The sequence below is a fragment of the Streptomyces sp. NPDC051582 genome (genome assembly GCF_040681715.1).
Classification (GTDB): domain Bacteria; phylum Actinomycetota; class Actinomycetes; order Streptomycetales; family Streptomycetaceae; genus Streptomyces.
Window position 1 is genome coordinate 57,672 of the sequence record NZ_JBFAZJ010000003.1, and the last position, 55,867, is coordinate 113,538.

The following is a 55,867-nucleotide window of genomic DNA, read 5'->3' on the forward strand; positions in this document are numbered from 1 at the left end:
AGCACCTTCTTGCCCGCCGCCTGCTTGGCCTTGACGGCCGCCTTGAACTCGGCCGCGGACTCCACGTTCGGGCATTCGGCGACCGGGCAGAGCGAGAAGCGTATGTCCCCCGAGGTCACCGACGTCGGTTCGCCGAAGGCGAGATTGATGACGTCCCAGGAGGCGGGGACGTCGGCCATGCGCACGTAGCCGGAGCCGTTGGCGAAGCTCGCGTGGAGGTAGCCGACCAGGGCGTGGGCCGGCAGGCCGGGGCTCCCCGGGCCGCCTCCGCCGCTCGTGGTGGAGGCGGAGACCGGGGCGCTCTTCGCGGACTCGCCGGCCGCGTTCACCGCGCTGACCCGGAAGGTGTACGAGGTGGACGCGGCGAGCCCGGTGACCGTCGCCGAGGTCCCGGTGACGCTCACGGGCGCGGCGCCGTCCCGGTGGAGCGTGTACGAGGTGGCGCCGGAGGCGGCCGACCACGAGAGGTTCAGGCTGCTCGCGGTGGCGCCGGACGCGGTCAGGCCGGTGGGGGCGGCCGGGGGCCGGGGCTGGCCGGGTCCGGTGCCGCCCGGGTCGGGGCCGACGAGCGTGACGTCGTCCGTGAGGTGGGCGCTCTGGCCGTACCAGCCGTGCGTGTAGACGGTCACGGAGGTGGTGGCCGTGCCCGTACGGAACGTCGTGCTCAGCTGCTTCCAGGCACCCGGGGTCTGCGTCCAGGCGGACACGTCGGTGGTGCCGGTCCCGGCCGCGCCGAGGTAGACGTACGCACCCTGCACCCAGGCGGCCAGCGTGTACGTGGAGTCGGGCTTGACGGTGACGGTCTGGGAGCAGCGGGCGTTGTCCTGGCCGGCCGGGGTGGCCCTGAGGGCGGAGCTCCCTGCGTGGACGGGGGTGGTGACGACGGATCCGCTGCCGGCCGAGCAGCTCCAGCCGTCGAGTCCGGCTTCGAAGCCGCCGTTGCGGGCGAGGTCGGCGTCGGCCGCCGCGGCCGGCGGGCCCGCAGCGAGGAAGGCGGCCACCGCGAGGGCGGCCGCGGTAAGGAAGGACATGCGTCTGCGCACAACTGCCTCCGGAGCATGGGGGGATGGAGCCAGGCCGCCGGGGAGGCGGCAGCGGCGCCCAACATGGTCCAGACCAATGCCCTTGTCAAGGCTTGCGTCCCTCCCGGCCCGCCACCCGGGCCGCCGCCTCGTGCATGGCCAGCTCCAGCAGCACGGGGTCCGTGAGCGTCCCGCTGCCGTCCGGGGCCACCAGCCAGTGCACCCCGCCCGTGGTCCGGCCGGGGTACGGCACCACGATCCAGGTCCCGCGCCCGGCTCCCCTCACGCCGGTGCCGAGCCAGCGGGACGCGGTCCCCGGGGGCACGAAGAAGCCCAGCCGCGTGTCGCCGAAGTCGGCGAGCACCGGGCCGGGCCGGTCGAGGAGCAGGGTCAGTACGTCGAGCGCGCTCTGGCCCAGCTCTCCGGGCAGGATCAGCACGTCCCACTGCCGGCCGGCGGGGAGCAGGGCGACCCCGAGCGGGTTGCGCTCCCACTCCCACCGGCAGGCGTCGGGATCCGGCGCCACCGATACGAGCCATTCCACCGCGGTCTTGATGTCCGAGCCGTGCATCGCCCGGCCTCCGTTCTCTCGGGTGAGGGTTCCTCACCGGAAGAGAGCGGGGCCGGGCCCTGCGATGACGCGGGTTCGTTCACCCCGTGGGGGTGAAGCGGCTCACGGTGTGAAGCGGGGCGCGCGCCGGGGCGTGGCGGGGGCGGGGGCGGGGGCGGGCGGTCAGCTGTCGAAGCCGAGGCCGAACTTGTCCATGACCTTCAGCCACAGGTTGCGGCGGCCGCCGCGGGCGTCCGCCCGGGCCAGGGACCACTTGGTGAGGGTGATCCCGGTCCAGGCGAAGGGCTCGGGCGGGAAGGGCATCGGCCGGGACTTCACCATCTCCAGCCCGGTCCGCTCGGTGCGGGCCCCGTCGAGGAGGTCCAGCATCACGTCGGCGCCGAAGCGGGTGGCGCCCACCCCGAGCCCGGTGTAGCCGGCCGCGTAGGCGACCTTGCCCCCGTGCGCGGTGCCGAAGAAGGCCGAGAAGCGCGAGCAGGTGTCGATGGCCCCGCCCCAGGCGTGGCTGAACTTGATGCCCTCCAGCTGCGGGAACGCGGTGAAGAAGTGCTGCGCGAGCCTCAGGTACGTCTCGGGGCGGTGGTCGTACTCGGAGTCCAGCTTGCCGCGGTAGGGGTAGATGGCGTCGTAGCCGCCCCACAGGATGCGGTTCTCCGGGGTGATGCGGAAGTAGTGGAACTGGTTGGCGCTGTCGCCCAGGCCCTGGCGGTTGTTCCAGCCGATGGCCTTCAGCTGGTCGGCGGTCAGCGGCTCGGTCATCAGCGCGTAGTCGTAGACGGGCACCGTGAACGGCCGGATCCGCTTGACCAGCGAGGGGAAGATGTTGGTGCCGAGCGCCACGCGCCGGGCGAAGATCCGCCCGTACGGGGTGCGTACGGCCATCCCGGCGCCCGAGGCGGCCAGGTCCAGCCCGCGGGTGTTCTCGTAGATCCGCACGCCCAGCGACAGGCAGGCCGCCTTCAGACCCCAGGCCAGCTTGGCCGGGTTCAGCATGGCGACGCCGTCGGTGTCCCACAGGCCCGCGAGGAACGTCGGCGAGTCGACCTCGGCGCGCAGTTCCTCGCGGTCCAGCCAGCGCGAGCCGCCCGCGAGGCCCAGCTTCTCGGCCTCCTCGTACAGCTCGCGCAGCTCCTCGACCTGGTGGGGCTCGGTGGCCACGTCGATCTCGCCGGTGCGCTCGAAATCGCAGTCGATGCCGTAGCGGGCGACGGCCGCCTCGATCTCGTCGAGGTTGCGGGCGCCCAGCTCCTCCAGCTTGGCGAGCTCGCCCGGCCAGCGCGCCATGCCGTTGGCCAGGCCGTGCGTGAGGGAGGCGGCGCAGAACCCGCCGTTGCGGCCGGAGGCGGCCCAGCCCGCCTCCTTCGACTCGATCAGGACGACGTCCCGGGCGGGGTCGCGCTCCTTGGCAATGAGCGCGGTCCACAGTCCGCTGTAGCCGCCGCCGATGACGAGCAGGTCGCAGGCCTCGTCGGAGGTCAGCGCCGGCTGCGCGGCGGGCTTGCCGGGGTCGTCCAGCCAGTACGAGACCGGCAGTGCTCCGGAAAGGGATTGAGCAGCACTTCGCATGGCGACTGGGGCCATGTCTTCCAACTCCCTACAGAGTTACTTGGGCTGTGCGTTCTTGCGGCGATTGCCGACCATCTGGCCGACGAGCACCACCAGCACCGCGATGACGAACATCGCCGTACCGATGACGTTGATCTGTACAGGCGTACCGCGCTGGGCCGATCCCCACACGAACATGGGGAAGGTGACGGTGTTGCCCGAGTTGAAGTTGGTGATGATGAAGTCGTCGAACGAGAGCGCGAACGAGAGCAGCGCGCCCGCCGCGATACCGGGTGCCGCGATCGGCAGCGTCACCCGCATGAAGGTCTGCACCGGGCCCGCGTAGAGGTCGCGGGCGGCCTCCTCCAGCCGCGGGTCCATCGACAGGACGCGCGCCTTGACGGCGGCGACGACGAAGCTGAGGCAGAACATGACGTGGGCGATCAGGATCGTCCAGAAGCCCAGCTGGATGCCCATGTTCAGGAACAGGGCGAGCAGCGAGGCGGCCATCACGATCTCGGGCATGGCCATGGGCAGGAAGATCAGCGAGTTCACCGCGCCGCGCGCCCGGAAGCGGTAGCGCACCAGCGCGAAGGCGATGGCCGTGCCGAGGACGGTCGCGCCGAGGGTGGCCCACACGGCGATCTGGAGCGAGAGGGACAGCGAGCCGCACAGGTCGGCGACCCCGCAGGGGTCCTTCCAGGCGTCGAGCGAGAACTCCTGCCAGGCGTAGTTGAACCGCCCGGCGGGGTTGTTGAAGGAGAAGACGGTCACGACGACGTTCGGCAGGATCATGTACGCGAGCGTGCCGAGGCCGAAGATGACGACGAGATTGCGCCGGAGCCAACGCATCAGACCAGGTCCTCCGTCCCCGCTCGGCGGATGTAGATGGTGACCATGATCAGCACGATGGCCATGAGGATGAAGGACAGCGCGGCGGCCGTCGGGTAATCGAGGATGCGCAGGTACTGCGACTGGATGACGTTGCCGATCATCCGGGTGTCCGTGGAGCCGAGCAGTTCGGCGTTCACGTAGTCGCCGCTCGCCGGGATGAAGGTGAGCAGGGTCCCGGAGACCACGCCCGGCATGGAGAGCGGGAAGGTCACCTTCCGGAAGGTGGTCGACGGGCGGGCGTACAGGTCCCCGGCCGCCTCGTGGAGGCGGGTGTCGATGCGCTCCAGCGAGGTGTAGAGCGGCAGGATCATGAAGGGGAGGAAGTTGTACGTCAGACCGCAGACCACCGCGAGCGGCGTGGCCAGCACCCGGTCGCCCTGGGTCATCCCGAGCCAGCTGGTGACGTCCAGGACGTGCAGGGTGTTGAGGACCCCCACCACCGGGCCGCCGTCGGCCAGGATCGTCTTCCAGGCCAGGGTGCGGATCAGGAAGCTGGTGAAGAAGGGGGCGATCACCAGCACCAGCAGGAGGTTCCGCCAGCGCCCCGCCTTGAAGGCGATCAGATAGGCCAGCGGGTACCCGAGCAGCAGGCACAGCACGGTCGCGGTGCCGGCGTAGAGCAGGGAGCGCAGGAACTGCGGGTAGTACTCGGTGAGGGCGTCCCAGTACGTCTGGAAGTGCCAGGTGACCTTGAAGCCCTCTTCGAGGGAGCCGGTCTGCACCGAGGTGGAGGCCTGGTAGACCATCGGCAGGACGAAGAACACCAGCAGCCACAGGATGCCGGGGAGCAGCAGCCAGTACGGGACCAGCCGCTTGCGCAGCGACGGCTTGTGGACCGGGGGTTCGGCGGGGGCCTCGGCCCGTGGCGGCGCGGCGGTGGCGGTCATGCGCCCTCCTCGACCGACTCGGTGCCGGCGTCTATGTCCTGAGCGGCGTCGAGGCCGAACGTGTGCTCCGGGTTCCAGTGCAGGACCACCTCGGCGCCGGGGGCGAGGCGGGCGTCGCGTTCGACGTTCTGGACGTACACCTCCAGCTCCGGGCAGACGGGGCTGTCGATGACGTACTGGGTGGAGACGCCGATGAAGGAGGAGGCGGCTATCGTGCCGCGGACCTTGTTGCGGCCGGCCGCGACGGTGTCCTCGTCCTGCGCGTGCACCAGGGAGATCTTCTCGGGCCGCACCCCGACCAGCAGCTTTCCGCCGGCCTTGGGCGTGGTCGAGCACCGGGCCGCCGGCAGCCGCAGCGTGGCGTCCGCCGAGCTCACCACGACGTCGGATCCGCCGGCCTCCACCACCTCGGCCTCGATGAGGTTGGAGGTGCCGAGGAAGTTGGCGACGAAGGTGGTCTTCGGGTTCTCGTACAGCTCGGCGGGGGCGCCCAGCTGCTCGACGCGGCCGCCGTTCATCACGGCGACCGTGTCGGCCATGGTCATGGCCTCCTCCTGGTCGTGCGTGACGTGCACGAAGGTGATGCCGACCTCGGTCTGGATGCGCTTGAGCTCCAGCTGCATCTGGCGGCGCAGCTTGAGGTCGAGGGCGCCCAGGGGCTCGTCGAGCAGCAGTACCTGGGGGTGGTTGATGAGCGCTCGGGCGACGGCCACGCGCTGCTGCTGGCCGCCGGAGAGCTGGTGCGGCTTGCGCTGGGCGAACTGGCCCAGCTCGACCAGCTCCAGCATGTCCTCGACCTGCTTCTTGACGGACTTGATGCCGCGGCGGCGCAGTCCGAAGGCCACGTTCTCGTAGATGTCCAGGTGCGGGAAGAGCGCGTAGCTCTGGAACACGGTGTTGACCGGGCGCTTGTACGGCGGCAGGTGGGTGACCTCGCGGTCGCCGAGGCTGACCGTGCCGGTGGAGGGCTCCTCCAGACCGGCGATCATGCGCAGGGTCGTGGTCTTCCCGCAGCCCGAGGCGCCGAGCAGGGCGAAGAAGGAGCCCTGGGGGATGGTGAGATCCAGCGGCTGCACGGCGGTGAACGAGCCGTAGTGCTTGCTGATCCCGGCGAGGCGGACGTCGCCGCCCGCGGTCTTGTCAGTCATGGGTCGCGGCCTTCGGTGGTGGTGTCGTCGCAAGGGTGCGGGGCGCGGGTGCCGGCACGAAGGGGTCGGTCAGGCTCCGATGAGCTTGGCGAACTTCTCTTCGTACGCGGTCTCTTCCTCACTGCTGAGGGAGCGGAAGGCGCGGGCCTTGGCCGCCATCGCCTTGTCCGGAATGATCAGGGGGTTGTCCGCGAGCGCGGGGTCGATCTTCGCCAGGTCTTCCTTGACGCCTTCGACGGGACACACGTAGCTGATGAACGCGGCCAGTTGGGCGGCGATCGGCGGCTCGTAGTAGAAGTCGATCAGCTTCTCGGCGTTGGCCTTGTGCCGGGCATGGGCGGGGACCAGCAGGTTGTCGCTGGAGGTGATGTAACCGGGCGCCGGGATCGCGTACTTGATGTCCGGGTTGCCGGCCTGGAGCTGGATGACGTCGCCGGCCCAGGCCAGGCAGGCGGCGATGTCGCCCTTGTCGAGGTCCGCCGTGTAGTCGTTTCCGGTGAAGCGGCGGATCTGCTTGGTGTCCACCCCCTTCTGGAGCCGGCCGATGGCGGCGTCGAAGTCGGCGGTGGTGAAGTTCGCCGGGTCCTTGCCCTGGTCGAGCAGGGTCATGCCGACGCTGTCGCGCATCTCGGTGAGGAAGCCGACGCGGCCCTTGAGGGAGGGGTCGTCGAGCAGCTGCGTGACGGAGTCGACCTTCTTGCCGTCGGTGGCCTTCGCGTTGTACGCGATGACGGTGTCGATGCCGGTCCAGGGGTAGCTGTACGCGCGGCCCGGGTCCCAGTCGGGGTTGCGGAACTGCGGGATCAGGTTGGCGTAGGCGTGCGGGAGGTGGGAGGGGTCCAGCTTCTGCGCCCAGCCGAGCCGGATGATGCGGGCGGCGAGCCAGTCGGTGACGACGATCAGGTCGCGGCCGGTGTCCTGGCCGGCCGCGAGCTGCGGGCGTACCTTGCCGAAGAACTCGACGTTGTCGTTGATGTCCTCGGTGTACTTGACCTTGATCCCGGTCCGCTTGGCGAACTCGTCGAGCGTGGGGTGGGTCTTCTCGTCCTCGCTGGTGTCCATGTACTCGGTCCAGTTGGAGAAGTTGATCTCCTTCTCCTGGTCCGAGCGGTCGTCGGAGGCGGCGGCCGTGTCGCCCGCGCGCTTGGCCGGCGGGATGCCGCAGGCGGACAGGGAGGCCAGGCCGCCGAGGGTGAGCGCTCCGACTCCGGAGGCGCGCAGCAGCGAACGGCGGGTGAGGGCGCCGCGCCCGCCGGTGATGCTGCGCCGCATCGCGGCGAGTTGCGCCGCCGAGAGGCGGTCGGGCTCGAACTGCTCCATGAGCTGCCTTTCGGGAGGTGTGGCGCCGCTGGTCAGGCGGCCGGCTGCCACTCGGCGGAAGCCGTGGACGGTTAGGTGCGGTCCCCGAAGATGGTGCGGTGCCAGTCCTTGGCGGCCACCGCGGTGTTGTCGTACATCACGTGCTTGACCTGCGTGTACTCCTCGAAGGAGTAGGCGCTCATGTCCTTTCCGAAGCCACTGGCCTTGTAGCCGCCGTGGGGCATCTCGCTGATGATCGGAATGTGGTCGTTGACCCAGACGCAGCCCGCCTTGATCTCGCGGGTGGCGCGCCCGGCCCGGTACACGTCGCGGCTCCAGGCGGAGGCGGCCAGCCCGTACGGGGTGTCGTTGGCCAGCCCGATGCCCTCGTCGTCGGTGTCGAAGGGCAGGACCACGAGGACCGGCCCGAAGATCTCGGACTGGACGACCTCGCTGTCCTGGGCGGCCCCTGAGACGAGGGTCGGCCGGTAGTACGCGCCGTCGGCGAGCTCGCCGCCCGGGACCTCTCCGCCGGTGACGACGGTGGCGTAGTCGCGGGCGCGCTCGACGAAGCCCGCGACCCGGTCGCGCTGGGCGTGCGAGACCAGCGGGCCGAGGTCGGTGGCCGGATCGAAGGGGTCTCCGAGGCGGACCGTCTCCATCAGCTCGGCCACCCGGGTGACGAAGGCGTCGTGCAGGGGGCGCTGGACGTACGCGCGGGTGGCGGCGGTGCAGTCCTGGCCGGTGTTGATCAGGGAGGCGGCGACGGCGCCGTGCGCGGCGGCCTCCAGGTCGGCGTCGTCGAAGACCAGGAAGGGCGCCTTGCCGCCGAGCTCCAGGTGGAGCCGCTTGACGGTGGCGGTGGCGATCTCGGCGACCCGCTTGCCCACCGCGGTGGAGCCGGTGAAGGAGGTCATGACCACGTCCGGGTGGCCCACCAGGTGCTCGCCCGCGTCCCGGCCGGCGCCGGTGACGATGTTGACCACGCCGTCGGGCAGGCCCGCGTCCTTGGCCGCCTGGGCGAACATCAGGGAGGTCAGCGGGGTCAGCTCGGCGGGCTTGAGGACGATGGTGTTGCCCGCGGCGATCGCCGGGAGGATCTTCCAGGCGGCCATCTGGAGCGGATAGTTCCAGGGAGCGATGGACCCGACGACCCCGATGGCCTCGCGCCGTACGTAGGAGGTGTGGTCTCCTGAGTATTCAGCCGCCGCCTGTCCCTGGAGGTGCCGGGCGGCGCCCGCGAAGAAGGCGGTGTTGTCGATGGTCCCCGGTACGTCGAACTCGGTGGACAGCTTGATCGGCTTGCCGCACTGGAGGGATTCCGCGTACGCGAAGTCCTCCGCCTGCTCGGCCAGCACGGCGGCCAGCCGGTGCAGGGCGTCCGAGCGCTCGCCGGGGGTGGCCGCGGACCAGGCCGGGAAGGCCCGCTTGGCGGCGGCGACGGCTTCGTCGACGTCGGCGGTGGAGGCCAGCTCGTACGTGAGCACCTCCTCGCCCGTCGCGGGATTGACGACGGTGTGCGACTGCCCGGACGTACCGGACCTCAGCTGTCCGTCGATGTACTGCGCGCCGTCTGCGAAGCGGTCCTTGACCTGGAAGCGATTACCCATGACGCTCTCACGCTCTCCGTAGCTTCAGCTCGAATTGAGTGCCGATCCTGGCAGAGGTGTTCCCCACCGCCAAGTGATTCCGTTGTTGCCTTTTGATTACGCGACGGAATCGGTCGACCATGTGTCGAGGCAGGTCCCAAATCCCGTACGAAGTGTCAGTGGCGACTGCCAGACTCGCGTGCATGGAGAAGATCGACAAGTTGATCGAGCAGGTCAGCCGTGGTCAGCGGGTGAAGTACCTGCCCTTTTGGGGGCACCGGCCGCGCCCCGACGGGACCCTCGGTCCCAGCTGCCTGAGCCAGTGGTGGCCGTCGCCGTTCACCGTGGGTGATGTCCGCTACGACACCGCCGAGCACTGGATGATGGCAGGCAAGGCCCGGCTGTTCGGGGACGCGGAGGCGGAGCGCGTCGCACTGGGGGCGAAGACCCCGGCGGAGGCCAAGAAGGCCGGTCGGCTCGTGCGCGGTTTCGACGACGCGACGTGGGCGCGGGAGCGGTTCGCGCTCGTGGTGGAGGGCAGCGTGCACAAGTTCGCGTCCGCCCCCGAGCTGCGCGCGTACCTGCTGGGCACCGGGGACCGGGTGCTGGTGGAGGCGAGCCCGATGGACCGCGTCTGGGGCATCGGACTGGCGGCGGACGACGAGCGCGCCCTGGACCCGGCCCGCTGGCGCGGGCTGAACCTGCTGGGCTTCGCGCTGATGGAGGCGCGCGAGCGGCTGCGTACGGGCGAGGTCTGACCCCGGGCGGGCGCGGTCTTAAATGCGTGGCGGGCGGACGAGCGGCCCGCCTACCGTAGGACTCGTCCAGGTGCGCAGGCGAGACCTACTTCCACTCTTAATGGGCAGGTCGCGGGTTCGAGTCCCGCCACCGGCTTCCGGGCCGGTGTAGCTCAGTTGGCAGAGCAGCACGTTGGTTTCGCCGACCTCGATCTCTGGACACCCACGTCACGCACCTCCCGGTGCGCGGGCTGCGGCTCCTTCTTCTGCAAAGAAACCCAAGCCGCCGCCACCTTGATCTCGGGAGGCACGCGTGCGGGATGCCCGGTGCGCAGGCGACGGCTACTTCCGGATCGACGGGTCGCGGGTTCGAATCCCGCCCGGCTGCGGCCGGTAGCTCAGGCCGGATGGAGCAGTCGACAACAGCCCGTCGCCGACCCTGATCTCGGGCATCCCGCACGTCACGCCTCCCCCACGCTCCACTGAATTCGGGGGGATTCACCATGGCTCGCTTCAACCTGCGCGCACCCAAGAAGGCTTCCGCGACGGCCGGGCCCGTCTCTCCCGTGCGCTCCACCGGCGGCCGCGCCGACAACCACCAGGGCGGCCGCGGCTTCGTCCGAGACGCGCGCTCCGAGCTGTTCCTGCTCGCCGTCGCCAACTTCGTGACGCAGCGGACCTTCCACGAGAGCGGCGAGGCCCGCGACGACCGGTTCCGCGCACTCGTGCGCCGCCTCGCCGTCGAGGACCCCGCGTGGACCGCGGGCCTGCTCGGCTGGCTGCGCACCGAGGGGAACATGCGCACGGCCTCGCTGGTCGGAGCGGCCGAGTACGTGAAGGCGCGGCTCGACGCCGGAGCCACCGGCGGGCCGTCCAACCGCGCGGTCGTGGACTGCGTGCTGCGGCGCGCGGACGAGCCCGGCGAGCTGCTGGCCTACTGGACGGCGACGTACGGGCGCAACGTCCCCAAGCCCGTCAAGCGCGGTATCGCCGATGCCGTGCGCAGGCTCTACTCCGCCACCTCGCTGCTGAAGTACGACACCGCCTCCAAGGGCTTCCGCTTCGGCGACGTGCTGAACCTGGTGCACGCCTCCCCCGATCCCTCGAATCCCTGGCAGGGCGAGCTGTTCCGCTACGCCCTCGACCGGCGGCACCACCCGGAAACGGCCGAGCTGCCGGCCGGCAACCGCACCCTGCTCGCGCACCGGGAACTCGTGGAACTGCCCGTGGAGGAGCGCCGGGCCGTGGTGACCGCGCCCGACGGGGCCGAGCGGCTCGCCGCGGCGGGCATGACCTGGGAGGCGCTGGCCGGCTGGCTCCAGGGGCCGATGGACGCGGCCGCCTGGGAGGCGGTCATCCCGTCCATGGGCGCGATGGCGCTGCTGCGGAACCTGCGCAACTTCGACCAGGCCGGCGTCTCGGACGCGGTGGCCGCGCGGGTCGCGGCGAAGATCGGCGACCCGGAGGTCGTCGCCCGGTCCCGGCAGTTCCCCTTCCGCTACCTCGCCGCCCACCAGCACGCGCCCTCGCTGCGCTGGGCGTACCCGCTGGAGCAGGCGCTGCGCCACTCGCTGGCCAACGTACCGGCCCTGCCGGGGCGGACGCTGGTCCTCGTGGACCGCTCGGGGTCGATGTGGGCGCGGCTGTCGGACCGCTCGGAGCTCAACCGGGCGGACGCGGCCGCCGTCTTCGGCACCGCGCTCGCGCTGCGCGCCGAGGAGGCGGACCTGGTGCAGTTCGGCACGGACAGCAAGCAGGTCCCCTACGACCGGAGCGAGTCCGTGCTGAAGGTGCTGGAGCGGTTCGAGGACCTCGGCGGCACCAACACCTCCGAGGCCGTGCGGCGGTACTACAAGGGACACGACCGGGTCCTGATCGTCACCGACGAGCAGGCGACGTACCACTACGGCGGCGACCCGACGTCCCTCGTCCCGGACGAGGTCCCGGTGTACACCTGGAACCTGGCCGGGTACCGGACGGGCCACGCGCCCTCCGGCTCCGAGAACCGGCACACCTTCGGCGGGCTGAGCGACGCGGCCTTCCGGATGGTCTCCCTGATCGAGGGCGGCCGGGACGCCGACTGGCCGTGGGTGGCGTAGCCGCCGTACGGACGACCGGACAGGGCCGGGACCGGGCACGCGCTGCCCCGTCCCGGCCCTGTGCCGTGTCCGGCGCGCCCGTGCCCGCCGATGCCGATCCCGCCCGGTCAGACGCGCTCGCGCACGTGCGTGTGCGAGGACGAGCCGCCGCCGTAGTCGTAGTCGTAGTCGGAACCGGAGCCGCTCCCCCTGCCCCCGAGCAGGACGCCTGCGATGACGAGCCCGATCATCAGGAGGCTGATCACGATGCCGATCGCGCCCAGGATGATGCCGGCCAGTGCCATCGGGCCGTTGTCGGCCTCGCCGCGCTGGGCCTTCTTGCGGCCCAGGATGCCGAAGACGAGCGCCGGGACGGCGAAGAGCACGCCCAGGTAGCAGGTGACCACGCCGATGATGCCGAGGACCAGGGCGGTGATCCCGAAGCCGTTGCTCTTCGCCGGGTAGCCGGGGTAGCCCGGGTACCCGGGGTACCCGGGATAGCCCTGCTGGCCCGGGTGGCCGGGGTAGCCGTAGGCCGGCTGCGCGGGCGGCGGTCCGGGGTACGCGTAGCCCCCCGGGTCCGGCTGCGCCGGGTATCCGTACGCGGGCGGCACCGCCGTGCCCGGCGCGGGAGTGGGAGCCGGAGCGGGGATCGGCGCCGGCCCGGGTATCTGCGCCGGCGGGGTGTCGCCCCCCGGCATCCCCGCGATCGTCGGCTGGTCGTGCACGGACGGCGGCCCGGACACCCCCGGCGTGGCCTGCGGTTTTCCGAGCTCCACCGCCGGCCGCTCCGGCGGCGCCCACGGGTCCTGCGGCTCGGGGCTCTGATCGGTCATGCGGCGCCCCCCTCTCGTACGCCCATGCTAAGTGCTGTCACCGACAGTCCCGGAGCTGCCTACGATGAAGCCCGATCTGTCCGTGCCCGTCCTCCCGGAGGCTCCCTCATGCCCGACCTGAACCCCTTCATCGCGGGGCTGCCCAAGGCGGAACTCCACGTCCACCACGTCGGCTCCGCCTCCCCGCGCATCGTGGCCGAACTCGCCTCCCGCCACCCCGACTCCAAGGTCCCCACGGACCCGGAGGCGCTCGCCGACTACTTCACGTTCACCGACTTCGCGCACTTCATCGAGGTCTACCTGTCCGTCGTGGACCTGGTCCGCACCCCCGACGACGTGCGCACCCTCACGTACGAGGTCGCCCGCGACATGGCCCGGCAGAACATCCGCTACGCCGAGCTGACCATCACCCCGTACTCCTCCACCCGACGCGGCATCGACGAGAAGGCCTTCATGGAGGCCATCGAGGACGCCCGCAAGGCCGCCGAGACCGAGCTCGGCGTCATCCTGCGCTGGTGCTTCGACATTCCCGGCGAGGCCGGCCTGGAGGCCGCCGCCGAGACCGCGCGCCTGGCCGTCGACCTGCGTCCGGAGGGCCTGGTCTCCTTCGGCCTCGGCGGCCCCGAAATCGGCGTGCCGCGCCCGCAGTTCAAGCCGTACTTCGACGCCGCCCGCGCGGCCGGCCTGCACAGCGTGCCGCACGCGGGCGAGACCACGGGTCCCGAGACCATCTGGGACTCCATCCGCGAGCTGGGCGCCGAGCGCATCGGCCACGGCACCAGCGCCACCCGGGACCCGGAACTCCTCGCCTACCTCGCCGAGCACCGGATCGCGCTGGAGGTCTGCCCGACCTCCAACATCGCCACGCGCGCCGTGACCGACCTGGACCGCCACCCCGTCAGGGAAATGGTGCGGGCGGGCGTGCTCGTCACCATCAACAGCGACGACCCGCCGATGTTCGGCTCCGACCTCAACAACGAGTACGCGGTCGCCGCGCGCCTCCTGGACCTCGACGAGCGCGGGCTCGCGCAGCTGGCGAAGAACGCCGTCGAGGCCTCCTTCCTGGACGAGGCCGGCAAGGCGAAGCTCGGCGCGGAGATCGACACGTACACCTCCGCCTGGCTGGCGCGCTGACGCACCGCCGGAACGCCGACAATGGCGGCATGCGCACCCTGACGGCCGTAGGCCACCGCGGCGATCCCTACCGTGTCCGAGAGAACACCCTGCCCTCGATCCGCTCCGCCTTCGCACACGGAGCGGACGCGGTGGAGATCGACGTACGGCTGACCCGCGACGGGCGGCCCGTCCTGCTCCACGACGAGACGCTCCAGCGGCTGTGGGGCCATGACGTGCGGCTCGACGCCGTCACGGCCGCGCAGCTGAAGGAGCTGACGCGGGGCGGGATCCCGACGCTGCGCGAGGCCCTGATGGCGGCCGGCGCGGGCCGGGTGATGATCGACCTGCCCGGAGCCACGGCCGAGGCCGTGCGGACGGTCGTCGGCCAGGTCCGGGAGTGCGGGGCCCGCGACCGTACGTACTACTGCGCGGGCCCGGACACGATGCTGGCCGTGCGCGCCGCCGATCCGGGGGCCGAGATCGCGCTGACGTGGACCACGCTGTCGCCGCCGCGCCGGGTGCTGATCGACGCGGTGGCGCCGTCCTGGCTCAACTACCGCTTCGGGCTGGTGGACCGGGAGCTGACGGACGCCCTCCACCGGGACGGCCTGCTGGTCTCGGCCTGGACCGCGGACACGACGTGGGCGATGCGCAGGCTGATCGTGGCCGGGGTGGACTCCGTCACCACCAACCGGCTGGACGCACTGGCCCGCGTGCGGGCGGAACTCGGCGCACCCGGCCGGTGATACGGGCCTGGGGGGAGCGGATCCGGCGGGCGGATCCGCGGTGGCAGGACCTGGGGCTGACGCTGCTGGTCCAGGTGGCGACGACGATCCCGTTCGTCGTGCCGCGCGATCCGCTGGATTCGCCGGCCACCTGGCCCGCGTACCTGCTGACCACGCTCGGCAATGCGCCGCTGGTGTGGCGGCGGCGGGCTCCCGTGCGGGCGATCTTCGGGATGGTCGCGGCCGGCACGCTCTACGCGCTGGCGCTGGACGGCCCCGGCCAGCCGCTTCCGTACGCCCCGCTGATCGGCGTGTACACGATGGCACTGCTGTGTCCGGCCCGGGTGCGCATCACGATGGGCGTGGTCCTGACCGGTCTGATCCTCGCCTCCGTGGCGCTCAACACGGGGACGGCCAGGGAGCTGCTGTTCGCGCTGTTCGTGTTCGCGGCGGCGTTCGCGCTGGGGCGGCTTCAGTACACCCGTCAGGCGTACACGGAAGCCGTCGAGGCGCGGGCGGCGGAGCTGGAGCGGGCGAACCGGATCGAGGCGGAGCAGGCGGCGGCGCGTGAACGGGCCCGCATCGCACGGGAGATGCACGACATCCTCTCGCACGCGGTCAGCATCATGATCGTGCAGGCGGAGGCCGGTCCGGTGGCGGTGCGCAGGGCTCCGGAGCGGGCGGAGGCGGCCTTCGAGGCAATCGCCGAGACGGGGCGGGACGCGATGGCGCAGCTGCGGACGATGCTGGGCGTGCTGCGGACGGACGGGGCGGCGGCGCAGGAGGCTGCTCCGAGGTCGCCGCAGCCCGGGATCGAGGAGCTGGCGGGGCTGCTGGAGCGGGTCCGGGACAGCGGGCCGCAGGTGTCGTACGAGCGGACGGGGGCGGTGCGCCCGCTGCCGGCGGCGCTGGAGGCGACGGTGCACCGGGTGGTGCAGGAGGCGCTGACGAACGTGGTGAAGCACGCCGGGGCGTCGGTGGTGTCCGTGCGGCTGGAGTACGGGGAGCGGGCAATTGCGGTGAGGGTGACGGACGACGGCCGGGGTCCGGGACCCGCGGCCACCGGCGGCGGGCACGGGCTGATCGGGATCCGGGAGCGGGCCGCGGCCCACGGCGGTACGGCGGAGTACGGTCCGGGGCCCGGCGACGTGGGGTTCGCGCTGTGCGTCGTACTTGTAACCTCGCCGCTGGAGGTGGGGCGTTGACGATTCGTGTGGTGGTGGCTGACGACCAGGAGCTGGTGCGCAGCGGCTTCGCGATGATCCTGGATTCGCAGGAGGACGTCGAGGTCGTCGCGGAGGTCGGGGACGGCGCGGCGGCGGTCGCGGCGGTGCGGGAGCTGCGGCCGGACGTGGCGCTGCTCGACGTCCGGATGCCGGTGCTCGACGGGATCGAGGCCTGCCGGGCGATCTCGGCCGGGACCTCGTGCCGGTCGGTGATGCTGACGACCTTCGATGCGGACGAGTACGTGTACGAGTCGCTGCACGCGGGGGCGAGCGGGTTCCTGCTGAAGGACGTGCGGCGGGACGATCTGGTGCACGCGGTGAGGGTGGTGGCGGCGGGCGATTCGCTGCTGGCGCCTTCGGTGGCGCGGCGGCTGATCGAGGAGTACACGGCGGTGACGGCGCGGCCGGCGGCCGCGGGGGCCTTGTCGGCGGAGCGGCTGGAGGTGCTGACGGCGCGGGAGCGCGAGACGCTGGTGCATCTGGGGCGGGGGCTGTCGAACGCGGAGATCGCCGCCGCGCTCGTGGTGAGCGAGCACACCGTGAAGACGCACGTGGGGAACGTGCTGGGAAAGCTGGGGCTGCGGGACCGGATCCAGGCGGTGATCTGCGCGTACGAGACGGGCCTGATCGGGCTGGGGAGCGGGCCGGGGAGCGGGCCCGGCTCCGGGGTATCTCCCTCTGGGGAGTGAGACGGGGGCGGGTCGGTCCCTCGCACCGGTGACTTGTCGTACCGGTGAAGACCCCTCCCGGGGGTGATCCGCGGGAACCCCTCTGACCTGCAGCATTGAGTCATCGGGGCCGCTGGGGCCCGGATGACTTGCAGGGGGTTGCCGCCATGGACGTACGTAAGCGCACACTGATCGCCACCGCCCTGGTCCTCGGCGTCGCGGCCGGCCCGGCCGTCGCCCACGCGGCTGCGGCTGCGCCGCCCGGCGCGGTGGCCGTGCGGGTGCCGGCGGGAGCCGCGGAGTCGCCCCTCTACAGGACCCCGCCCGACGCGGCGGCCTTGCGGAAGGCGATCACCGGTGTCGGGCCGGACAACAAGGACGCGACGGCCGCGCTGGTCCGCGTCGGCGGTACGAGCGGCCGTTGGGCGGGCAGTTCCGGCGTGGCCGATGTCCGCACGGGGCGCGCGGCGTTCGACGAAGCCCGCTTCCGGGCGGGCTCGGTGACCAAGACCTTCACGGCGGCGATGGTCCTTCAGCTGGCCGCCGAGGCCAAGGTCGATCTGGACCGGCCGGTGCAGCAGTACCTGCCGGGGCTGCTGCCGTCCGGACCGGGGGGCTTCGAGCCCATCAGCGTGCGCCAGTTGCTGAACTACACGAGCGGCATCCCCGCGGCCGAGGGTCCGGGGGACTCGTTCGAGGCGCAGTACGCGCACCGGTTCGACGTGGTCGATCCGCACGCGCAGATCGCCGAAGCGGCGGCGAAGGGGCCCGAGTTCCGACCGGGCGAGCGGCAGCACTACCTCAACATCGACTACACGGTGCTGGGCGTGCTGATCGAGAAGCTGACGGGCACGAGGTACGAGCAGGCCCTGTCCGCCCGGATCCTGGGGCCGCTGGGGCTGCGCCACACTTCGGTTCCGTCGCGTACGGAGAGCCGGTTGGCGGGCCCGCACCACCACGGCTACCAGGCGGTGGCGAAGCCCGGCGGCGGGACCTCCCTGGTGGACGTGACGGAGTGGAACTCCTCGTCCAGCTGGGCCGCCGGGGACCTGATATCGACGACGGCGGACCTGGAGAAGTTCACCGAGGCGCTGTTCGCCGGCCGAGTGGTGCCGAAGGCGCAGCTGGAGGAGATGTTCACGGTGCCCGCGGTGGCGGACTTCGAGACCGGGAAGGCCGCCGAGCAGACCGCGGGGATGGCGCGGTTCGTCCTGCCGGACGGCACGGTGGTCTACGGCAAGACCGGCTCGCGGTTCGGCTACAGCACCGTGATCGGTGGGGCGCGCGATCTCTCGCGCACCCTCGTCTACTCGGTCAACTCCACCGACGCCAAGGGCCGGGACGTGAATTCGGTGGCTTCCGGGATCGTCGCGGCGGCCTTCGCCCGGTAGGCCTCGGCCGGCATCGCCTCCAGGCGCTTGATCATGCGGCGGAGGACCAGCAGGGGTATGACCCCGAAGACGCCGAATGCCATGTCGATCAGGCTCCACCCGAAGGGGATGCCCCGGATGGGGCCGCAGATCAGGGCGAGGGGGATCACGCCGGCGCAGGCGATCATGCCGGCTTCGACGATCCAGACGTTGCGGACGGGGTCGCGGTGGACCCCGTAGAAGAAGACCGCGATCACCAGGTGGGCGAAGGCGAGCCAGTCGGTGCCGTAGAGGAGGAAGGGGTGGTCGGCGTCGGCCTGGTCCAGCCCGTCACCCACCCGCCGGAGCCACTCGTGGGACACCAGGGAGTTGGCCCAGTGGAGTTCGCTGACCAGGGGGAAGGCGGTGAGGCCGCTGAGCACGAGGCAGACGATGAACAGGACCAACCAGGCACGGATCCGCCGCTGAAGGGCGCTTCTCTCGCTCATGGAAGGAAGCGTACGCCGATTTCTGAACGCGTTCAGCCAATTCTCTGAACATGTTCAGTTCCGTGACGGGATCGCGATCGTTCCCGACGGCGCCGTGCGCTCAGAGGCCGACGATGGCGTTCCAGCGCTGGGCGAGGGAGCGGCGCTCGGCCGAGGAGATGTCCCGGGCCACGACGAGCCGCTTGCGCATGTCCCCGTCGGGGAAGATCAGCGGATTCTCGGCGAGTTCGGCGGTCTCCTTGTCCTCGGAGGCGGCCAGGACCTCGCGGGCGGCCGGGACGGGGCAGACGTAGTTGACGGCGGCGGCGAGCTCGGCGGCCACCTCCGGCGCGTAGTAGTAGTCGACCAGGGCCTCGGCGTTGGCCTTGTGCCGGGCCAGGTTGGGGACGAGCAGGCTCTCCGCCCAGAGCTCGGCGCCCTCCTCCGGGACGACGAACTCGATGTCCGGGTTGTCGGCCTGGAGCTGGATGGCGTCGCCGGAGTACGCCTGGCAGGCCAGGACGTCGCCCTTGCTCAGATCGGAGGTGTAGTCGTTGCCGGTGAAGCGGCGGATGTGCTTCTTCTTCACCATGCTCTCCACCTGGTCGCACATCCGGTGGAAGTCGGACTCGGTCCACCGGGTGACGTCCACGCCGTTGCCCTGCATCAGCAGGGCGAAGGACTCGTCGAGGCCGGAGAAGAGGGTGACCTTGCCGGCCAGGTCCGGCTGCCACAGGTCGCCCACGGACTTGATCTCCCGGCCCAGCGCCTTGCGGTTGTAGGCGATGCCGGTGATGCCCGACTGCCACGGGACGGTGTGCAGGCGGCCCTCGTCGAAGGCGGGCGAGCGCAGCTGCGGGTCCAGGTGGGCGGCCACGTTGGGCTGGGCCGAGCGGTCCATCTTCTGGGCCCAGCCCAGGTGGACGAAGCGGGCGGCCATCCAGTCGCTGACGACCACCAGGTCGTGGCCGGTCTCCTGGTGGTTCATGAGCGCCGGGCTGACCTTGCCGAAGAACTCGTCGTTGTCGTTGATCTCCTCGGTGTACCGGACCTCGATGCCGGTCTTCTCCGAGAAGGCGTCCAGCGTGGGCCGGCGCTCCTCGTCCTCGTCGTCGGTGTCGATGTAGAGCGGCCAGTTCGAGAAGGCGACCCGCTTGTCCCCCTCGGAGCGGTCCGGCCCTGCCCGCCGGTCCTCGGGGACGAACGCGGCGGGCACACCGCAGCCGGTCAGGGCCGCGAACAGGCCGGCGGCACCGAGGCCGCGCAGCGCCGCGCGGCGGGAGAAGGCGAGTTCAGGCATGGGCAAAGCCTCGGGGAACGCGGGAGGGCGGGCAATAGACACACTGTCTACTGCCCGCCCCCTCAAGCCCCTTCGGTGATCGATGCGGTCTCCGGGGAGACCGATCAGCCGTCGAGCGAGGTCATCACGTGCTTGATGCGGGTGTAGTCCTCGAAGCCGTAGGCGGAGAGGTCCTTGCCGTAGCCGGACTTCTTGAAGCCGCCGTGGGGCATCTCGGCGACGAGCGGGATGTGGGTGTTGATCCACACGCAGCCGAAGTCGAGGTTCTTGGACATGCGCATCGCGCGGCCGTGGTCCTTGGTCCACACGGAGGAGGCGAGGGCGAACTCGACGCCGTTCGCGTACTCCAGGGCCTGGGCCTCGTCCGTGAAGGACTGGACGGTGATGACGGGACCGAAGACCTCGTTCTGGATGATCTCGTCGTCCTGCTTGAGGCCCGAGACCACGGTGGGGGCGTAGAAGTAGCCCTTGTCGCCGACCTGGTGGCCGCCGGCCTCGACCTTGGCGTGCGCCGGGAGGCGCTCGATGAAGCCCGCGACCTGCTTGAGCTGGTTCGGGTTGTTCAGCGGGCCGTAGAGCACGTCCTCGTCGTCCGGGGCGCCGGTCTTGGTGTCGGCGGCGGCCTTGGCGAGGGCGGTCACGAACTCGTCGTGGATGGACTCGTGCACGAGCACGCGGGTCGCGGCGGTGCAGTCCTGGCCGGCGTTGAAGTAGCCGGCGACCGCGATGTCCTCGACGGCCTTGGCGATGTCGGCGTCCTGGAAGACGACGACCGGGGCCTTGCCGCCCAGCTCCAGGTGGACGCGCTTGACGTCCTTCGAGGCGCTCTCGGCGACCTGCATGCCGGCGCGCACCGAGCCGGTGATGGAGGCCATCGCCGGGGTGGAGTGCTCGACCATGGCCTTGCCCGTCTCGCGGTCGCCGCACACGACGTTGAAGACGCCCTTGGGCAGGATCGAGTCGATGATCTCCGCCATCAGGACGGTGGAGGCCGGGGTGGTGTCCGAAGGCTTGAGCACCACGGTGTTGCCCGCGGCGATGGCCGGGGCGAACTTCCACACGGCCATCATCATCGGGTAGTTCCACGGCGCGACCTGGGCGCACACGCCGACCGGCTCACGGCGGATGATCGAGGTCATCCCGTCCATGTACTCGCCGGCCGAGCGGCCCTCCAGGAGGCGGGCCGCACCCGCGAAGAAGCGGATCTGGTCCACCATCGGCGGCAGCTCCTCGCTGGCCGTGAGGCCCAGCGGCTTGCCGGTGTTCTCCGACTCGGCGGCCACGAGCTCGTCCGCGCGCGCCTCGAAGGCGTCCGCGATCTTGAGCAGGGCCTTCTGGCGCTCCGACGGGGTCGTGTCGCGCCAGCCCGGGAAGGCGGCCGCGGCGGCGGCCATGGCGGCGTCGACATCGGCCTGGCCGGAGAGCGGGGCGGTGGCGTACACCTCGCCGATGGCGGGGTTGACCACCTCGGTGGTCCGCCCGTCGGCGGCGTCCTTGAACTCTCCGCCGATGTAGTTGCGCAGACGACGCAGTTCGGTGGTCACTCCAGCCACACTCCTGATCACATGTCCAACGATTGAGACGAATCCCAATCCTAGCCCCATGGCGGACGCTTTCGGCAGGGCCAGACGCCACCAACTACGAAATCAGTGAGATCCAAGACGTCAAACAACGGATTTCATCGATTCCGTCTTGCGGAACAGACGACTCCTCGTGCACAGTGAGGTCGTGGTCAGTCGAAGCGCAGATTCCAGGAACAGACAACCGTCCCCTTCGGTCGATGCTGTGTCCCTGGCGATCATCGAGCAACTGCAGGAGGACGGTCGCCGTCCCTACGCAGCGATCGGCAAGGCCGTCGGCCTGTCGGAAGCAGCCGTGCGCCAGCGCGTGCAGAAGCTGCTCGACCAGGGCGTCATGCAGATCGTCGCCGTCACCGACCCGCTCACCGTGGGCCTGCGACGCCAGGCCATGGTCGGCATCAACGTCGAGGGAGACCTCGACCCGGTGGCCGACGCACTGACCCAGATGGCCGAGTGCGAGTACGTGGTCATGACCGCGGGCTCGTTCGACCTGATGGTGGAGATCGTCTGCGAGGACGACGACCACCTGCTGGAGACGATCAACAAGAAGATCCGCGCGCTCCCCGGCGTGCGATCAACCGAAAGCTTCGTTTATCTGAAGCTGAAGAAGCAGACCTACATGTGGGGAACTCGATAGCCCGTGAGCCAGGACCTCTCCAAGACCGCGTACGACCACCTGTGGATGCACTTCACCCGCATGTCGTCGTACGAGAACTCCCCCGTCCCCACCATCGTGCGGGGTGAGGGCACCTACATCTTCGACGACAAGGGCAAGCGCTACCTGGACGGTCTCGCCGGACTGTTCGTGGTCAACGCCGGTCACGGCCGCAAGGAACTGGCCGAGGTCGCCTACAAGCAGGCGCAGGAACTCGCGTTCTTCCCCATCTGGTCGTATGCGCACCCCAAGGCCGTGGAGCTCGCCGAGCGCCTCGCCGACTACGCCCCGGGCGACCTCAACAAGGTCTTCTTCACCACCGGTGGCGGCGAGGCCGTCGAGACCGCGTGGAAGCTGGCGAAGCAGTACTTCAAGCTCCAGGGCAAGCACACCAAGTACAAGGTCATCTCGCGTGCGGTCGCCTACCACGGCACCCCGCAGGGCGCCCTGTCCATCACCGGCCTGCCGGCCCTGAAGGCCCCCTTCGAGCCGCTGGTCCCCGGCGCGCACAAGGTGCCGAACACCAACATCTACCGCGCCCCGATCTACGGCGACGACCCGGAGGCCTTCGGCCGCTGGTGCGCCGACCAGATCGAGCAGGAGATCCTGTTCGAGGGCGCCGACACCGTCGCCGCCGTCTTCCTGGAGCCGGTGCAGAACGCCGGCGGCTGCTTCCCGCCGCCGCCCGGGTACTTCCAGCGCGTCCGCGAGATCTGCGACGAGTACGACGTGCTGCTCGTCTCCGACGAGACGATCTGCGCCTTCGGCCGCCTCGGCACGATGTTCGCCTGTGACAAGTTCGGCTACGTGCCCGACATGATCACCTGCGCCAAGGGCATGACCTCGGGCTACTCCCCGATCGGTGCCTGCATCGTCTCGGACCGCATCGCCGAGCCGTTCTACAAGGGCGACAACACCTTCCTGCACGGCTACACCTTCGGCGGACACCCGGTGTCCTCCGCGGTGGCGCTCGCCAACCTCGACATCTTCGACAAGGAAGGCCTCAACCAGCACGTGCTGGACCACGAGGACGCCTTCTTCTCGACGCTGAAGAAGCTGCACGACCTGCCCATCGTCGGCGACGTCCGCGGCAACGGCTTCTTCTACGGCATCGAGCTCGTCAAGGACAAGGTCACCAAGGAGTCCTTCACGGACGAGGAGACGGAGCGCGTGCTCTACGGCTTCCTCTCCAAGGCGCTCTTCGAGAACGGCCTGTACTGCCGGGCCGACGACCGCGGGGACCCGGTCATCCAGCTGGCCCCGCCGCTGATCGCGGACCAGGGCACCTTCGACGAGATCGAGGGCATCCTGCGCTCGGTGCTCACCGAGGCGTGGACCAAGCTGTAAAGAGCGGTGCCGACGAGCAGTAAATAGTCCGAACCACACGGCCCGGATCCCCCGTTCGAGTGAGAACTCGGGGGTCCGGGCCGCGTGCTGTCACCATCCAAGACGTTCATCTCTTTACATCTCAGTGCGGCGCCAGTGACTTAAGCCGGTTCCGCTTCGTTCCCCCGGACGGAGGTGTACGCCATGGTGGCTCCACCGGACAACGCCCCACCGGACAATGACGTCCTCTGGGCACGGTCCGTTCACTACTCCCACAGCGGTTCGCCCGGACTCATCGGCGTCTCGGTGGGCGTCCGCCAGGGCGAGGTCCTGGCCCTGACCGGCCCGCGCGGCAGCGGGAAGACCACCCTGCTGCGCTGCCTGTCCGGACATCTGGTGCCCGAGCAGGGCGAGATCTGGTTCAACAGCGTGCCCGTCCACACCATGGGCGCCGTGGCCCGCGAACGGCTGCGCCGCGACCGGTTCGGCTGGATCGGCCCCGATCCCCTGCTCCTGCCCGAGCTCAAGGTCTGGGAGAACGCGGCCCTGCCGCTGCTGGTCTCCGGCGCCTCCCACCGCACGGCCAAGGCCGTCGCCTGCGAATGGCTGGACCGGCTCGACATCGGCGCCTTCGCCCGCAAGCGCCCCGGCGCGCTGACGCGCGCCGAGTCCCAGCGGGTCGCCCTGGCCCGCGCCCTGGTCAAGGAGCCCTCGGTGGTCTTCGCCGACGAGCCCACCGCCCCGCTGCACCGCGCCGAGCGCGCCCTGCTGCTCCGTACGCTCACCACCGCGGCCCGCTCGCACGGGATCACCGTGCTGCTGGCCACCCACGACGAGGAGAGCGCGGCCGTCGCCGACCGCAGCGTCGCACTGCTCGACGGGCGCCCCGCCGCGACGGCGGCCGCGGCCGCCGTGGGCGGTGCAGGCGACGTGGGCGGTGCCGGCGGTCCTTCCGACGAGACCCCGGAGGGCCAGGCCGCGTGCTCGCTCTCCGCCTAGCCCGCGGGTCCCGCCCGCTCGTCCAGCTGCGCCGGCTGCTGGTCGCCGCCGCCTGCGCCGGCACCGGATTCCTCCTGCTGTACGTGCTCGCGGAAGCCACCGACCGGCCCGCCGGATCGTTCCCTCGCCTGCTGTGGGCCCTGGTCCCGCTCGCCGTCACCGTGCAGTTCGCGGTCGCCGTCGCGCGGACCGACCCCGCGACCCGGCCCCGCGAGGGGATGGACGCCGTCGGGCTGGGCCCCGTACGGCTCACCCTCGTCGCGACGGTCTCCACCGCCATCGCGTGCACCCTGGGCAGCGCCCTGGCCCTGGCCGCCTTCCTGCACCTGCGGGGCGAGCTCACCGGCCTGCCCTTCGACGGAGCCGCGGCCGGACTGCTGCACGCCGACCGGCCGCTGCCCGTGGCGGCCGCCCTCACCCTGCTGGCCCTGATCCCGCTCAGCGCCTCCGCCGCCACCGCCCTCGCCCTGCGTCCGCACCCGCCGCTGGCCCCGCAGACCGCCCTGCCCTGGGGCATCGCCCTCACCGCCTGCGGACTGGCGGCCCTGGCGTACGCGGGCCGCGGCGGCGCCGGGATGCCGGCCGGCTGGGCCCTCACCGCCGTCGGCCTCTCCCTCGCCGGCCCCGGACTCGCCTACGCGTGCGGAGCGCTGGTCCAGGCGGTCCGCCCGGGTGCCATGCGGCTGCTGGCCGGGCGGACCCTCCAGGAGGAGGCGCCCCGGCTGGGCCGCCCCCTCGGAGTCCTGTGCACGATCGGCGCGGGCGCCCTCACCGTCGCGGCCCTGCGCGACCACGGCGGCCTCGGCGCCCCGCTGGGCCCGCTGACCGGACCTGCCTGCGCGCTGGTCGTCCTGTGCGCGGCCGCGACCCTGATCACCCGGGCCGTCGAGGTCCGCCAGGACCGCTCGGCCACCCGGACGGCACTGCGCGACATGGGCACTCCGGGCGGAGTCCTCCGTACCGCCGCGAGCCTGCGCGCGACCGCACTGGTGGCCGTGTGCGGACCGGTCGTGTGGGGTGTGGCACAGCTGACGTCGCTGGCATTGACCCGCTGACGAGGGCAGCCCATAGGGTGGGCCGAATGGTCAACGCAGACAACGCAGACATCGAGATCGAGACGCTCGCGGAATTCGACCGGGTCGTGGCCCGGGGCTCGCTCAGCGGCTACCGGGTCCAGTCGGTCAACCTGCTGGAGCGCACGTTCGCCCTGCTGTCCTGCGACACCTCCGCGGCCGTCTTCCTCGGCTGCCCGATGGAACCCGACGCCTCGGCGAAGGTGCGTGCGGACGGCGCACTCGTCTTCCCGCCCGTCCCGGACCTCCCGTTCAACCCGTACCGCGGCCTCCTGTACAGCGCCGACGAGCTGTTCACGGGGCTGCCCTCGGGCTACGAGACCACTCCGGACGCCCAGGCGTACGCCTGGTTCCAGGAGACCAAGGCGGACGGCGACGTCTTCTCCTCGATGCTCCGGTCGATCCACGACGACGCCATCTCCGATGCCCTCGACGAACACCTCGCCGGCGCCCGGGTGGTGGGCGTCATGGGCGGCCACGCGATGTCCCGCGGCGGCCTCGACTACCAGGGCGCGGCCGAGCTCGGCCGGAAGCTGGCCCGGTCCGGGCTGACGGTGGCCACCGGCGGCGGCCCGGGTGCGATGGAGGCGGCGAACCTCGGCGCCTACCTGGCGAGCGCCCCGGACGAGGCCCTGCCGGAGGCCCTGGAGATCCTGGCCAAGGCCCCGTCCTTCGTGCCCTCGGTCTCCGACTGGGCGCGGGCGGCGTTCGCCGTACGCGAGCGCTGGCCCGGCGGCGGCGACTCGGTGGGCATCCCCACCTGGTTCTACGGGCACGAGCCGCCGAACGCCTTCGCCGGCCACATCGCCAAGTACTTCGCGAACGCCGTCCGCGAGGACGGACTGCTGGCCCGGTCGAACGCGGGCGTGGTCTTCCTGCCGGGTGCCGCGGGCACCCTCCAGGAGATATTCGACAACGCGACGCCGAACTACTACGAGTCGCGGGGCGAGCCGACCCCGATGGTGCTGGTCGACCGTACGCACTGGACCGAGCACCTGCCGGCGTGGCCGCTGCTCCGGGCGCTGGCGCGCGGCCGCGCGATGGAGTCGCGGATCGCGCTGGTCGACTCGGTGGACGAGGTCCCCGCCGCACTCGCGGCGATGACGGCGGCCGACCGGACGAACTGAACTATCGGCCGCTCCGAGGCAACTTCGCGGCCCGATCACACGTCTGCCATAGGTAATCAACTCGCAAAACCTGCCAGACGTGAACGGAGCCCTCGGTGCTCATAGGCCTGCTGACCGCGATCGCGGCGTCCATCTGCTACGGCACGGGGTCCGTCCTGCAAGCCGTGGGCTCCCGCAGGGCGGCCCGGATGTCCCCGGCCGCCGCGGGGGTGACCGCGCACGGCGGCCCGAACCTCTCGTCCACCGCGAAGGCGGCGATGACGTGGGAGTTCATCGTCGGCACCATCCTGGACTTCGTGGGCTTCGGGCTGGGCGCGCTGGCCGCCCGGCTGCTGCCGCTGTTCCTCTCCCAGACGGTGATCAGCGCCAACCTGGTGATCACGGCCGTGCTGAGCGTGAAGGTGCTGGGCATCCGGCTGACCCGTAAGGAATGGACCTCGATCGGCGTCGTCTGCGCGGCGCTGGTGCTGCTGGCGACGGCGGCGGGCCACGAGGGCGGCCACCACGCCCCGATGTCCACGCACTGGTGGCTGTTCGCGGTGACCCTGCTGATCATCGCGGGCGGCACGGTGGCCGTGCGCCTGCTCGGCTCCCGGGCGGCCATCCTGGCGGGTCTGCTGTCGGGCCTCGCCTTCGGAGCACTGGGCGTCGGCGTCCGCATCCTCGACGGCATCGACCCCTTCGACCTGGGCAAGCTGCTCACCGACCCGGCCCTCTACGCGATCGTGCTGGCCGGCGTCGGCGGCATGTACCTGCACACGGTCGCCCTCCAGATCGGCTCGGTGAACGGCGCGACCGCCGCGCTGGTGGTCGGCGAGACCGTCCTGCCGGGTGCGATCGGCGTCCTGTGGCTGGGCGACGCCTCCCGTCCGGGCCTGGCCTGGCTGGCGGTCCTCGGCTTCGTCCTGGCCGTCACGGGCGCGGTGGCCGTCGCCTGGTACGGCAACCACGAGGGCGCGCAGACCCCGGAGCAAGAGCCCGCCCCCGCCGGCGTCTGAGGCGGCGGGGTCCGGGGCGAGCGGTCACGCCGCCGGGAGCACGACCACCTCGGCCGGCGAGAAGGCCACCGCGACCCGCTCCCCCACCCCCGGCGCCCCGGCCAGCCCGCACTCCGCCTCCAGCTCCGGCCCGGCCTCCGGACGCAACCGCAGCGCGACGTGCGTCCCGCGAAACGTCCGCGAAAGCACCTCACACCGCAGCCCCGCTGCCGCCGGCACCACCCCGGCCGGACGGATCAGAAGGTTCTGCTCCCCCTCCGGCGACCCGACCGGCACCTGCACCTTCCCCCACGCCGTCACCGCGGCCCCGTCCGCCACCACGGCCGCGATGACGTTCTCGAAGCCGAGGAAGCGCGCCACGAACTCCGAGGCCGGCCGCTGCCACACCTCCAGCGGGGTCCCGGCCTGCGCGATCCGCCCCTCCCGCATCACCACCACCCGGTCGGCCAGCGCGAAGGCCTCCCCCTGGTCGTGGGTGACGGCCAGCACGGTGGTCCCGAGCCGGGAGAACAGCCCCCGCAGCTCCACCACCAGCCGCTCCCGAAGCCCGCGGTCCAGCTGCCCCAGCGGCTCGTCCAGCATCAGCAGCCTCGGCGACGGCGCCAGCGCCCGCGCCAGCGCGACCCGCTGCTGCTCACCGCCCGACAGCGAAGCCACCGAGCGTCCCCGGGCCCCGGGGAGCCCGACCAGCTCCAGCAACTCGGCGACCCGGGACTCCTGCGCCACACGTGCGGACCCCCGGGCCGAGCCCCGCATGCGCAGCCCGAACGCGACGTTGCCGCCCACGTCCCGGTGCGGGAACAACTGGTGGTCCTGGAACATCAGGCCGACCCCGCGCCGGTGCACCGGCACCCGCGCCTGGTCCGCCCCGCCCAGCAGGACCCGCCCCGCCGAAACCGGCTGGAGCCCGGCCACCACCCGCAGCAGCGTGGACTTGCCGCTTCCGCTGGGCCCGAGCACGCACACGATCTCGTGCTCGGCCACCTCCAGGTCGACCGCGTCGACGACGGCGCGCTCACCGAAGCGCACCGACACCCCGGCCAGTTCGAGCAACGTCATCAGAACTCTCCCGAGGTCTTGTCGGGGCGCAGCCGCTCCAGCACCAGCAGGGACACCGCGCACACCAGCATCAAAATCGTGCTCAGGGCCATCGCCTGCCCGTAGTTCAGCTCACCGGCCCGCCCCAGCAGCCGCGCCACGGCCACCGGCAGCGTCGGCCGGTCGGGCCGGGCGATGAAGACGGTCGCCCCGAACTCCCCCAGCGAGACGGCGAAGGCGAATCCGGCCGCGATCAGCAGCGCCCGCCGCACCAGCGGCAGGTCCACCTCCCGCCAGGCCCGCAGCGGGGAGGCCCCGAGCACCGCGGCGGCCTCGCGCAGCCGCCCGTCCACGGCGCGCAGCACCGGCAGCATGGTCCGTACGACGAAGGGCACGCCCACCAGCGCCTGCGCGAGCGGCACCAGGATCCACGAGGTCCGCAGGTCCAGCGGCGGCTCGTCCAGGGTGATCAGGAACCCGAAGCCGACGGTCACGGCCGACACCCCCAGCGGAAGCATCAGCAGCGCGTCGAACCCGCGCACGAACCGGCCCCCGCGCCGGGTCAGCGCCGCCGCCGCGAGCCCTCCGATCACCAGGGCTATGGCGGTGGCGGCGAGCGCGTACTGGAGGGAGTTCCAGATGGCCTCCAGCGGGGGCACCAGAAACGTTCCGCCACCCGCGCCCACGTCCTGGAGCGCCCGGTAGAAGCCGAACCCGTACCCGCCGGGCGCGTCGAGGGAGCGCTCCACCAGCACCGCCAGCGGAGCCACGATCAGCAGCGCCACCGTCAGCAGCACCCCGCCCAGCAGGGCCCGCTGCCCCGCCCCGTCGACCCGGTGCGCGGTGCGCGCCGGATCGACGAGCCGCAGGGCGGTCTCCCGCCGGCGCACCGTCCGGGCGTGGATTGCGAGGATCAGGCCGACCGCCACGAACTGGACCATCGTGAGGACGGCGGCCGTCGGCAGGTCCAGCAGCTGCGCGGTCTGCCGGTAGACCTCCACCTCCAAGGTGGCGTACGCGGGCCCGCCGAGGATCTGCACGACGCCGAAGGAGGTGAACGTGAACAGGAACACCATCAGCGAGGCCGCGGCCACCGCGGGCCCCAGCGCGGGCAGCGTCACCCGCCGCCACGCGGCGAACCGCCCGGCGCCGAGCACCCGGGCGGCCTCCTCCTGGCGCGGGTCCAGCTGCGCCCAGAGCCCTCCGACCGTCCGTACGACGACGGCGTAGTTGAAGAAGACGTGCGCGAGCAGGATCGCCCACACGGTGGTGTCCAGCCGGACGCCCCACAGCTCGTCCAGCAGCCCGCCCCGCCCGACCAGCGCCAGGAAGGCGGTGCCGACGACCACCGTCGGCAGCACGAACGGGACCGTGACCACCGCCCGCAGCAGCTGTTTGCCGCGGAACTCGAAGCGCGCGAAGACGTACGCGCCGGGGAGTGCGATCAGGAGCGTGAGCGCCGTGGACGCGAGCGCCTGCCAGGTGGTGAACCAGAGCACGTCGGCGATGTCCGGCCGGGCCAGCACCTCGCCGATCCGGCCGAACTGCCAGCCCTCGTCGGTCTTGATCCCGCGCCCGACGATCGCGGCCACGGGATAGGCGAAGAACAGCCCGAAGAAGGCGAGCGGTACGGCCATCAGCCCGAGCCGGACGGCCGTACCGCGCGCGCTCTCGCGTCCTACTTCACGACGAGCGAGGACCATGTCTTGACCCACTGCTCACGGTTCTTGGCGATGGTCTCGGGAGCCACGTTCTCGGGCTTCTCGACGACCACGCCGTGCTTCGTGAACAGCTCCGGCAGCTTCGCGTCCTTGACCACCGGGTTCACGAACATCTGGAGCGGCATGTCCTCCTGGAACTTCTTGCCCACCAGGAAGTCGAGGAGCGCCTTGCCGCCCTCCTCGTTCTTCGCGCCCTTGAGCAGGCCCGCGAACTCGACCTGGCGGAAGCAGGTGCCGGTGGACACGCCCGTGGGCGCCTCGGCCGGCTGCGGCTCGCCGTACAGGACCTCGACCGGCGGGCTGGAGGCGTACGAGACGACCAGCGGCCGGTCGCCCTTGGCCTTCTTGCCGCCCGCGGAGCCGGAGAAGCGCTCGTTGTACGCCTGCTCCCAGCCGTCGACCACCTCGACGCCGTTGGCCTTGAGCTTGCTCCAGTAGTCCTTCCAGCCTTCCTCGCCGTACTTGCCGACGGAGGCGAGGAGGAAGCCGAGGCCCGGCGAGGAGGTCGCCGCGTTCTCGGTGACCAGCAGGTTCTTGTACTCCGGCTTGACCAGGTCGTCCAGCGTCTGCGGCGGGGCGATCTTCTTGTCGGCGAAGTACGCCTTGTCGTAGTTGACGCAGATGTCGCCCGAGTCGATCGGGGTGACCCGGTGCTGCTTGTCGAGCACGTACTCGGGCTTCACGTCGGCCAGGCCCTTGACCTCGTACGGCGTGAAGATGCCGTTGTCGAGGGCGCGGGAGAGCAGCGTGTTGTCCACACCGAAGAACACGTCGCCGCGCGGCGAGCCCTTGGTGAGGATCTCCTGGTTGAGGGCGGCGCCCGCGTCCCCGGACTTCAGGACCTTGACGGTGTAGCCGCTCTGCTGCTCGAACTCCTTGAGGACCGTGTCGGTCACGTTGAAGGAGTCGTGCGAGACGAGCGTGACGGTCTTGGACTTCGGCGCGTCACTCGCGCCGGACGCGGACTCGTCCTTGGCGCCGCCGCACGCGCTGAGCGTGGCGACGCCGAGCGCGGCCGCGAGCGCAGCGCCCGCGAACTTCTTGGTGGTGCTCACTGGTGATTCCTCCTGGGAAGACCAGGAGAAGACGCGGCCCTGCCCGGCGCTCAGTGCGAGCGGTCGCCGGGCAGGGCGCAACAGCTTGAGTGATGACCGAACTTCCTACCCCGAATGACCGGGGCGAGGTTCAGAGGGTCTGCGGATGACGGTTACCGCACTCTCAGCGCTGTGGCGCTCCCCTGTCGGAATATGCAATTGGTTCGGCCACAGGGTACCCCGTGGCCGAATCGGGCCCGCGAAAAGCGCGGGCTAGCGCTCGGAGGCGGCCAGCTGGCCGCACGCGCCGTCGATCTCCTGGCCGCGGGTGTCCCGGACGGTCACCGGCACGCCGTGGCGGGCGATGGCCTCGACGAAGGCCTTCTCGTCCTCCGGACGCGAAGCGGTCCACTTCGAGCCCGGCGTCGGGTTCAGCGGGATCAGGTTGACGTGGACGCGCTTGCCCTTGAGCAGGCGGCCGAGGAGGTCGCCGCGCCAGGCCTGGTCGTTGATGTCGCGGATGAGGGCGTACTCGATGGAGATCCGGCGGCCGGACTTCTCGGCGTACTCCCAGGCCGCGTCCAGGACCTCGCGGACCTTCCAGCGGGTGTTCACGGGGACGAGGGTGTCGCGCAGCTCGTCGTCCGGCGCGTGCAGGGAGACCGCGAGGCGGCACTTGAAGCCCTCGTCGGCGAAGCGCAGCATGGCCGGGACCAGGCCGACGGTGGAGACGGTGATGCCGCGCTGCGACAGGCCGAGGCCGTCGGGCTCGGGGTCGGTGAGGCGGCGGATGGCGCCCACGACCCGCTTGTAGTTGGCCAGCGGCTCGCCCATGCCCATGAAGACGATGTTGGACAGCCGCGCCGGTCCGCCGGGGACCTCGCCGTCGCGCAGCGCCCGCATGCCGTCGACGATCTGGTGGACGATCTCGGCGGTGGACAGGTTGCGGTCCAGACCCGCCTGGCCGGTGGCGCAGAACGGGCAGTTCATGCCGCAGCCGGCCTGCGAGGAGATGCACATGGTGACCCGGTCGGGGTAGCGCATCAGCACGGACTCGACGAGCGTGCCGTCGTGCAGCTTCCACAGCGTCTTGCGCGTGGTGTCCTCGTCGCACGAGATGTGCCGGATGACGTTCATCAGCTCGGGCAGCAGCTCCTGCTGGAGCTTCTCCCGCGAGCCCGCCGGGATGTCGGTCCACTCGGCCGGGTCGTGCGCGTACCGGGCGAAGTAGTGCTGCGAGAGCTGCTTGGCCCGGAAGGGCTTCTCGCCGATCGCGGCGACCGCCTCGCGACGCTCCTCGGGGGTGAGGTCGGCGAGATGCCGGGGCGGCTTCTTGGCCCCGCGAGGGGCGACGAAGGTGAGCTCTCCCGGGACAGGGCGGGCCATGGCTGGTACTCCTCGTAAGACGAAAGGCGCGCCGCAGAAGCAGCGCGCCCTTCAAGAGTAACCGCCCGGACCCACCCAAAGCCTTCAGACGTACGTCGTCCCAGCTCAGCGGGGTTGCCCTGGTGAACCGCCCGCCGGCCGGAAGCCCAGGGGGCCCGGTTTCAGCCGGTGCCGACGAACGCGGCGAGCAGCAGCCACACCACCGGGGCGGTCGGCAGCAGGGAGTCGAGGCGGTCCATGATGCCGCCGTGGCCCGGCAGCAGCGTGCCCATGTCCTTGATGCCCAGGTCCCGCTTGATCATCGACTCGCCGAGGTCGCCCAGCGTGGCGCTGACCGCGACGGCGAGACCGAGCAGCAGGCCCTGCCACCAGACGCCCCCGTCGATCAGGAACTCCATGCAGAGCGCGCCGGCCGCCATCGCGAAGGCGACCGCGCCGAACAGCCCCTCGCGGGTCTTGCCGGGGCTGATGCGCGGCGCCAGCTTCGTCTTGCCGAAGCGCCAGCCCACCGCGTACGCCCCGGTGTCGCTGACCACGGTCAGCAGCAGGAAGGTGACCACGCGCTCGGGACCGTCGTCCGCGGTGAGCAGCATCGCGACGAAGGTGGCCAGGAAGGGCACGTAGAAGGCCGCGAAGACGCCTGCGGTGACGTCTTTGAGGTAGTCCTCGGGCGGTTCGGTCATCCGCCAGACGAGGACCGCCAGCGCCGTCAGGGCCATGGCCACCCAGGCGCCCTCGGCGCCCCGGACGTACCCGGCGATGACCATCGCGGCGCCGCCGACCGCGAGCGGGACGAGCGGGGCCTTGATGCCCTTCTTCTCCTGGAGCCGGGAGGTGAGCTCCCACAGGCCCACGACGACCGCGACGACGATGACGCCGACGAAGACCGCCTTGACGATGAACAGCGAAGCGAAGATCACCGCACCGAGGCCGACACCGACCCCTATGGCGGCACGCAGGTCTCGCCCCGCCCGCTTCTTCGGCGGGGGCGTGGCGTCCTGCGGTGCCTGCGAGGGCGGGGGGCTGGGCATGGGCTCCTGCGGCGGCGTCTCGGCGCGGAACGGGGGGCCGCCCTCGGCGGCCCCCCGATCGCGTGCTTCCCGGTCGTCGAAGTCACGGCCGGCGGCATCGGGCACGATGGGCATGGGCCGAGTGTGCGGGCCCACCAGCGCATCGTATGCGGGACCCGCCGGAACCGGCTCCGTGGCCCAGGGAGAGTCGTTCATCAGACCTCTAGGAGCTCGGATTCCTTGTGCTTCAGCAGCTCGTCCACCTGCGCGACGTACTTCGCGGTGGTGTCGTCGAGCTCCTTCTCGGCGCGGCGCACCTCGTCCTCGCCGGCTTCCTTGTCCTTGACGAGCTTGTCGAGGGCGTCCTTCGCCTTGCGGCGGACGGCGCGGATGGAAACCTTGGAGTCCTCGGCCTTGGTGCGCGCGACCTTGATGTACTCCTTGCGGCGGTCCTGCGTCAGCTCGGGGAAGGTCACCCGGATGATGCGGCCGTCGTTGCTCGGGTTGACACCGAGGTCGGAGTCGCGGATGGCCTGCTCGATGTTGCGCAGGGCGGACGCGTCGAACGGCGTCACGATCGCCATGCGCGGCTCGGGCACCGCGAAGGACGCGAGCTGGTTGATGGGCGTGATGGCGCCGTAGTAGTCGGCGACGATCTTGTTGAACATCGCCGGGTGCGCACGACCGGTGCGGATCGCCGCGAAGTCTTCCTTGGCGACGACGACGGCCTTCTCCATCTTCTCCTCGGCTTCGAGGAGGATTTCTTCGATCACCACGTGCTCCTGCATGTCAGATATGGATGGTTCAGGCGGGCGGGGCGGGCTCGGCCCGGCGGGGCCGGGCCCGGCGGGGCCGGACGCTCAGGCCCGGGTGCCCTGGTCGCTCACGAGCGTGCCGATCTTCTCACCCTTGACGGCGCGGGCGATATTGCCCTCGGCGAGCAGCTCGAAGACCAGGATCGGCAGCTTGTTGTCGCGGCACAGCGTGATGGCGGTGGCGTCGGCGACCTTGAGGTCCCGGGACAGCACCTCGCCGTACTCCAGCGCGTCGAACTTCACCGCGTCGGGGTTCTTCTTCGGGTCGGAGTCGTAGACCCCGTCGACGCCGTTCTTGCCCATGAGCAGGGCCTCGGCATCGATCTCCAGGGCCCGCTGGGCGGCCGTGGTGTCGGTGGAGAAGTACGGCATGCCCATGCCGGCGCCGAAGATCACGACGCGGCCCTTCTCCAGGTGCCGTACGGCGCGCAGCGGGATGTACGGCTCCGCGACCTGACCCATGGTGATGGCCGTCTGCACACGGGAGTCGATGCCTTCCTTCTCCAGGAAGTCCTGGAGGGCGAGGCAGTTCATGACGGTGCCCAGCATGCCCATGTAGTCGGACCGGGCACGGTCCATGCCGCGCTGCTGGAGTTCGGCGCCGCGGAAGAAGTTTCCGCCGCCGATCACGACGGCGATCTCCGCGCCGTCACGGACCACCGCGGCGATTTCGCGCGCGATGGCATGGACGACGTCGGGGTCGACGCCCAGTCCTCCACCACCGGAGAAGGCTTCGCCCGACAGCTTCAGCATGAAGCGGCGGCCCTTCTTGTCGTGGTCGCTCTTGTCGTCGGAAGCGGTGTGGGGGTCCACGCCCTGATTCATGGAGATCTCCTCGTGCACATACGAAGAAGGCCATTGCCGGTGGGTCCTCGCGGTTCCCTCTACGGCAATGGCCTCCTCGTCAGATCTGCGGTCGTTCCGCGCGCACGCGGACGACTGCTTCAGACCCTACCGGGGTCCGGTGTCCGTCGTTGTAAGGACGGACTCAGATGCCGACCTTGATGCGCGAGAAGCGCACCAGGGTGACACCGGCCTCGTCCAGAACCTTCTGGACGGACTTCTTGGCGTCCAGGGCGTACGCCTGGCCGAGCAGCGTGTTGTCGCGGAAGAAGCCGTTGACACGACCCTCGACGATCTTCGGCAGGGCGGCCTCGGGCTTGCCCTCCGCGCGGGTGACCTCTTCGGCGACGCGGCGCTCGGACTCGACGACATCGGCCGGGACGTCCTCGGCGGACAGCCACTTCGGCGAGAACGCGGCGATGTGCTGCGCGACGCCGCGGGCGACCTCGGCGTTCTCCTTGTCGAGCTCGACCAGGACACCGATCTGGAACGGCAGGTCGGGCATGGTGCGGTGCATGTACGACGTGACGTAACCGCCGGTGAACTGCGCGAAGCGGTCCAGGACGATCTTCTCGCCGAGGTTGGCGTTCGCCTCGTCCACGAAGGCCGTGACGGTCTTGCCCGGGGCGATCTCGGACGCGAGCAGCGCCTCGATGTCGGCCGGGGAGGTGGCGGCGACGTGCGCGGCCAGCTCGTTGGCGACGGCGAGGAACTTCTCGCCCTTCGCCACGAAGTCCGTCTCGCACTTCAGCTCGACGATGACACCGGAGGTGTTGTCGTCGGCGATGAGGGACACGACGGCACCGTTCTCGGCAGAACGGCCCTCGCGCTTGGCGACGCCCTTCTGACCCTTGATACGGAGCGCCTCGACGGCCTTGTCGACGTCACCGTCGGAGTCGACCAGCGCGTTCTTGCAGTCCAGCATGCCGGCGCCGGTGAGCTCGCGGAGCTTCTTGACGTCAGCGGCGGTGTAGTTCGCCATGAGTCTGTGATTCTCTCTCGAAGTCGTAGATCTACGGGTGAACGGCGGAGGAGGCGCGCCCAGGCGCGGCTCCCCCGCCGTCATCGTCCGTGCTGCGAGTGCCCGGCGGATGAACGCCGGGCTCTCTCAGAGGGTCAGGCCTGCTCGGCGTCAGCGGCCGGAGCCTCGACGACGGCCTCGGCGGCCGGTGCCTCGGCGGCCGGGGCCTCGGCCGCGGGGGCCTCGGCAGCAGGGGTCTCGACAGCGGCCTCGGCCGGGGCGGCCTCGGCGTCGTCGGCCTTCTTCTCGCCCTCAAGCAGGTCGCGCTCCCACTCGGCGAGCGGCTCGGCGGCGGCCTTCTCGCCCGGCTTCGAGTCACCGGTCGCAGCGCCGGAGCGGGCGATGAGGCCCTCGGCGACGGCGTCGGCGATCACGCGGGTGAGCAGGGTGACGGAGCGGATCGCGTCGTCGTTGCCCGGGATCTTGTAGTCGACCTCGTCGGGGTCGCAGTTGGTGTCGAGGATCGCGACGACCGGGATGTGGAGCTTGCGCGCCTCACCGACGGCGATGTGCTCCTTCTTGGTGTCGACGATCCAGACGGCGCTGGGAACCTTCGACATCTCGCGGATACCACCGAGGGTCTTCTCCAGCTTGATCTTCTCGCGGGAGAGGACCAGGAGCTCCTTCTTGGTGAGACCCGAGGCGGCGACGTCCTCGAAGTCGATCGCCTCAAGCTCCTTCAGACGCTGGAGGCGCTTGTAGACGGTGGAGAAGTTGGTGAGCATGCCACCCAGCCAGCGCTGGTTGACGTACGGCATACCAACGCGCGTCGCCTGCTCGGCGATGGCCTCCTGGGCCTGCTTCTTGGTACCGACGAACATGATGGAGCCGCCGTGGGCGACGGTCTCCTTGACGAACTCGTAGGCGCGGTCGATGTACGACAGCGACTGGAGCAGGTCGATGATGTAGATGCCGTTGCGCTCGGTGAAGATGAAGCGCTTCATCTTCGGGTTCCAGCGACGGGTCTGGTGACCGAAGTGGACGCCGCTTTCCAGCAGCTCCCGCATCGTTACGACGGCCATGGCCATCTCCTTGGTTTCTCGGTTTGGTTCCTGACGCCCCACCGCGTCCTGCCCCCGACGAAGGGGACCGAGAGACGCTTTCACCCGGCCTGAGCGGCTGGTGCTGGGGCGTGCGAAGTCGACCCGGTGACCCGGATCGCCGTAAGAAGTGTACGGGACCGGGCGGTATGCCAGGTGACGCCGTTGTCCACACCCGGCAGGTTGTCCACAGGCCCGCTCACGCAGGGCGAGCCGACGGCAACCTGGACACATGACGACCCTGCTGCTCACACTGCTCCTGACCCTGGCCCAGGCACTCTCCCCGGGGGTCCGGCCACTGCCGCCACCCCTGGTGGTGACGCGCTGGTGGGACCCTCCCCCGACCCCGTACGCGGCGGGGCACCGCGGGGTTGACCTGGCCGCCCCGGTGGGCGCCGAGCTCAGGGCGGTGGGCCCGGGCCGGGTGCACCACGCGGGGCCGGTGGCCGGCCGCGGGGTCCTGTCCCTGACCCTCCCGGGCGGCCTGCGCACCACGTACGAACCGGTGCGGCCGCTGGTCGCGGAGGGCGAGGAGGTCACGACGGGCCAGGTGGTGGCGGTCCTCACGGAGGGCACGCACTGCACGACCCCCTGTCTCCACTGGGGCCTCCTCTCAGGCACGACGTACCTGAACCCCCTGACCGTCCTCCCCCACCAGGCGCCCAGACTCCTGCCGCTCACCCCCGAGGACGGCTGAGCGGGGGCGGGGGCAGGGGCAGGGGGGCGGGGGCAGGGGGGCGGGGGGAGCCCCCGGGGCTCAGCTCTGCACGCCCCGGAGAGCCATGGCCACGGCCGCCTCCGTCACCACGACGGGGTCCTCGGCGGCGCCCAGCTCGATGCGCCGCACCGCCGCGTCGACGACCCCCTGGAGCAGCATCGCCGCGAGGCGGGGCTGCTCGTGCCCGAGGGTGCCCAGCGCTTCCACGATCATCGCCACGAGCCCCCCGTGCGCGGCACGGATCTTCTCCCGCGCCCCCGCGTCCAGCTCACTGGCGGAGATCGCGACCACCGCCCGGTGCCGCCGGTCCCCGACGAGTCCCAGCTGGCTGCGCACGTAGGCCTCGACCTTGGCCTCCGGCGACTCGGCCCGCTCCATCGCCGCCTCGATCTCGGCGGCCCACACGGGGAAGTCCACCGCGCACAGCTCTTCGACCACGGCCGCGCGGGAGCGGAAGTATTCGTACACGGAGGACCGGGCGAGGCCGGTGCGCTCCGCCAGGGCGGGGAAGGTCAGCGCTTCCGTCCCGCCTTCGGACAACAGGGAGCGCGCGGCGTCCAGCAGGGCGCCGCGCTGCATCGACCGGTGCTCGGCCACGGAGGCCGCTCGAATCCTGGGCACACGTCCACTCTACGGAGGGGGCGCAAGCTCATCGGCCGACATCCGCCAGCTTGGCCCGCAGTTGGAGCACCGACTTGGTGTGGATCTGGCTGACGCGGCTCTCGGTGACCCCGAGCACGTTGCCGATCTCGGCCAGCGTGAGGCCCTCGTAGTAGTACAGCGTGACGACGGTCTTCTCCCTCTCCGGCAGGGTGTTGATCGCCCTGGCCAGGAGTCTGCGCAGCTCACGGTCCTCGGCCACCTCGACCGGGTTGTCGGCGGCCGTGTCCTCCAGGGTGTCCATCAGTGAGAGGCGGTCTCCGCCTTCGCCGCCGACGTGCAGCAGCTCCTCCAGGGCGACGACGTTGGCCAGCGACAACTGGCTGAACACGGCGTGGAGTTCCTCCACGGCGATGCCCATCTCCCCGGCGACCTCGTGCTCGGTCGGAGTGCGGCGCAGCTGGGCTTCGAGGGTGGCATAGGCGCGCTCCACGGCCCTCGCCTTCTGCCGGACCGAGCGCGGGATCCAGTCCAGGGCGCGCAGCTCGTCGATCATCGCGCCCCGGATGCGGGTGATCGCGTAGGTCTCGAACTTGATGGACCGGTCGATGTCGAACTTCTCGATGGCGTCGATCAGCCCGAAGACCCCGGAGGAGACGAAGTCGGCCTGTTCCACATTGGGCGGCAGGCCCACGCTGACCCGGCCGGCCACGTACTTCACCAGGGGCGAGTAGTGCAGGATCAGCTGCTCCCGCAGCCGCTCGTCACCGCTCTCCTTGTACGAGCGCCACAGCACCTCAAGGGGCGAGGGCGCGGTGGTCCGCACGCTGCCGCGGGCAGCGGGGGGCACCGCAGCGCGGTCAGACCCTGAGGTGTGCTGGGGCATGCTTCGCCTTTGCCGGAGCGGGATTCCTTGGGAGCGTAGCGTGACGGAAGTGTCGCGGTGCGCGAAGAGTACGGGATCGCGCATGGGCACCGGGGCGTCCTGACTCGCGCGGGCGACCCGGGACCGGCGCCTGGCGCTCGGTCCCGGCGGCTGCCACCGGGGAGACCGCGTCTCTCATCGGCTTCACTCTTTCACCGGAACGCCCCAGGTCAATGACCGCCTCGCCGGGTGCCACCGGTTTGTGTGCCTCCTTCAGGTGATTGTGTGGTCAACTGCCAGCTCTCGCCCTGCCGTTCGACGAACCCCAGAGAGTGAAGTTCGTACAGTCTGCCGATGACTTCATCGGCGTCGCTGCCCGCGGCGAGGGCCACTTCGTCCGCGTGGGCGGGGCGGCCCGCCGGGAGGGCTTCGAGCACGCGGGCGGTGTCCCGGTCCAGCAGGTCCCGGGCGAGCACCGGGCCGCGCCGCTCCGGGGCCAGTTCGCCCATGTCTCCGACGAGCTCGATCACTTCCGCCGCGTCCGTGACGAGCACGGCTTCGCCGCGCAGCAGTTCGTGGACCCCTCCCGAGAGCCCGCTGGTGGCCGGTCCGGGGACACCCATGGTGAACCGCCCGAGCCGCTGGGCGCGGCGGGCGGTGACCAGGGAGCCGCTGCGGTGGGCCGCCTCGACCACGACGGTGCCCCGGGTCAGGGCGGCGATGACCCGGTTGCGCAGGACGAACCGGCTCGGGGTCGGGTGGCTTCCGGGTGGCAGCTCCCCGAGGACGATCCCCTGCCGGGCGATCCGGCCGAGCAGCTCGGCGTGGCCGCGCGGGTAGGCGATGTCCACTCCGCAGGCGAGCACCGCGGCGGTGGCGCCGCCGGAGGCGAGGGCTCCTCGGTGGGCCGCGCCGTCGACCCCGTACGCCGCCCCCGAGACCACCACCCAGCCCCGTTCGGCGAGCCCGGCGGCCAGGGTCTGGGCCATGTGCGCCCCGTACGGGGTGCAGGCCCGGGCCCCGACGACGGCGACGGAGCGCAGTGCCCAGGTCCGCAGGTCCGGCCGGCCCCGCAGCCAGAGCCCGATGGGCCGGGCGTCGCCGAGGTCGTCCAGCTGGGTCGGCCACTGCGCGGAGCCGGGGCGGATGAACCGGCAGCCGCTGCGGGCGGCCATCGCCAGGTCCCGCCGGGGGTCGGCGAGCGCGGCCCGTCTGCGATAGCCCGCGAGCCGTGGTTCCCCCACCCCGGTCAGCGTCGCCGCCTCGCTGTCCGGGCCGGTCAGCAGCCGTATCAGCGCGACGGCGCCGTGCTCGCGCAGCCATCGCCCGCCGGTCTCGTCCCCGGGCTCCAGCACCCGCGTGAGCGCGGCCCGCGCCAGCGACTCCGGATCGGGCTCGGTGCCCGCCCCGGGCCCGGATTCTCTCTGCGGTCCGGATCCGGTGGCGGTCATGAGTGCGCTCCCACGGCCAGGGCCGCGCCGCGGGCGATGCCGGTGCGCAGTTCCAGGGCGACGGCCACGTCGAGGGCGTCGGGGCGGTCGCGGCCGCGCAGGTCGGCCACGGTCCAGGCGACCCGCAGGACCCGGTCCAGCCCGCGGGCGGTGAGCAGTCCGCGCTCCAGGTCCCGCTCGGCCTGGGCGAGGGCCCCGGGTGCGGCTTGCCATCGGGTGCGCAGCTCGTGGCCCGGAACTTCGGCGTTGAGCCGCCACGGGGTGTCGGCGAGCCGGGCCGCGGTGCGCCCCCTGGCCTCGCGTACCCGGTCGGCGACAGTCGCCGTGCTCTCCCCGCGGCCGCCGCGCCCCAGCAGGTCGGAGCGGGTGACGGGCTCGACCTCCACGCGCAGGTCGACCCGGTCCAGCAGCGGCCCCGACAGTCGGGCCTGGTAGCGCCGGATCACCGAGGCCGGGCATTCGCAGCCGGCCCCGAGCAGGGTGTGGCGGCCGCAGGGGCAGGGGTTGGCCGCGAGGACCATCAGGAACCTGGCGGGCAGCCGCACCACTCCGGCGGCCCGGGCGATGACCACGTGCCCCGATTCGAGGGGTTGGCGCAGCGCGTCCAGTGCCTTCGTGCTGAATTCGGCGGCTTCGTCCAAAAAGAGCACGCCCCGGTGGGCCAGGGAGACCGCCCCGGGCCGCGGTACGCCCGGTCCGCCGCCGACGAGGGACTGCATGGTCGCCGAGTGGTGGGGTGCGCAGTACGGGGGCCGGGCGACGAGCGGTTCGCCGGGTGGCAGGACTCCGGCGACGGAGTGGACGGCGGTGACCTCCAGGGAGTCCTGTCGGCAGAGCGGCGGGAGGATCCAGGGGATCCGCTCGGCCAGCATCGTCTTGCCGGCTCCGGGGGGTCCGCTGAGGAAGAGGTGGTGGCCCCCTGAGGCGGCCACTTCGAGGGCCCGGCGGGCGCCGTGCTGTCCGGCGACGTCGGAGAGGTCGGGGAAGTCGGGGCTCTCGCCGTCCCCGGCCCGGCCTCCGCCCCGGGAGATCCCGGTGCCGATGCCCGCGCCCGGGACCATCAGCCCGGCCAGCATCGGATCGGGCCGCCCGGGTCGGTCCGGTGGCTCCTCCTCGGGGACCTCCGCGTCGGTGAGGACCGCGATCAGCTGCCGCAGGCTGCGGACGCCGAGCACGCTGACGTCGGGGACGAGCATGGCCTCGGCGGCGCATTGCTGTGGCACCACCACGTTCCGGTAGCCGGCGTCGGCCGCGGCGAGGACCGCCGGCAGGATGCCGCGCACCGGCCGCACCCGGCCGTCCAGTCCCAGCTCGCCGATGAGCACCAGATCGGCGATGGCGGCGGGGTCGATCACTTCGGCCGCGCCCAGCACGGCCGATGCGACGGCGAGGTCGAAGCCGGCGCCCGATTTCGGTACGGAGGCCGGGCTGAGCCCGACCGTGAGCTTCTTCTGCGGCCAGGTGGCGCCGGAGTTCACGACGGCGGCCCGCACCCGGTCGCGGCTTTCGGTCAGGGTCTTGTCGGGCAGCCCCACCAGGGTGAAGGCGGCGAGCCCGGGCTCCAGGTCGGCCTGGACCTCCACCACCACGCCGTCGACGCCGACCAGGGCCACCGAGCAGGCTCGTGCGAACCCCATCACGCCACCCCCCGGGCGTGTTCCACCACGGGCGCGCCGCGCCGTGGCAGCAGGACTCCCACGAGGTCGATCCGTACTCCGCCCGGGGGTGGTCCGCCGTGGTCGGCGAGCCAGCGCCCGGCGAGCCGGCGCAGGCGCTCGGCCTTGCCGGGCCGGACGGCGGCCATGGGGTGTTCGAAGTCCCCCGTGCGGCGTGTTTTGACCTCGCACACGACGAGGGCGTCCCCGTCCCGCGCGACGATGTCGATCTCTCCGCTGCGGCACCGCCAGTTCCTGGCGATCACCGTCATTCCGGACTCGGTGAGCCGTCGCGCCGCGAGTTCCTCGCCGTACCGCCCCAATGCCTGCTGTGCCACGCCCTTCGCGTTCATCGGGCACCACCTCCGCCCCCGACGATCCCGCGGTCCCGGCCACCCTGTGGATCTTGGTGGACAGCGAGGGCATTGTGGACAACCCGCTCACTCCTGAGAGTGAATCCGGGGAGGTCGGGGCGGTGGGCGCACGGACGGGGCGCGGGCGGCGAAGGGCCTGGCGTCAGCTGCCGGGCAGTTCGAGATCGCTCTTGTTGAGCTCCTCGATGTTCACGTCCTTGAAGGTCAGCACCCGCACCTGCTTCACGAACCGGGCCGGGCGGTACATGTCCCACACCCAGGCGTCGGCCATCGTGACCTCGAAGAACACCTCCCCCTGGACCGAGTGCACCTGCATCTCGTAGTCGTTCGTGAGGTAGAAACGACGTTCGGTCTCGATCACGTACTTGAACAGCCCGACGACGTCGCGGTACTCGCGATAGAGCTTCAGCTCCATCTCGGTCTCGTACTTCTCGAGGTCCTCGGCGCTCATGGCATGTTCCCCTTCAGCCGTGCGTCCCCCTATTGTGCGCCAGGCCCCTGCGCCCCTAAACGATTTCCGGGGCCAGGACCACCGGCGCACCCGGAGGACCGTCGTCGAGCAGCGTACGGAGCAGCTCGGCGAGTCTGGTCGGGTACACCGTCTCATGGGCCGAGAGAAGTTCCTCGGAGGTCCACCACCTGGCACCGCTGACGCTGCGCCGCTCCAGCTCGGTGAGCCCGCCCATGTCGGTCCGCGTCCGCGTGGTCCGGGCCAGGTAGTACCACTCGTCCTGCTCCCAGCGCCGCCCGTCGAAGGGGAAGGAGCAGTACCGCTGCCACAGGACGGGCCCGAGGTCCACCTCCGTGATCCCGGTCTCCTCGGCGAGCTCCCGCAGTGCGGCCTGCTCCCGGCTCTCGCCGCCTTCGAGTCCGCCGCCCGGGGTGAACCACCAGTGGTCGGCGGGATTGTCCGGTTCGAAACCGTGGAGCAGCAGGATCCGGTCCGCGGGGTCCAGCAGGATCACCCGGGACACCCGGCGGGGGCCGCCCGCGGCGGCCGCTTCAGCGGCCACCGGCCGGCTCCCGCCGCCGCCCGCGCCCGAAGATCCGTACGAGGGGCCCGTAGGCGGCCCCGAGCAGCACGAGGGCGGCTCCGGCCACCACCGCGACCAGCTGGAGGCGCAGCGGACCGGGCCGCGAGGTCCCGCCGGGCAGGGAGGCGTACGCGGCGGGCCGCTCCAGCATCCTCGCCGCGGGCCAGGCGAGGGCGTCGACGCGGGCCTGGACGGCCGACCGGGGCACGCTGCCCTGGCCTGCTTCCTGGAGGTGGGACCGGGAGTCGAGGGAGTTGGCGCGCCGGTCGCCCAGCAGGAACAGGCCGTCCTCGGGCACCTTGACTTCGAACGGGGTGTCGGAGGCCGGCTGCGGGATGCCCTGCGCCCCCTCGGGCAGGGCGTGCACCAGGTACGGCTCGTCGAGCTCCTTGCCGTTCACGGTGAGCTTGCCGCCCGCGTCGCAGCACTTGACGGTGTCGCCGCCGATGCCGACGACCCGCTTGAGCATGGGCGAGTCACTCCACAGGTGGTCGGTGAACACGACCACGTCGCCGCGCCGCACTTGGCCGCCGTCGATCCGTTGCGCGATCACCCGGTCGCCCGGGTTCACCGTCGGCGTCATGGAGTCGGTCGGCACGGTGTAAGGCCGGTAGACGAAGGCCCCCCATGCGAAGGCGCCGAGGAAGAGCACGAAGCCGACGGCCACGGCGACTCCCGACAGCACGTGGCCGAGACCGCCGCGGCCGTCCTTGGCACCGCGTATTCCTTCAGTACCGCTTGTCTGCGTTCGCAGCGTTCCGCCCATTGCAGCGCCCCCACACTTCCGGGATCGACGACCTGGGCGGCACCCTACCTGCCGGTAGTCCCGCTGGTCAGCCTCCGCCGGCGCCACAGCACGACCGGAACCGCTCCGGCCAGGCCCAGTGCGGCCGGGCCGAGTCCGACGGGCGCCAGCCCGGCGGCCCCCAGACCCATCGCGGTCGCCTTGGTCTGGTTCCCGATGCCGGGCTGGTCGAAGGTGTCCGGGACGGGCAGGGTCGCCCAGCGGGTGATCGGCCAGGCCACGACCACGGCCCGCCCGACGACCTTGTCGACCGGCACGAAGCCCTGGGTGGAGTCCTGCATGTGGTAGCGGGAGTCCTGCGAGTTCTGCCGGTGGTCGCCCATCACCCAGATCTTGCCCTTGGGGACCGTGATCGGACCGAACGGGGCGTCGTCGCACGGGGTGTTGCCCGGGTAGATGTACGGCTCGTCGAGCTCCTTGCCGTTGACGACGACCGGTCCGCCCTTCTTGCACTCGACCGTGTCACCGCCGATGGCGATGGTCCGCTTGATCAGGTCCTTCTCGTCCGCGGACGGCATCAGGCCGATCTTGCTGAGGATCTGCTGTGCGAAGTTGGGCTCCGGGGTGGGCTCCCCGGCCAGCCAGCTCGCGGGGTCGTGGAAGACCACGACCTCGCCGCGCTCGGGCTCGGAGCCGAACCACGGGGTCAGCTTGTCCACGAGCACCCGGTCACCGCGCTGCAGGGTGTTCTGCATCGAGTCGGACGGGATCGAGAACGCCTGCACCAGGAAGGTCTTGATCAGCAGGGCGAGCAGCAGGGCGATGCCGATGAGGAGCGGGAGCTCCTTCCAGAACGAGCGGTGCGGCTTCGCCTCGGCACCACTGTCCTCGTCCTCGGCTCCGCGCTCGGCATCGTCCGGCCGCTCCTCGCCTTCATCGCGTCCGGATCGCGCGCCTACCGCCACATCCCCCACATCCACTCCTCAACCTCGCAGATCGCCGCCCGCGCCGAAGCAGGCACGGGCCCTCCCCTCCCTTAACGAGCGGGAGTTCCCTAAGGCGCGGGAGACCGAGGACACACTATGCGAACGGCGGGCCCCGTCGGCGCCCGCGGCGGCCGCGTCGCCCGCTCGGGGCCGGATCGGGGACCGAACGGAAGGTGGCCGGCTGTTCGAGCTTGCGCCAGTGGTCGAACGGCCAGGCGATGACCACTGCCTGACCCACGACGCCGTTCTCGTCGATGGTGCCGTCGAAGGCCTCGTCGAGGTGGTAGCGGGAATCGGCCGAATTGGCCCGGTGGTCTCCCATGACGAAGAGCCGGCCCTTGGGGACCCGCACCTCGAAGCGGATTTCGGAGGGGGCGTTGCCGGGGCTCACGTACGGCTCGTCGAGGGCCGTGCCGTTGACGGTGACGCGGCCCGTGGCGTCGCAGCACACGACGGTGTCGCCGCCGACGCCGATGACCCGCTTGATCAGGTCCTGTTCGTCGGCGGAGGGCAGCAGGCCGATGAAGGTCAGCGTTTCCTTGATCTGTTTGACGCCGACCGGGTCCTCGGGCGGGCGCGCGGCCTCGCCCTTGAGCCAGCCGCCGGGGTCCTTGAACACCACGACCTGGCCGCGTTCGATCTTGGAGCCGAACCACGGGGTCAGCTTGTCGACGAGCACGCGGTCGCCGATGCGGATCGTCTGCTCCATGGATCCGGACGGGATGAAGAAGGCCTGGACGAGGAAGGTCTTGAGGACGAGCGCGATGCACAGCGCCACGATGATCAGCAGCGGCACCTCGCCCACCCGGCGGGTGCGTCTGCGCCGCTTGACCCGCCGGGCCAGCCGGCGCCGCGCCGCCCGGCCGCCGGTCTCGGCCGCGACGGGTTGCGCCTCGGCCTCTCGCCGCGCCCCGGGCTCCCGCACCGGCCGCTCGGGGACCGCGGCGGGCTCGGGCTCACGCCGCGGCTCGGGGCCGCCAGGGGTCTCGGGTGCACGCCAGAACTGGGGGGTGGGCGCGGGCGGGGACTGGGGCGTCCGCCTCGGCTCGGGCTCCGGCTCGGGGATCCGGCCGTCTCTCGAACGCCCCCGGCTACCCATGACCGCCGCCGGAGGGCACGGTCGAGGCGGGAGCCGCGGGAATGGACCCCCAGCGCGACACCGGCCAGCCGATCCAGTCGGCCCGCCCGATCACCTTCTCCACCGGCACCATCCCCCCGCCCGGTTCCCCCAGGTGGTCCCTGGAGTCCCGGGACTGGGAACGATGATCGCCCATGACCCACAGGGTCCCAAGGGGCACGACGATCCGGAACGGCACCTTCGAGGGCGTGTCGCCCGGGTACACGTACGGCTCTTCCACCGGGACCCCGTTCACCTTGATCCGCCCGCCGGCGTCGCAGCACACCACGTCGTCCCCGCCGACGCCCACGACCCGTTTGACGAAGTCGGTCTCGGACGGTTCTGCGATCCCGAGCGCGGAGGCCGCGCCGTGCAGGGCCTCGCCGATCGGATTGCCCTCGGCGCTCTCCCGCACGAAGGACCCCGTGCCGTCGAAGACCACCACGTCCCCGCGCAAGGGCCGGTCGCCGAAACGGTACGCCAGCTTGTTCACCAGTACCCGGTCCCCGACCTGGAGCGTCGGCTCCATGGACCGGCTCGGGATCTTGAAGGGCTGTACGACGAAATTGCTGATCAGCAGCAGGAAGGCGGTGCAGACCACGCCGAGCGCCGCGGCCCCCCGCACCGTCAGGAAGTCCCGCCACCCGGGCAGCGCGCGGTGCCCCCACAACGCGAAACGCGACCGCCCCTCCCCCGTTTCGGGGGAGGAGTGGCCGCGCTGTGTGAGCTCTGCTTCGGTGTCCATCGAGGGCGAGCCTATCCGGCCGCCCCCGGGACCCGGAGAGGAGATCAGCGGTCGCGCTTCTCCTTGATCTTCGCGGCCTTGCCGCGGAGCTCACGGAGGAAGTACAGCTTGGCGCGACGCACGTCACCGCGGGTGACGAGCTCGATCTTCTCGAAGATCGGGGAGTTCACCGGGAAGGTGCGCTCGACGCCGACGCTGAAGGAGACCTTGCGAACGGTGAAGGTCTCGGAGACGCCAGAACCCTGGCGACGGATGACTACACCCTTGAACTGCTGGATACGGGAGCGGTTGCCCTCGATGACGCGGACGTGCACGTTGATCGTGTCACCCGGGCGGAAGGCCGGGACGTCGGAGCGGATCGAGGCGGCGTTGACGCCATCGAGCAGGTGAGACATGTTCTTCGTCTGCTTTCTTCGCACGACGCCACAGGCCGCCGGTGCGGGTTTCCGGAGAGAATTCGGGTGCCGCGTCACGCGTCGGACGACTGTCCCCCTGTGGCAGGGGCGTCCGCGAGCACACAGCAGCCGCCTATTCTTCCACGGCCTCGGGCCTACGCCAAAATCGACCGTCGGCGGCCGGACGCCAGCCGAGGATGCTCAGGATCTCGCGGTCCTTCTTGTCGAAGGCGGAGGCCTCGCAGCGCTCGATCAGGTCGGGGCGGTGCCGCGCGGTACGGCGGAAGGCCTCGTCCCGGCGCCAGCGGGCGATCTTCCCGTGGTGGCCGCTGAGCAGCACGTCCGGGATGCCCCGGCCGCGCCACTGCGGGGGCTTCGTGTAGACCGGCCCCTCCAGCAGGTTCGCCATGTCGCCGGGCGCGAAGGAGTCGTCGCGGTGCGATTCGGCGTTGCCGAGCACCCCGGGCAGCAGCCGGGCCACGGCCTCGGTGACCACCAGGACGGCGGCCTCGCCGCCCGCCAGCACGTAGTCGCCGATGGAGACCTCGTAGACCGGCATGCGCGTGGCGTACTCGTCCATGACCCGGCGGTCGATGCCCTCGTACCGGGCCGGCGTGAAGATCAGCCAGGGCCGCTCGGAGAGTTCGACGGCCAGTTCCTGGGTGAAGGGGCGGCCGCTGGGCGTGGGGACGACCATGACCGGCCCGTGCGCGCCGGACTCGTACCCGTCGGCCAGGGCCTCGTCGAGGGCCTCGCCCCACGGCTCGGTCTTCATGACCATGCCGGGACCGCCGCCGTAGGGGGTGTCGTCGACCGTGTTGTGCCGGTCGTACGTCCACTCCCGCAGGTCGTGGACGTGTACGTCGAGCTGCCCGCGGGCCCGCGCCTTGCCGACGAGGGAGACGTTCAGGGGCTCCAGGTACTCGGGGAAGATCGTGACGACGTCGAGACGCATCAGGCTTCGCCCTCGGGCTCGGCGTCGCGCGCGGAGGCGATCTCGGCGCGGTCGTCGATCAGCCCGGGCGGCGGCGTGATGACGCAGCGCTGCTCCTCCAGGTCGATCTCGGCGACGATCTCCTCGACGAAGGGGATCATCACCTCGGTGCCGTCGGGGCGCTCCACGATGAACAGGTCCTGGGAGGGCAGGTGGGAGATCTCGGTGATCCGGCCGATCTCGGTGCCGTCTTCGAGCACGACGTCCAGGTCCATCAGCTGGTGGTCGTAGTACTCGTCCTCCTCCTCCGGGAGCTCCGTCGGGTCGACGTCGGCGATCAGGAGGATGTTGCGCAGCGCCTCGGCGCCGGTGCGGTCCTTGACGCCGGCGAAGCGGAGCATGAGCCTCCCGCTGTGCACGCGGCCCGTCTCGACGGTCAGCGGACCCGCCGACGCCGGGTCGGTCCGCAGGACGGCACCGGGCGAGAGACGCAGCTCCGGCTCGTCGGTCCGCACCTCGACGCTGACCTCACCCTTGATCCCGTGGGCGCGGCCGATCCGCGCGACAACCAGCTCCACTTGTGTTTTCTCCTGTTCAGACGACGACGGGCCGGGGCGGGCACGAATGCCCTCCCCGGCCCGTGCCGGTGATTCACGTTCTCAATGAACCAAGTCTCAGCGGACCTGGTCCACGTCGACGAGGTCGACGCGGATCCCCCGGCCGCCGATGGCGCCCACGACGGTACGCAGGGCACGCGCGGTGCGGCCGTTGCGGCCGATCACCTTCCCGAGGTCGTCCGGGTGAACCCGGACCTCAAGCACCTGCCCACGACGCAGGTTGCGCGAGGCGACCTGCACTTCGTCGGGGTTGTCCACAATGCCCTTCACGAGGTGCTCAAGAGCCTCCTCGAGCATGCTCAGGCCTCGGTCGACTCGGCGGTGGCCTCAGCCTCGTCCGCCTTCTTGTCGGCCTTCTTCGCCTTCTGCGTGATGGCCTCGCCCTTGGTCTCGCCGATGCCCTCAAGGGCCTTGGCGAACTCGTCGAAGGAGCGACGCTTGCTCTCCTTCGTCTCCGGCTGCAGCAGCGGCGCGGGGGCCGGAAGGCCCTTGTGCGCCTGCCAGTCACCGGTCAGCTTGAGGATGGCGAGCACAGCCTCGGTGGGCTGGGCGCCGACCGACAGCCAGTACTGCGCACGCTCGGCGTTGACCTCGATGCGCGACGGGTTGTACGTCGGGTGGTAGATACCGATCTCTTCGATCGCGCGACCGTCCCGACGGGTACGGGCGTCGGCGACGACGATGCGGTAGTGCGGCTGGCGAATCTTGCCGAGGCGCTTGAGCTTGATCTTGACTGCCACTGGAGTGGTGTCTCCTGAACTTGACGTGGTTGGGCACATGAGATGCCACGTGGGGTTGCGGTACTCGGGTGCCCGATGGACGCGTCAGCCGGAGGAGAGAGGGGTCCTATGCGACTGTCGAGTACAGCTAGCCATTGTGCCACATGCCTGCGGCGCTTCTCGCGGGGAGTCGGCCGGGCTCAGGAAGCAGCGGCGGAGAGGGCCGCCTCGGGGATGCGGAACGGCTTCATGCAGCCGCCGCACACGATCGGCGCCTGGGCCAGCACGGAAGGGACCACCCGCACGTTGCGCCCGCAGTCGCAGACCGCCTTGACGCGGACACCGCCACCCGAGGAGCCGTGCCGGGCGGCCGGCCCGCGGAAGCTGCGCTTGGTGTCGGCGGCCGTCGCGGCCGTATGCGCCTTCAGCGCGCGCTGCAGCCGCTCCATGGTGGGGCGGTAGCGCTTCTTCGCCTCGGGATTGAGCGTGACCAGCGAGAAGCCGCTGCTGGCATGCGGCTCGTCGGAGTGGTCCAGCCCCATCTCCTCGGCGATCGCGAGGAATCTGCGGTTGTGGTAGCGGCCTGCCCGCGAGGTGTCGCGTACTCCGCGGGCGGCGGCGATGCCGTGGACTGCCTCGTGCAGCAGTCGCTCGAAGGAGAGCTCGGCGCCGCAGGCGGACGAGGACTCTCCGATCAGGGACTCGGGCGCGGCAAGGTCAGGCAGCTCGGGGTGGTACCGCTGAATGTCGGCCCACGCCTGCGCCAGCTCTGCGGCGAGAACAGGTGGTGTCGTGCTCACGTCGTGACAACGAGCCGGGGTGCCCCGGTGTTCCGATTCCGGGCCATTCCAAATTTTTTGCACGTACCAGTCAGTTCAGTCTCATGCGTCCCGACGAGGACGGGTGCGCCGATCCCAGGAGGAGTCGGTACGTAACGTCGACCAAAAAGCCCGGCCCCGGCGCGCGGCTCGTGCCGTGCGCCGGGCCCGGGCCCTGGTCGGAAGGTGTCGGTCAGTACGAGCGCGCGACGATGGCGAGGGTACCGGGGGCGTCGTCCGCCTCCGGGACCGACCCGTCCTCGGCGATCAGGCAGCGCACGGAGACGGCCTGCTCGCCCAGCTTGGCCTCGCCCTCGGGACCGAGGTCGGCCCACGGGATCCGCGCCCAGCCGCCCGCGACGGCGGCCTCGGCGGCCTCCTCGATGGTGGAGACGTCGCTGGTGCGGGCGATGCGCCGCTCACGGGACTCGCGCAGCAGCTGCGCCTGGTCCTCGTCGAGCACCTTGGGCAGCAGGTCGGCGAGCGCGTCGATCTGCACGGGCTCCTTGCCGCCCGGGATCCGGCGGGCCAGCATCGCGGTGCCGGCCTCCAGGTCGCGGGGGCCGATCTCCACGCGGACCGGTACGCCCTTGAGCTCCCAGTCCACGGCGCGGCGGCCGAAGGGGGTGTCGACGCGGTCGTCCACGTGCACGCGGATGCCGGCGGCCTTCAGCTGCGCGCCGAGCTCGCGGACCTTGGCCACGGCCTCGTCGCCCTTGATCGCCATGACGACGACCTGGACGTGCGCCAGGCGCGGCGGGACGCGCAGGCCGTTGTCGTCTCCGTGGGACATGATCAGACCGCCGACCATGCGGGTCGAGACGCCCCACGAGGTCTGCCAGACGAGCTCCTGCTTGCCTTCCTTCGACAGGTACTGCGTGTTGAAGGCCTTGGCGAAGTTGGTGCCGAGCTCGTGGCTCGTGCCCAGCTGCAGCGCCTTGCCGTCGCCCATCATGCCTTCGAGGGTGAGGGTGTTGATGGCGCCGGCGAAGCGCTCCTTGGCGGTCTTGCGGCCGAGCACGACGTCGATGCCGAGCACGTTCGTCATGAAGTCGCCGTAGACGTCCGTGTGGATGCGGGCGGCGTAGTCGCGGGCGTCCTCGTACGTGGCGTGGGCGGTGTGGCCCTCCTGCCAGAGGAACTCACTCGTACGGAGGAACACGCGCGGGCGCATCTCCCAGCGGACCACGTTCGCCCACTGGTTGATCAGCAGGGGCAGGTCGCGGTAGCTCTGGACCCACTTGGAGAAGTAGTCGTTGATGATCGTCTCGGAGGTGGGCCGGACGACGACCGGCTCGTCCAGCTCCTTGCCGCCGCCGTGCGTGACGACCGCGAGCTCGGGGGCGAAGCCCTCGACGTGCTCGGCTTCGCGCGTCAGGTACGACTGCGGGATGAACAGCGGGAAGTACGCGTTCTGGGCGCCCGCGTCCTTGATGCGCGCGTCCATCTCCTGCTGCATCCGCTCCCACAGCCCGTAGCCGTACGGTCGGATGACCATGGTGCCGCGTACCGGACCGTTGTCGGCCAGCTCGGCCTTGTTGATCAGATCCTGGTACCAGCGGGGGAAATCCTCCGCCTGGGGGGTGAGAACGGGTGCCTTTGCCATGGCGCGAATGGTACGGCGCCGGGCACTCGATGCGTGAATCGGGTGGCGCACTCCTCTGGACGCGGGGGCGAATGGGGAGTTCCCTGGCAACGGGGGCAAGGGGGCGACAAGGAATCAGGAGCGCTCTTTCGATGACACCGACGCCGACGGCGACGCTCGTCGCCCGGGACTGGGCGGAGATCCAGGAACGGATGCTGGTACCGCTGTACGAAGCGGTCTACGACCGGCTGGAGGTCGGGCCGGGTGACCGGCTGCTCGGCCTGGACTGCGGGTCCGGGCTGGCCCTGCTGCTGGCCGCGGGCCGGGGAGCCGCCGCCACGGGGGTGGAGGCGGATCCGGCGCGCCGGGCGCTGGCGCGCGAGCGGCTGCTGGAGGTGGTCCCGGCCCCGCCGGACGGCGCGCGCCCGTACGACGTGCTGCTGGCCTTCTCGCCGTCCGGGGCGGCCCTGGACGCGGCCCGGCCGGCGGTCCGGCGGGGCGGGGCGGTGGTGCTGGCCGACTGGGGTCCGGCGGAGCGGTGCACGGTGCCGGCGGTGCTGGGCGGCGGTCCCGCGCCGCGGGACCTGGACGCGGCGGTGGCGCGGGCCGGGCTCACGCCCGACGGTTCGGGGCGGGTGTTCTGCCCCTTCGGGTACGCGGACGTGGACAGTGCGGTACGGGGGCTGCTGTCGACGGGGCTGTACGAGTCCTCGTCCGATCCGGCCCAGGTCGAGAAGGAGCTGACCGAGGCCCTTCATCCGTACGAGCGCCCGGACGGCGCCGTGTGGCTGCCGAACATCTTCCGCTACGTGATCGCCCGGGTGCCGTGATCGTGACCGGGAAGGTCGCGGGCGGTGTCCGCGGCTACTTCGCTTCCTTCGGGGGGCGGGAGATGCCCGCGGCCTCGTAGGCGGCCGGCTCGTCCAGGGTCTCGTTCGCCAGCAGCGCCTCGGTGAGCGCGTCGAGTTTCGGCCGGTGTTCGCGCAGCAGCCGGCAGGCCTCCTCGTAGCACTCGTCGACGATGCGCCGCATCTCGTGGTCCACGACGTCGAGGGTGGCGGGGGCCGCGAGCAGCCCGTACGGACTCTGCGCGTCGGCCGGGATCGCGGTGAGGCGGCCGACGCGTTCGCTCATGCCCCAGCGGCCGACCATGCCGCGGGCGAGGTTGGTGACCTGTTCCAGGTCGTTCTCCGCGCCCGTGGTGATGACCTCGAAGACGACGTGCTCGGCGGCCATGCCGCCCAGCGCGCCGATGATGCGGCCGCGGAGGTAGTCCTCGGTGTAGGAGTAGCGGTCCGCGTCGGGGGTGGAGAGGGTGACGCCGAGCGCTCGGCCGCGGGGCACGATCGTGATCTTGCGGACGGGGTCGGCGCCCGGCTGGAGCATGCCGAGCAGCGCGTGGCCGCTCTCGTGGCAGGCCGTGCGGCGGCGTTCCTCTTCGGGCATGACGAGCGAGCGCGCCGCGCCCAGCTGGACCTTTTCCAGGGCGTCCATGAAGTCGGCCTGGGTGACCTGGTTCTGCCGGCGTTTGACGGCGAGGAGGGCGCCTTCGTTGGCGAGGTTGGCGAGGTCGGCGCCCGTCATGCCGGGGGTGGTGCGGGCCACTTGGTCGAGGTCCACGTCGGCGGCCAGCGGGATGTCGCGGGTGTGGATGCGCAGGATGGACTCGCGGCCGGCCCGGTCGGGCGGGGCGACGGAGACCGTGCGGTCGAAGCGGCCGGGGCGGGTGAGCGCGGGGTCGAGGACGTCGGGCCGGTTGGTGGCGGCGATGACGACGACGCCCTCCGAGCCGGAGAAACCGTCCATCTCGGTCAGGACCTGGTTGAGGGTCTGTTCGCGCTCGTCGTGGCCGCCCATGGCGGCGCCGCCCCCGCGGGCCCGGCCGATGGTGTCGATCTCGTCGATGAAGACGATGGAGGGGGCCACCTTGCGCGCTTCGGAGAAGAGTTCGCGGACCCGGGAGGCGCCCACGCCGACGATCATCTCGATGAACTCGGAGGCGGAGGCGGAGAAGAAGGGCACTCCGGCCTCGCCCGCGACCGCCCGCGCGAGCAGGGTCTTGCCGGTGCCGGGCGGTCCGGCGAGCAGCACCCCGCCGGGCATCCGGGCGCCCAGGGCCCGGTACTGCTCGGGGTTCTTGAGGAAGTCCACGACGTCGCCCAGTTCGCCCTTGACCTCGTCGATGCCGGCCACGTCGGCGAAGGTGGTGCGCTTGCCGCCTTCAAGCTCCACGGGTTTGGGCGGCTGTTTGCGGCCGAGGCCGCCGACGCCGCCCATGGCCGAGCCCATCCGGCGGGCGATGAGCACCCACAGGAGGACCAGCAGCAGCATCGGGGCGAGCGAGATCAGCAGGTTGGCCAGGAAGCTGCGCTGGACGACGACCGGGGAGGCCGTGACGACGACGTTGTGCTTGCTGAGGTTCGCCCACAGGTCGTCGTCGGCGAAGGCCGGGCGCTGGGTGACGAATTTGGTGTAGTCGCCCTTGCCGCCGTCGGGCAGCGGCTGCTTGTTCTTCAGCTCGCCCTGGATGGCGTCGCCCTTGGAGTAGATCTTCGAGACGTTGCCGGCGGCGACCTGCTTGCTGAACTCCGTGTACGAGACGGTCGGCTCGTCGCCCTGGTTGAAGAAGGACAGGGCCACGTTGGCGAGCAGGAAGACGATCAGTGCGGCGAGGACGAGTCCGCGCCAGCCCCCGGGCATCTTCCTCTTGGGCGGCGGCGTCGGCGGCGCGCCCTCCGAGCGCCAGGGCGTGTCGGCGCGGTCGCGAGGCGGTACGGGGGTGGGGCTGGGCACGTGGCCTCCTTACTGCCGTCCTCGTGGCCGACCATAAGGGACAAAAGGCACCTCGGCGCTCCCGGGGCGTACGCGCGGGGCCCTGGCCGGATGATCCGGCCAGGGCCCCGTCACGTGCGACCGCGCTTACTTCATGAACTTCTTGAACTCGTCCGGGAGGTCGAAGTCCTGGCCGGACTGGCCGCCGGCGGGAAGGCCGAAGGGGTTGCCGCCGGGCTCGGGCGGGGCCGCCTGCGGACCCTGCTCGCGGCGGGCCGCCGCCGCGGCCTCCTCTTCCTTGCGCTTCATCGGGTTGCCGCTCTTGCGCTTGCCCTTGGCCTGCTTGATCTGCTTCTTCTGCCGGCCGGGGCCGCCGCCCATCCCGGGGATGCCCGGCATCCCGGGCATGCCGCCGCCCTGGGCCATGCGGGACATCATCTTGCGGGCCTCGAAGAAGCGCTCGACGAGGTTCTTGACGGCGCTGACCTCGACGCCGGAGCCCTTGGCGATACGGGCGCGGCGCGAGCCGTTGATGATGTGCGGGTCCTGGCGCTCGGCCGGGGTCATCGACTTGATGATCGCGGCGGTGCGGT

The 55,867-nt window shown here is 71.2% G+C and carries 55 protein-coding genes, 1 pseudogene and 1 riboswitch (2 of these 57 only partly in view); of the genes and pseudogenes, 15 read left to right on the plus strand and 41 right to left on the minus strand.

The features are described from left to right. From AB0M92_RS05815 to AB0M92_RS05850, 8 genes are all read right to left on the minus strand, one after another. Positions 1-1,031, minus strand: the 5' portion of a protein-coding gene (locus AB0M92_RS05815; RefSeq protein WP_366100857.1) for a glycoside hydrolase family 18 protein. The gene continues 772 nt to the left of window position 1, outside the view; only the first 1,031 of its 1,803 coding nucleotides appear in the window; its start codon is at positions 1,029-1,031; the stop codon falls past the left edge of the window. 97 nt (positions 1,032-1,128) lie between these two features. Beyond that, positions 1,129-1,593 carry a hypothetical protein gene (locus AB0M92_RS05820; RefSeq protein WP_366100858.1) on the minus strand — a complete coding sequence of 155 codons (465 nt, stop codon included), beginning with the start codon at positions 1,591-1,593 and terminating at the stop codon, positions 1,129-1,131. A 162-nt stretch (positions 1,594-1,755) separates the two neighbouring features. Then, positions 1,756-3,174: an FAD-dependent oxidoreductase gene (locus AB0M92_RS05825; RefSeq protein WP_366100859.1), complete on the minus strand. Its 1,419-nt coding sequence runs from the start codon at positions 3,172-3,174 to the stop codon at positions 1,756-1,758. 21 nt (positions 3,175-3,195) lie between these two features. Then, entirely contained in the window at positions 3,196-3,990 is a 795-nt protein-coding gene (locus AB0M92_RS05830; RefSeq protein ID WP_366100860.1) for an ABC transporter permease, read from the minus strand. Beyond that, entirely contained in the window at positions 3,990-4,919 is a 930-nt protein-coding gene (locus AB0M92_RS05835; protein ID WP_366100861.1) for an ABC transporter permease, read from the minus strand. Before AB0M92_RS05835 ends, AB0M92_RS05830 begins: the two co-directional genes overlap by 1 nt. Continuing rightward, on the minus strand, positions 4,916-6,067 hold the full coding sequence (locus AB0M92_RS05840) for an ABC transporter ATP-binding protein (RefSeq protein ID WP_366100862.1): 1,152 nt from the start codon (positions 6,065-6,067) through the stop codon (positions 4,916-4,918). Before AB0M92_RS05840 ends, AB0M92_RS05835 begins: the two co-directional genes overlap by 4 nt. A 69-nt stretch (positions 6,068-6,136) precedes the next feature. After that, positions 6,137-7,387, minus strand: coding sequence for a spermidine/putrescine ABC transporter substrate-binding protein (locus AB0M92_RS05845; protein ID WP_366100863.1), 1,251 nt, complete (start codon positions 7,385-7,387; stop codon positions 6,137-6,139). 71 nt (positions 7,388-7,458) lie between these two features. Continuing rightward, entirely contained in the window at positions 7,459-8,976 is a 1,518-nt protein-coding gene (locus AB0M92_RS05850) for a gamma-aminobutyraldehyde dehydrogenase (RefSeq protein ID WP_366100864.1), read from the minus strand. Between the two features lie 182 nt (positions 8,977-9,158). Here AB0M92_RS05850 and AB0M92_RS05855 point away from each other — a divergent pair, with 182 nt between their 5' ends. Together AB0M92_RS05855 and AB0M92_RS05860 are read left to right on the plus strand one after the other, a co-directional pair. Next, positions 9,159-9,713 carry an NADAR family protein gene (locus tag AB0M92_RS05855; protein ID WP_366100865.1) on the plus strand — a complete coding sequence of 185 codons (555 nt, stop codon included), beginning with the start codon at positions 9,159-9,161 and terminating at the stop codon, positions 9,711-9,713. Between the two features lie 482 nt (positions 9,714-10,195). Beyond that, positions 10,196-11,791, plus strand: a complete 1,596-nt coding sequence (locus AB0M92_RS05860; protein ID WP_366100866.1) for a TROVE domain-containing protein — start codon at positions 10,196-10,198, stop codon at positions 11,789-11,791. A 107-nt stretch (positions 11,792-11,898) separates the two neighbouring features. Here AB0M92_RS05860 and AB0M92_RS05865 read toward each other — a convergent pair whose 3' ends face one another. Then, positions 11,899-12,606 carry a DUF4190 domain-containing protein gene (locus tag AB0M92_RS05865; protein WP_366100867.1) on the minus strand — a complete coding sequence of 236 codons (708 nt, stop codon included), beginning with the start codon at positions 12,604-12,606 and terminating at the stop codon, positions 11,899-11,901. A gap of 108 nt (positions 12,607-12,714) precedes the next feature. Between AB0M92_RS05865 and AB0M92_RS05870 the strand changes: the two genes are divergently transcribed. The 5 genes from AB0M92_RS05870 to AB0M92_RS05890 all read left to right on the plus strand — a co-directional run bounded on the left by AB0M92_RS05870 (position 12,715) and on the right by AB0M92_RS05890 (position 17,732). Then, positions 12,715-13,740, plus strand: coding sequence for an adenosine deaminase (locus tag AB0M92_RS05870; RefSeq protein ID WP_366100868.1), 1,026 nt, complete (start codon positions 12,715-12,717; stop codon positions 13,738-13,740). Positions 13,741-13,769: 29 nt separating this feature from the next. Further along, entirely contained in the window at positions 13,770-14,468 is a 699-nt protein-coding gene (locus AB0M92_RS05875; RefSeq protein WP_366100869.1) for a glycerophosphodiester phosphodiesterase, read from the plus strand. Then, the gene (locus AB0M92_RS05880) at positions 14,465-15,652 is read left to right on the plus strand and encodes a histidine kinase (protein WP_366100870.1); all 1,188 of its coding nucleotides are present in this window, start codon (positions 14,465-14,467) and stop codon (positions 15,650-15,652) included. Before AB0M92_RS05875 ends, AB0M92_RS05880 begins: the two co-directional genes overlap by 4 nt. After that, on the plus strand, positions 15,649-16,362 hold the full coding sequence (locus AB0M92_RS05885; protein ID WP_366100871.1) for a response regulator transcription factor: 714 nt from the start codon (positions 15,649-15,651) through the stop codon (positions 16,360-16,362). The genes AB0M92_RS05880 and AB0M92_RS05885 overlap by 4 nt, the downstream gene beginning before the upstream one ends. Positions 16,363-16,508: 146 nt before the next feature. Continuing rightward, positions 16,509-17,732, plus strand: a complete 1,224-nt coding sequence (locus AB0M92_RS05890) for a serine hydrolase domain-containing protein (protein ID WP_366100872.1) — start codon at positions 16,509-16,511, stop codon at positions 17,730-17,732. Here AB0M92_RS05890 and AB0M92_RS05895 read toward each other — a convergent pair. From AB0M92_RS05895 to AB0M92_RS05905, 3 genes are all read right to left on the minus strand, one after another. Then, positions 17,648-18,199 (minus strand): hypothetical protein, encoded by a 552-nt coding sequence (locus AB0M92_RS05895; protein ID WP_366100873.1) that lies wholly within the window; start codon positions 18,197-18,199, stop codon positions 17,648-17,650. The two genes, AB0M92_RS05890 and AB0M92_RS05895, sit on opposite strands and share 85 nt — an antisense overlap. 100 nt (positions 18,200-18,299) lie before the next feature. Next, complete coding sequence (locus AB0M92_RS05900) at positions 18,300-19,478, minus strand: spermidine/putrescine ABC transporter substrate-binding protein (protein WP_366100874.1); 1,179 nt, start codon at positions 19,476-19,478, stop codon at positions 18,300-18,302. A 104-nt stretch (positions 19,479-19,582) separates the two neighbouring features. After that, entirely contained in the window at positions 19,583-21,022 is a 1,440-nt protein-coding gene (locus AB0M92_RS05905) for a gamma-aminobutyraldehyde dehydrogenase (protein ID WP_366100875.1), read from the minus strand. A 169-nt stretch (positions 21,023-21,191) separates the two neighbouring features. Between AB0M92_RS05905 and AB0M92_RS05910 the strand changes: the two genes are divergently transcribed. From AB0M92_RS05910 to AB0M92_RS05935, 6 genes are all read left to right on the plus strand, one after another. Further along, entirely contained in the window at positions 21,192-21,695 is a 504-nt protein-coding gene (locus tag AB0M92_RS05910) for an Lrp/AsnC family transcriptional regulator (protein WP_030298396.1), read from the plus strand. A gap of 3 nt (positions 21,696-21,698) precedes the next feature. Continuing rightward, positions 21,699-23,060, plus strand: a complete 1,362-nt coding sequence (locus tag AB0M92_RS05915; RefSeq protein WP_048475903.1) for an aspartate aminotransferase family protein — start codon at positions 21,699-21,701, stop codon at positions 23,058-23,060. Between the two features lie 174 nt (positions 23,061-23,234). Further along, positions 23,235-24,038 carry an ATP-binding cassette domain-containing protein gene (locus AB0M92_RS05920; protein WP_366100876.1) on the plus strand — a complete coding sequence of 268 codons (804 nt, stop codon included), beginning with the start codon at positions 23,235-23,237 and terminating at the stop codon, positions 24,036-24,038. Continuing rightward, positions 24,020-25,093 (plus strand): hypothetical protein, encoded by a 1,074-nt coding sequence (locus tag AB0M92_RS05925; RefSeq protein ID WP_366100877.1) that lies wholly within the window; start codon positions 24,020-24,022, stop codon positions 25,091-25,093. The genes AB0M92_RS05920 and AB0M92_RS05925 overlap by 19 nt, the downstream gene beginning before the upstream one ends. Before the next feature lie 26 nt (positions 25,094-25,119). Further along, on the plus strand, positions 25,120-26,238 hold the full coding sequence (locus AB0M92_RS05930) for an LOG family protein (RefSeq protein ID WP_366100878.1): 1,119 nt from the start codon (positions 25,120-25,122) through the stop codon (positions 26,236-26,238). A 95-nt stretch (positions 26,239-26,333) separates the two neighbouring features. Further along, entirely contained in the window at positions 26,334-27,236 is a 903-nt protein-coding gene (locus tag AB0M92_RS05935; protein WP_366100879.1) for a hypothetical protein, read from the plus strand. 24 nt (positions 27,237-27,260) lie between these two features. On the opposite strand, the gene AB0M92_RS05940 is transcribed toward AB0M92_RS05935, so the two are convergent. From AB0M92_RS05940 to rpsB, 9 genes are all read right to left on the minus strand, one after another. Then, complete coding sequence (locus tag AB0M92_RS05940; RefSeq protein WP_366100880.1) at positions 27,261-28,295, minus strand: ABC transporter ATP-binding protein; 1,035 nt, start codon at positions 28,293-28,295, stop codon at positions 27,261-27,263. Further along, positions 28,295-29,977, minus strand: a complete 1,683-nt coding sequence (locus AB0M92_RS05945) for an iron ABC transporter permease (RefSeq protein WP_366100881.1) — start codon at positions 29,975-29,977, stop codon at positions 28,295-28,297. The genes AB0M92_RS05940 and AB0M92_RS05945 overlap by 1 nt, the downstream gene beginning before the upstream one ends. After that, the gene (locus AB0M92_RS05950) at positions 29,953-31,050 is read right to left on the minus strand and encodes a thiamine ABC transporter substrate-binding protein (protein WP_366100882.1); all 1,098 of its coding nucleotides are present in this window, start codon (positions 31,048-31,050) and stop codon (positions 29,953-29,955) included. Before AB0M92_RS05950 ends, AB0M92_RS05945 begins: the two co-directional genes overlap by 25 nt. A gap of 84 nt (positions 31,051-31,134) precedes the next feature. Further along, positions 31,135-31,244, minus strand: a riboswitch (TPP riboswitch). 58 nt (positions 31,245-31,302) lie between these two features. Then, positions 31,303-32,415: a 23S rRNA (adenine(2503)-C(2))-methyltransferase RlmN gene (rlmN, locus tag AB0M92_RS05955; protein WP_366100883.1), complete on the minus strand. Its 1,113-nt coding sequence runs from the start codon at positions 32,413-32,415 to the stop codon at positions 31,303-31,305. Positions 32,416-32,576: 161 nt separating this feature from the next. Next, positions 32,577-33,641 carry a phosphatidate cytidylyltransferase gene (locus tag AB0M92_RS05960; protein ID WP_366100884.1) on the minus strand — a complete coding sequence of 355 codons (1,065 nt, stop codon included), beginning with the start codon at positions 33,639-33,641 and terminating at the stop codon, positions 32,577-32,579. Beyond that, positions 33,641-34,198 (minus strand): ribosome recycling factor, encoded by a 558-nt coding sequence (frr, locus tag AB0M92_RS05965; protein WP_366100885.1) that lies wholly within the window; start codon positions 34,196-34,198, stop codon positions 33,641-33,643. The genes AB0M92_RS05960 and frr overlap by 1 nt, the downstream gene beginning before the upstream one ends. A gap of 87 nt (positions 34,199-34,285) precedes the next feature. Next, positions 34,286-35,065: a UMP kinase gene (gene pyrH, locus AB0M92_RS05970; protein WP_351777809.1), complete on the minus strand. Its 780-nt coding sequence runs from the start codon at positions 35,063-35,065 to the stop codon at positions 34,286-34,288. 163 nt (positions 35,066-35,228) lie between these two features. Then, entirely contained in the window at positions 35,229-36,065 is an 837-nt protein-coding gene (gene tsf / locus AB0M92_RS05975) for a translation elongation factor Ts (protein WP_366100886.1), read from the minus strand. Between the two features lie 134 nt (positions 36,066-36,199). Further along, positions 36,200-37,126: a 30S ribosomal protein S2 gene (gene rpsB, locus AB0M92_RS05980; protein ID WP_366100887.1), complete on the minus strand. Its 927-nt coding sequence runs from the start codon at positions 37,124-37,126 to the stop codon at positions 36,200-36,202. A 250-nt stretch (positions 37,127-37,376) separates the two neighbouring features. Here rpsB and AB0M92_RS05985 point away from each other — a divergent pair, with 250 nt between their 5' ends. After that, on the plus strand, positions 37,377-37,841 hold the full coding sequence (locus AB0M92_RS05985) for a M23 family metallopeptidase (RefSeq protein ID WP_366100888.1): 465 nt from the start codon (positions 37,377-37,379) through the stop codon (positions 37,839-37,841). 60 nt (positions 37,842-37,901) lie between these two features. On the opposite strand, the gene AB0M92_RS05990 is transcribed toward AB0M92_RS05985, so the two are convergent. From AB0M92_RS05990 to proS, 18 genes and pseudogenes are all read right to left on the minus strand, one after another. Beyond that, positions 37,902-38,459 carry a helix-turn-helix domain-containing protein gene (locus AB0M92_RS05990; protein WP_366101152.1) on the minus strand — a complete coding sequence of 186 codons (558 nt, stop codon included), beginning with the start codon at positions 38,457-38,459 and terminating at the stop codon, positions 37,902-37,904. A 52-nt stretch (positions 38,460-38,511) separates the two neighbouring features. Continuing rightward, entirely contained in the window at positions 38,512-39,348 is an 837-nt protein-coding gene (gene whiG, locus AB0M92_RS05995; RefSeq protein WP_366100889.1) for an RNA polymerase sigma factor WhiG, read from the minus strand. A 209-nt stretch (positions 39,349-39,557) separates the two neighbouring features. Beyond that, entirely contained in the window at positions 39,558-40,778 is a 1,221-nt protein-coding gene (gene dprA, locus AB0M92_RS06000) for a DNA-processing protein DprA (RefSeq protein WP_366100890.1), read from the minus strand. After that, on the minus strand, positions 40,775-42,415 hold the full coding sequence (locus tag AB0M92_RS06005) for a YifB family Mg chelatase-like AAA ATPase (protein WP_366100891.1): 1,641 nt from the start codon (positions 42,413-42,415) through the stop codon (positions 40,775-40,777). The genes dprA and AB0M92_RS06005 overlap by 4 nt, the downstream gene beginning before the upstream one ends. Further along, positions 42,415-42,786, minus strand: a complete 372-nt coding sequence (locus AB0M92_RS06010; protein ID WP_359169080.1) for a YraN family protein — start codon at positions 42,784-42,786, stop codon at positions 42,415-42,417. The genes AB0M92_RS06005 and AB0M92_RS06010 overlap by 1 nt, the downstream gene beginning before the upstream one ends. Before the next feature lie 163 nt (positions 42,787-42,949). Continuing rightward, complete coding sequence (locus tag AB0M92_RS06015; protein ID WP_006139554.1) at positions 42,950-43,258, minus strand: DUF2469 domain-containing protein; 309 nt, start codon at positions 43,256-43,258, stop codon at positions 42,950-42,952. A 55-nt stretch (positions 43,259-43,313) separates the two neighbouring features. After that, complete coding sequence (locus tag AB0M92_RS06020; RefSeq protein WP_366100892.1) at positions 43,314-43,820, minus strand: NUDIX hydrolase; 507 nt, start codon at positions 43,818-43,820, stop codon at positions 43,314-43,316. Further along, the gene (gene lepB, locus AB0M92_RS06025; protein WP_366100893.1) at positions 43,810-44,607 is read right to left on the minus strand and encodes a signal peptidase I; all 798 of its coding nucleotides are present in this window, start codon (positions 44,605-44,607) and stop codon (positions 43,810-43,812) included. The genes AB0M92_RS06020 and lepB (AB0M92_RS06025) overlap by 11 nt, the downstream gene beginning before the upstream one ends. Positions 44,608-44,651: 44 nt before the next feature. Continuing rightward, entirely contained in the window at positions 44,652-45,551 is a 900-nt protein-coding gene (lepB, locus tag AB0M92_RS06030; protein ID WP_366100894.1) for a signal peptidase I, read from the minus strand. Then, positions 45,520-46,434: pseudogene (gene lepB, locus AB0M92_RS06035) on the minus strand (signal peptidase I); the annotation flags it as partial. The gene lepB (AB0M92_RS06030) and the pseudogene lepB (AB0M92_RS06035), both read right to left, overlap by 32 nt. A gap of 229 nt (positions 46,435-46,663) precedes the next feature. Beyond that, positions 46,664-47,434: a signal peptidase I gene (lepB, locus tag AB0M92_RS06040; protein WP_366100895.1), complete on the minus strand. Its 771-nt coding sequence runs from the start codon at positions 47,432-47,434 to the stop codon at positions 46,664-46,666. Between the two features lie 44 nt (positions 47,435-47,478). Then, on the minus strand, positions 47,479-47,829 hold the full coding sequence (gene rplS / locus AB0M92_RS06045) for a 50S ribosomal protein L19 (RefSeq protein WP_008737520.1): 351 nt from the start codon (positions 47,827-47,829) through the stop codon (positions 47,479-47,481). Positions 47,830-47,962: 133 nt separating this feature from the next. Further along, entirely contained in the window at positions 47,963-48,784 is an 822-nt protein-coding gene (gene trmD / locus AB0M92_RS06050) for a tRNA (guanosine(37)-N1)-methyltransferase TrmD (protein WP_366100896.1), read from the minus strand. Next, positions 48,784-49,341 (minus strand): ribosome maturation factor RimM, encoded by a 558-nt coding sequence (gene rimM, locus AB0M92_RS06055; RefSeq protein ID WP_366100897.1) that lies wholly within the window; start codon positions 49,339-49,341, stop codon positions 48,784-48,786. Before rimM ends, trmD begins: the two co-directional genes overlap by 1 nt. A gap of 96 nt (positions 49,342-49,437) precedes the next feature. After that, the gene (locus tag AB0M92_RS06060) at positions 49,438-49,677 is read right to left on the minus strand and encodes an RNA-binding protein (protein WP_030011889.1); all 240 of its coding nucleotides are present in this window, start codon (positions 49,675-49,677) and stop codon (positions 49,438-49,440) included. Between the two features lie 2 nt (positions 49,678-49,679). Beyond that, positions 49,680-50,120, minus strand: coding sequence for a 30S ribosomal protein S16 (gene rpsP / locus AB0M92_RS06065; protein ID WP_030859859.1), 441 nt, complete (start codon positions 50,118-50,120; stop codon positions 49,680-49,682). A gap of 179 nt (positions 50,121-50,299) precedes the next feature. Continuing rightward, entirely contained in the window at positions 50,300-50,899 is a 600-nt protein-coding gene (locus AB0M92_RS06070) for a hypothetical protein (RefSeq protein WP_366100898.1), read from the minus strand. A gap of 211 nt (positions 50,900-51,110) precedes the next feature. Beyond that, on the minus strand, positions 51,111-52,523 hold the full coding sequence (gene proS, locus AB0M92_RS06075; protein ID WP_366100899.1) for a proline--tRNA ligase: 1,413 nt from the start codon (positions 52,521-52,523) through the stop codon (positions 51,111-51,113). A gap of 131 nt (positions 52,524-52,654) precedes the next feature. On the opposite strand from proS, the gene AB0M92_RS06080 reads away from it, so the two are divergent. After that, complete coding sequence (locus AB0M92_RS06080; RefSeq protein WP_366100900.1) at positions 52,655-53,332, plus strand: methyltransferase type 11; 678 nt, start codon at positions 52,655-52,657, stop codon at positions 53,330-53,332. A 34-nt stretch (positions 53,333-53,366) separates the two neighbouring features. Here the strand turns inward: AB0M92_RS06080 and ftsH are convergent, their stop codons facing one another. Then, positions 53,367-55,295 (minus strand): ATP-dependent zinc metalloprotease FtsH, encoded by a 1,929-nt coding sequence (ftsH, locus tag AB0M92_RS06085; protein ID WP_366100901.1) that lies wholly within the window; start codon positions 55,293-55,295, stop codon positions 53,367-53,369. 126 nt (positions 55,296-55,421) lie between these two features. Further along, positions 55,422-55,867: the final stretch of a signal recognition particle protein gene (gene ffh, locus AB0M92_RS06090; RefSeq protein WP_366100902.1), read on the minus strand. Its footprint extends 1,126 nt past the window's final position; 446 of the gene's 1,572 nt are visible here — the last part of the coding sequence; its start codon lies off the right edge, out of view; it ends in the stop codon at positions 55,422-55,424.

What these genes read in the sequence shown, in the direction of transcription:
- AB0M92_RS05820 (WP_366100858.1), bottom strand. Translation starts at nt 1,593, where the DNA reads ATGCACGGCTCGGACATCAAGACCGCGGTGGAATGGCTCGTATCGGTG.
- AB0M92_RS05825 (WP_366100859.1), bottom strand. Translation starts at nt 3,174, where the DNA reads ATGGCCCCAGTCGCCATGCGAAGTGCTGCTCAATCCCTTTCCGGAGCA.
- AB0M92_RS05830 (WP_366100860.1), bottom strand. Translation starts at nt 3,990, where the DNA reads ATGCGTTGGCTCCGGCGCAATCTCGTCGTCATCTTCGGCCTCGGCACG.
- AB0M92_RS05835 (WP_366100861.1), bottom strand. Translation starts at nt 4,919, where the DNA reads ATGACCGCCACCGCCGCGCCGCCACGGGCCGAGGCCCCCGCCGAACCC.
- AB0M92_RS05840 (WP_366100862.1), bottom strand. Translation starts at nt 6,067, where the DNA reads ATGACTGACAAGACCGCGGGCGGCGACGTCCGCCTCGCCGGGATCAGC.
- AB0M92_RS05845 (WP_366100863.1), bottom strand. Translation starts at nt 7,387, where the DNA reads ATGGAGCAGTTCGAGCCCGACCGCCTCTCGGCGGCGCAACTCGCCGCG.
- AB0M92_RS05850 (WP_366100864.1), bottom strand. Translation starts at nt 8,976, where the DNA reads ATGGGTAATCGCTTCCAGGTCAAGGACCGCTTCGCAGACGGCGCGCAG.
- AB0M92_RS05855 (WP_366100865.1), top strand. Translation starts at nt 9,159, where the DNA reads ATGGAGAAGATCGACAAGTTGATCGAGCAGGTCAGCCGTGGTCAGCGG.
- AB0M92_RS05860 (WP_366100866.1), top strand. Translation starts at nt 10,196, where the DNA reads ATGGCTCGCTTCAACCTGCGCGCACCCAAGAAGGCTTCCGCGACGGCC.
- AB0M92_RS05865 (WP_366100867.1), bottom strand. Translation starts at nt 12,606, where the DNA reads ATGACCGATCAGAGCCCCGAGCCGCAGGACCCGTGGGCGCCGCCGGAG.
- AB0M92_RS05870 (WP_366100868.1), top strand. Translation starts at nt 12,715, where the DNA reads ATGCCCGACCTGAACCCCTTCATCGCGGGGCTGCCCAAGGCGGAACTC.
- AB0M92_RS05875 (WP_366100869.1), top strand. Translation starts at nt 13,770, where the DNA reads ATGCGCACCCTGACGGCCGTAGGCCACCGCGGCGATCCCTACCGTGTC.
- AB0M92_RS05890 (WP_366100872.1), top strand. Translation starts at nt 16,509, where the DNA reads ATGGACGTACGTAAGCGCACACTGATCGCCACCGCCCTGGTCCTCGGC.
- AB0M92_RS05895 (WP_366100873.1), bottom strand. Translation starts at nt 18,199, where the DNA reads ATGAGCGAGAGAAGCGCCCTTCAGCGGCGGATCCGTGCCTGGTTGGTC.
- AB0M92_RS05900 (WP_366100874.1), bottom strand. Translation starts at nt 19,478, where the DNA reads ATGCCTGAACTCGCCTTCTCCCGCCGCGCGGCGCTGCGCGGCCTCGGT.
- AB0M92_RS05930 (WP_366100878.1), top strand. Translation starts at nt 25,120, where the DNA reads ATGGTCAACGCAGACAACGCAGACATCGAGATCGAGACGCTCGCGGAA.
- AB0M92_RS05940 (WP_366100880.1), bottom strand. Translation starts at nt 28,295, where the DNA reads ATGACGTTGCTCGAACTGGCCGGGGTGTCGGTGCGCTTCGGTGAGCGC.
- AB0M92_RS05945 (WP_366100881.1), bottom strand. Translation starts at nt 29,977, where the DNA reads ATGGTCCTCGCTCGTCGTGAAGTAGGACGCGAGAGCGCGCGCGGTACG.
- rlmN (WP_366100883.1), bottom strand. Translation starts at nt 32,415, where the DNA reads ATGGCCCGCCCTGTCCCGGGAGAGCTCACCTTCGTCGCCCCTCGCGGG.
- AB0M92_RS05960 (WP_366100884.1), bottom strand. Translation starts at nt 33,641, where the DNA reads ATGAACGACTCTCCCTGGGCCACGGAGCCGGTTCCGGCGGGTCCCGCA.
- pyrH (WP_351777809.1), bottom strand. Translation starts at nt 35,065, where the DNA reads ATGAATCAGGGCGTGGACCCCCACACCGCTTCCGACGACAAGAGCGAC.
- tsf (WP_366100886.1), bottom strand. Translation starts at nt 36,065, where the DNA reads ATGGCGAACTACACCGCCGCTGACGTCAAGAAGCTCCGCGAGCTCACC.
- rpsB (WP_366100887.1), bottom strand. Translation starts at nt 37,126, where the DNA reads ATGGCCGTCGTAACGATGCGGGAGCTGCTGGAAAGCGGCGTCCACTTC.
- AB0M92_RS05985 (WP_366100888.1), top strand. Translation starts at nt 37,377, where the DNA reads ATGACGACCCTGCTGCTCACACTGCTCCTGACCCTGGCCCAGGCACTC.
- whiG (WP_366100889.1), bottom strand. Translation starts at nt 39,348, where the DNA reads ATGCCCCAGCACACCTCAGGGTCTGACCGCGCTGCGGTGCCCCCCGCT.
- dprA (WP_366100890.1), bottom strand. Translation starts at nt 40,778, where the DNA reads ATGACCGCCACCGGATCCGGACCGCAGAGAGAATCCGGGCCCGGGGCG.
- AB0M92_RS06005 (WP_366100891.1), bottom strand. Translation starts at nt 42,415, where the DNA reads ATGGGGTTCGCACGAGCCTGCTCGGTGGCCCTGGTCGGCGTCGACGGC.
- AB0M92_RS06010 (WP_359169080.1), bottom strand. Translation starts at nt 42,786, where the DNA reads ATGAACGCGAAGGGCGTGGCACAGCAGGCATTGGGGCGGTACGGCGAG.
- AB0M92_RS06015 (WP_006139554.1), bottom strand. Translation starts at nt 43,258, where the DNA reads ATGAGCGCCGAGGACCTCGAGAAGTACGAGACCGAGATGGAGCTGAAG.
- lepB (WP_366100893.1), bottom strand. Translation starts at nt 44,607, where the DNA reads ATGGGCGGAACGCTGCGAACGCAGACAAGCGGTACTGAAGGAATACGC.
- lepB (WP_366100895.1), bottom strand. Translation starts at nt 47,434, where the DNA reads ATGGACACCGAAGCAGAGCTCACACAGCGCGGCCACTCCTCCCCCGAA.
- rplS (WP_008737520.1), bottom strand. Translation starts at nt 47,829, where the DNA reads ATGTCTCACCTGCTCGATGGCGTCAACGCCGCCTCGATCCGCTCCGAC.
- trmD (WP_366100896.1), bottom strand. Translation starts at nt 48,784, where the DNA reads ATGCGTCTCGACGTCGTCACGATCTTCCCCGAGTACCTGGAGCCCCTG.
- AB0M92_RS06060 (WP_030011889.1), bottom strand. Translation starts at nt 49,677, where the DNA reads ATGCTCGAGGAGGCTCTTGAGCACCTCGTGAAGGGCATTGTGGACAAC.
- proS (WP_366100899.1), bottom strand. Translation starts at nt 52,523, where the DNA reads ATGGCAAAGGCACCCGTTCTCACCCCCCAGGCGGAGGATTTCCCCCGC.
- AB0M92_RS06080 (WP_366100900.1), top strand. Translation starts at nt 52,655, where the DNA reads ATGACACCGACGCCGACGGCGACGCTCGTCGCCCGGGACTGGGCGGAG.